The organism is Pseudomonas sp. 203-8 (genome assembly GCF_020708595.1).
In the GTDB taxonomy this organism is placed as follows: Bacteria; Pseudomonadota; Gammaproteobacteria; order Pseudomonadales; family Pseudomonadaceae; genus Pseudomonas; species Pseudomonas aeruginosa.
The window spans coordinates 1-54,150 of sequence record NZ_JAJFDF010000009.1 but is presented as its reverse complement, the minus strand read 5'-3'; the positions used below and the strand labels follow the sequence as shown (position 1 = coordinate 54,150).

Annotated in this window: 53 protein-coding genes (1 of these 53 only partly in view); 26 read left to right on the top strand and 27 right to left on the bottom strand. The window is 67.4% G+C overall.

Going from position 1 to position 54,150, the window contains the following annotated elements:
* On the bottom strand, positions 1-336 hold the 5' portion of the coding sequence (antB, locus tag LJF27_RS21135; RefSeq protein WP_003116865.1) for an anthranilate 1,2-dioxygenase small subunit. The gene continues 156 nt to the left of window position 1, outside the view; only the first 336 of its 492 coding nucleotides appear in the window; its start codon is at positions 334-336; its stop codon lies beyond the left edge, outside the window.
* On the bottom strand, positions 333-1,727 hold the full coding sequence (gene antA / locus LJF27_RS21130) for an anthranilate 1,2-dioxygenase large subunit (RefSeq protein WP_003113310.1): 1,395 nt from the start codon (positions 1,725-1,727) through the stop codon (positions 333-335). Before antA ends, antB begins: the two co-directional genes overlap by 4 nt.
* Positions 1,728-2,043: 316 nt before the next feature.
* Here antA and LJF27_RS21125 point away from each other — a divergent pair, with 316 nt between their 5' ends.
* On the top strand, positions 2,044-3,045 hold the full coding sequence (locus tag LJF27_RS21125) for an AraC family transcriptional regulator (RefSeq protein ID WP_003116868.1): 1,002 nt from the start codon (positions 2,044-2,046) through the stop codon (positions 3,043-3,045).
* A gap of 8 nt (positions 3,046-3,053) precedes the next feature.
* Here LJF27_RS21125 and LJF27_RS21120 read toward each other — a convergent pair whose 3' ends face one another.
* On the bottom strand, positions 3,054-3,926 hold the full coding sequence (locus tag LJF27_RS21120; RefSeq protein ID WP_003089870.1) for a LysR family transcriptional regulator: 873 nt from the start codon (positions 3,924-3,926) through the stop codon (positions 3,054-3,056).
* 161 nt (positions 3,927-4,087) lie between these two features.
* Here LJF27_RS21120 and LJF27_RS21115 point away from each other — a divergent pair, with 161 nt between their 5' ends.
* From LJF27_RS21115 to catA, 3 genes are read left to right on the top strand one after another with little or no spacing between them, the layout of a single operon-like run.
* Positions 4,088-5,209, top strand: a complete 1,122-nt coding sequence (locus LJF27_RS21115) for a muconate cycloisomerase family protein (protein ID WP_003120080.1) — start codon at positions 4,088-4,090, stop codon at positions 5,207-5,209.
* A 31-nt stretch (positions 5,210-5,240) separates the two neighbouring features.
* Entirely contained in the window at positions 5,241-5,531 is a 291-nt protein-coding gene (catC, locus tag LJF27_RS21110; protein ID WP_003089864.1) for a muconolactone Delta-isomerase, read from the top strand.
* Positions 5,532-5,575: 44 nt separating this feature from the next.
* Positions 5,576-6,508 (top strand): catechol 1,2-dioxygenase, encoded by a 933-nt coding sequence (catA, locus tag LJF27_RS21105; RefSeq protein ID WP_003089863.1) that lies wholly within the window; start codon positions 5,576-5,578, stop codon positions 6,506-6,508.
* A 157-nt stretch (positions 6,509-6,665) separates the two neighbouring features.
* On the opposite strand, the gene LJF27_RS21100 is transcribed toward catA, so the two are convergent.
* Positions 6,666-6,884: a hypothetical protein gene (locus LJF27_RS21100; protein WP_003089862.1), complete on the bottom strand. Its 219-nt coding sequence runs from the start codon at positions 6,882-6,884 to the stop codon at positions 6,666-6,668.
* Positions 6,885-7,246: 362 nt separating this feature from the next.
* Here LJF27_RS21100 and LJF27_RS21095 point away from each other — a divergent pair, with 362 nt between their 5' ends.
* Both LJF27_RS21095 and LJF27_RS21090 read left to right on the top strand, forming a co-directional pair.
* The gene (locus LJF27_RS21095) at positions 7,247-8,593 is read left to right on the top strand and encodes an OprD family porin (protein ID WP_003109544.1); all 1,347 of its coding nucleotides are present in this window, start codon (positions 7,247-7,249) and stop codon (positions 8,591-8,593) included.
* A gap of 251 nt (positions 8,594-8,844) precedes the next feature.
* Positions 8,845-9,462 carry an immunity protein Imm33 domain-containing protein gene (locus tag LJF27_RS21090; RefSeq protein ID WP_003089860.1) on the top strand — a complete coding sequence of 206 codons (618 nt, stop codon included), beginning with the start codon at positions 8,845-8,847 and terminating at the stop codon, positions 9,460-9,462.
* A 3-nt stretch (positions 9,463-9,465) separates the two neighbouring features.
* Here the strand turns inward: LJF27_RS21090 and LJF27_RS21085 are convergent, their stop codons facing one another.
* Positions 9,466-10,719 (bottom strand): ankyrin repeat domain-containing protein, encoded by a 1,254-nt coding sequence (locus LJF27_RS21085; RefSeq protein ID WP_003116870.1) that lies wholly within the window; start codon positions 10,717-10,719, stop codon positions 9,466-9,468.
* Between the two features lie 117 nt (positions 10,720-10,836).
* Here LJF27_RS21085 and LJF27_RS21080 point away from each other — a divergent pair, with 117 nt between their 5' ends.
* Both LJF27_RS21080 and LJF27_RS21075 read left to right on the top strand, forming a co-directional pair.
* Positions 10,837-12,177 carry a leucine-rich repeat-containing protein kinase family protein gene (locus tag LJF27_RS21080; RefSeq protein ID WP_003162904.1) on the top strand — a complete coding sequence of 447 codons (1,341 nt, stop codon included), beginning with the start codon at positions 10,837-10,839 and terminating at the stop codon, positions 12,175-12,177.
* Positions 12,178-12,280: 103 nt separating this feature from the next.
* A complete protein-coding gene (locus LJF27_RS21075; RefSeq protein ID WP_003089849.1) occupies positions 12,281-12,448 on the top strand; it encodes a hypothetical protein in 168 nt (55 codons plus the stop codon).
* A gap of 43 nt (positions 12,449-12,491) precedes the next feature.
* Here LJF27_RS21075 and LJF27_RS21070 read toward each other — a convergent pair whose 3' ends face one another.
* The 3 genes from LJF27_RS21070 to LJF27_RS21060 are packed head-to-tail and all read right to left on the bottom strand — an operon-like array spanning position 12,492 to position 14,820.
* On the bottom strand, positions 12,492-13,718 hold the full coding sequence (locus LJF27_RS21070) for a CynX/NimT family MFS transporter (protein WP_003113304.1): 1,227 nt from the start codon (positions 13,716-13,718) through the stop codon (positions 12,492-12,494).
* On the bottom strand, positions 13,715-14,170 hold the full coding sequence (locus LJF27_RS21065) for a nucleoside deaminase (protein WP_003116873.1): 456 nt from the start codon (positions 14,168-14,170) through the stop codon (positions 13,715-13,717). Before LJF27_RS21065 ends, LJF27_RS21070 begins: the two co-directional genes overlap by 4 nt.
* 17 nt (positions 14,171-14,187) lie before the next feature.
* Complete coding sequence (locus tag LJF27_RS21060) at positions 14,188-14,820, bottom strand: ankyrin repeat domain-containing protein (RefSeq protein WP_003109549.1); 633 nt, start codon at positions 14,818-14,820, stop codon at positions 14,188-14,190.
* A 127-nt stretch (positions 14,821-14,947) separates the two neighbouring features.
* On the opposite strand from LJF27_RS21060, the gene LJF27_RS21055 reads away from it, so the two are divergent.
* Positions 14,948-15,826, top strand: a complete 879-nt coding sequence (locus tag LJF27_RS21055) for a LysR substrate-binding domain-containing protein (protein ID WP_003116874.1) — start codon at positions 14,948-14,950, stop codon at positions 15,824-15,826.
* A 58-nt stretch (positions 15,827-15,884) separates the two neighbouring features.
* Complete coding sequence (locus LJF27_RS21050; protein ID WP_003089838.1) at positions 15,885-16,400, top strand: DinB family protein; 516 nt, start codon at positions 15,885-15,887, stop codon at positions 16,398-16,400.
* 154 nt (positions 16,401-16,554) lie between these two features.
* Here LJF27_RS21050 and oprN read toward each other — a convergent pair whose 3' ends face one another.
* The 4 genes from oprN to mexT form a co-directional block, all read right to left on the bottom strand.
* The gene (oprN, locus tag LJF27_RS21045) at positions 16,555-17,973 is read right to left on the bottom strand and encodes a multidrug efflux RND transporter outer membrane subunit OprN (RefSeq protein ID WP_003113303.1); all 1,419 of its coding nucleotides are present in this window, start codon (positions 17,971-17,973) and stop codon (positions 16,555-16,557) included.
* Positions 17,970-21,158, bottom strand: a complete 3,189-nt coding sequence (gene mexF / locus LJF27_RS21040) for a multidrug efflux RND transporter permease subunit MexF (RefSeq protein WP_003089834.1) — start codon at positions 21,156-21,158, stop codon at positions 17,970-17,972. The genes oprN and mexF overlap by 4 nt, the downstream gene beginning before the upstream one ends.
* Before the next feature lie 21 nt (positions 21,159-21,179).
* Positions 21,180-22,424 carry a multidrug efflux RND transporter periplasmic adaptor subunit MexE gene (gene mexE / locus LJF27_RS21035; RefSeq protein ID WP_003103549.1) on the bottom strand — a complete coding sequence of 415 codons (1,245 nt, stop codon included), beginning with the start codon at positions 22,422-22,424 and terminating at the stop codon, positions 21,180-21,182.
* Positions 22,425-22,654: 230 nt separating this feature from the next.
* Entirely contained in the window at positions 22,655-23,569 is a 915-nt protein-coding gene (gene mexT / locus LJF27_RS21030) for a multidrug efflux system transcriptional regulator MexT (protein WP_003089829.1), read from the bottom strand.
* A 220-nt stretch (positions 23,570-23,789) separates the two neighbouring features.
* Here mexT and mexS point away from each other — a divergent pair, with 220 nt between their 5' ends.
* Positions 23,790-24,809, top strand: coding sequence for an oxidoreductase MexS (gene mexS / locus LJF27_RS21025; RefSeq protein WP_003103552.1), 1,020 nt, complete (start codon positions 23,790-23,792; stop codon positions 24,807-24,809).
* 58 nt (positions 24,810-24,867) lie between these two features.
* Here the strand turns inward: mexS and LJF27_RS21020 are convergent, their stop codons facing one another.
* The 3 genes from LJF27_RS21020 to LJF27_RS21010 form a co-directional block, all read right to left on the bottom strand.
* Positions 24,868-25,242 carry a cupin domain-containing protein gene (locus LJF27_RS21020; protein ID WP_003089825.1) on the bottom strand — a complete coding sequence of 125 codons (375 nt, stop codon included), beginning with the start codon at positions 25,240-25,242 and terminating at the stop codon, positions 24,868-24,870.
* Positions 25,243-25,322: 80 nt separating this feature from the next.
* Positions 25,323-26,138, bottom strand: a complete 816-nt coding sequence (locus LJF27_RS21015) for an AraC family transcriptional regulator (RefSeq protein WP_023116907.1) — start codon at positions 26,136-26,138, stop codon at positions 25,323-25,325.
* 26 nt (positions 26,139-26,164) lie between these two features.
* Complete coding sequence (locus LJF27_RS21010) at positions 26,165-26,929, bottom strand: AraC family transcriptional regulator (RefSeq protein WP_003116877.1); 765 nt, start codon at positions 26,927-26,929, stop codon at positions 26,165-26,167.
* 97 nt (positions 26,930-27,026) lie between these two features.
* Between LJF27_RS21010 and LJF27_RS21005 the strand changes: the two genes are divergently transcribed.
* Entirely contained in the window at positions 27,027-27,299 is a 273-nt protein-coding gene (locus LJF27_RS21005; protein WP_003089816.1) for a hypothetical protein, read from the top strand.
* Positions 27,300-27,324: 25 nt separating this feature from the next.
* Here LJF27_RS21005 and ptrC read toward each other — a convergent pair whose 3' ends face one another.
* Positions 27,325-27,519 carry a type III secretion system co-regulatory protein PtrC gene (gene ptrC, locus LJF27_RS21000; RefSeq protein ID WP_003089814.1) on the bottom strand — a complete coding sequence of 65 codons (195 nt, stop codon included), beginning with the start codon at positions 27,517-27,519 and terminating at the stop codon, positions 27,325-27,327.
* A gap of 16 nt (positions 27,520-27,535) precedes the next feature.
* The gene (locus LJF27_RS30465) at positions 27,536-27,655 is read right to left on the bottom strand and encodes a PA2485 family small membrane protein (protein ID WP_003116878.1); all 120 of its coding nucleotides are present in this window, start codon (positions 27,653-27,655) and stop codon (positions 27,536-27,538) included.
* Between the two features lie 187 nt (positions 27,656-27,842).
* On the opposite strand from LJF27_RS30465, the gene LJF27_RS20995 reads away from it, so the two are divergent.
* The 4 genes from LJF27_RS20995 (at position 27,843) to LJF27_RS20980 (ending at position 31,249) form a co-directional block, all read left to right on the top strand.
* Entirely contained in the window at positions 27,843-28,457 is a 615-nt protein-coding gene (locus LJF27_RS20995) for a TetR/AcrR family transcriptional regulator (RefSeq protein WP_003089808.1), read from the top strand.
* 150 nt (positions 28,458-28,607) lie between these two features.
* Complete coding sequence (locus LJF27_RS20990; protein WP_003089806.1) at positions 28,608-29,609, top strand: LLM class flavin-dependent oxidoreductase; 1,002 nt, start codon at positions 28,608-28,610, stop codon at positions 29,607-29,609.
* Positions 29,610-29,723: 114 nt separating this feature from the next.
* A complete protein-coding gene (locus LJF27_RS20985; protein WP_003113296.1) occupies positions 29,724-30,377 on the top strand; it encodes a c-type cytochrome in 654 nt (217 codons plus the stop codon).
* Positions 30,374-31,249 carry a c-type cytochrome gene (locus LJF27_RS20980; protein ID WP_003089801.1) on the top strand — a complete coding sequence of 292 codons (876 nt, stop codon included), beginning with the start codon at positions 30,374-30,376 and terminating at the stop codon, positions 31,247-31,249. Before LJF27_RS20985 ends, LJF27_RS20980 begins: the two co-directional genes overlap by 4 nt.
* Positions 31,250-31,424: 175 nt before the next feature.
* Here the strand turns inward: LJF27_RS20980 and LJF27_RS20975 are convergent, their stop codons facing one another.
* Both LJF27_RS20975 and LJF27_RS20970 read right to left on the bottom strand, forming a co-directional pair.
* Positions 31,425-32,747 carry an ATP-binding protein gene (locus LJF27_RS20975; protein WP_003103567.1) on the bottom strand — a complete coding sequence of 441 codons (1,323 nt, stop codon included), beginning with the start codon at positions 32,745-32,747 and terminating at the stop codon, positions 31,425-31,427.
* Positions 32,744-33,424 carry a response regulator gene (locus tag LJF27_RS20970; RefSeq protein WP_003103570.1) on the bottom strand — a complete coding sequence of 227 codons (681 nt, stop codon included), beginning with the start codon at positions 33,422-33,424 and terminating at the stop codon, positions 32,744-32,746. Before LJF27_RS20970 ends, LJF27_RS20975 begins: the two co-directional genes overlap by 4 nt.
* Positions 33,425-33,586: 162 nt before the next feature.
* Between LJF27_RS20970 and dsbD the strand changes: the two genes are divergently transcribed.
* From dsbD to LJF27_RS20950, 4 genes are all read left to right on the top strand, one after another.
* Positions 33,587-35,350, top strand: coding sequence for a protein-disulfide reductase DsbD (gene dsbD / locus LJF27_RS20965; protein ID WP_003103572.1), 1,764 nt, complete (start codon positions 33,587-33,589; stop codon positions 35,348-35,350).
* Positions 35,350-36,186 (top strand): TlpA family protein disulfide reductase, encoded by an 837-nt coding sequence (locus LJF27_RS20960; protein ID WP_003116879.1) that lies wholly within the window; start codon positions 35,350-35,352, stop codon positions 36,184-36,186. The genes dsbD and LJF27_RS20960 overlap by 1 nt, the downstream gene beginning before the upstream one ends.
* Positions 36,183-36,953, top strand: a complete 771-nt coding sequence (gene dsbG, locus LJF27_RS20955) for a thiol:disulfide interchange protein DsbG (RefSeq protein WP_003089790.1) — start codon at positions 36,183-36,185, stop codon at positions 36,951-36,953. Before LJF27_RS20960 ends, dsbG begins: the two co-directional genes overlap by 4 nt.
* Before the next feature lie 72 nt (positions 36,954-37,025).
* Entirely contained in the window at positions 37,026-38,360 is a 1,335-nt protein-coding gene (locus tag LJF27_RS20950) for a cytochrome P450 (RefSeq protein WP_003116880.1), read from the top strand.
* Here LJF27_RS20950 and LJF27_RS20945 read toward each other — a convergent pair.
* The 5 genes from LJF27_RS20945 to gtdA all read right to left on the bottom strand — a co-directional run bounded on the left by LJF27_RS20945 (position 38,342) and on the right by gtdA (position 43,148).
* The gene (locus LJF27_RS20945) at positions 38,342-39,253 is read right to left on the bottom strand and encodes a SphA family protein (RefSeq protein ID WP_003113294.1); all 912 of its coding nucleotides are present in this window, start codon (positions 39,251-39,253) and stop codon (positions 38,342-38,344) included. The genes LJF27_RS20950 and LJF27_RS20945 overlap by 19 nt on opposite strands.
* Positions 39,254-39,294: 41 nt before the next feature.
* Positions 39,295-39,939: a maleylacetoacetate isomerase gene (gene maiA / locus LJF27_RS20940; protein WP_003113293.1), complete on the bottom strand. Its 645-nt coding sequence runs from the start codon at positions 39,937-39,939 to the stop codon at positions 39,295-39,297.
* Positions 39,940-39,951: 12 nt separating this feature from the next.
* Positions 39,952-41,298 carry an MFS transporter gene (locus LJF27_RS20935; protein ID WP_023116906.1) on the bottom strand — a complete coding sequence of 449 codons (1,347 nt, stop codon included), beginning with the start codon at positions 41,296-41,298 and terminating at the stop codon, positions 39,952-39,954.
* Positions 41,299-41,375: 77 nt separating this feature from the next.
* Positions 41,376-42,074, bottom strand: coding sequence for a fumarylacetoacetate hydrolase family protein (locus tag LJF27_RS20930; protein WP_003116882.1), 699 nt, complete (start codon positions 42,072-42,074; stop codon positions 41,376-41,378).
* 12 nt (positions 42,075-42,086) lie between these two features.
* Complete coding sequence (gene gtdA, locus LJF27_RS20925) at positions 42,087-43,148, bottom strand: gentisate 1,2-dioxygenase (protein ID WP_023109979.1); 1,062 nt, start codon at positions 43,146-43,148, stop codon at positions 42,087-42,089.
* A 124-nt stretch (positions 43,149-43,272) separates the two neighbouring features.
* Here gtdA and LJF27_RS20920 point away from each other — a divergent pair, with 124 nt between their 5' ends.
* The 6 genes from LJF27_RS20920 (at position 43,273) to LJF27_RS20895 (ending at position 50,232) form a co-directional block, all read left to right on the top strand.
* On the top strand, positions 43,273-44,187 hold the full coding sequence (locus LJF27_RS20920) for a LysR family transcriptional regulator (protein WP_003089777.1): 915 nt from the start codon (positions 43,273-43,275) through the stop codon (positions 44,185-44,187).
* Positions 44,188-44,275: 88 nt separating this feature from the next.
* On the top strand, positions 44,276-44,794 hold the full coding sequence (locus LJF27_RS20915; RefSeq protein WP_003089775.1) for a sigma-70 family RNA polymerase sigma factor: 519 nt from the start codon (positions 44,276-44,278) through the stop codon (positions 44,792-44,794).
* A gap of 8 nt (positions 44,795-44,802) precedes the next feature.
* The gene (gene foxR, locus LJF27_RS20910; protein ID WP_003113290.1) at positions 44,803-45,789 is read left to right on the top strand and encodes an anti-sigma factor FoxR; all 987 of its coding nucleotides are present in this window, start codon (positions 44,803-44,805) and stop codon (positions 45,787-45,789) included.
* A gap of 143 nt (positions 45,790-45,932) precedes the next feature.
* The gene (gene foxA / locus LJF27_RS20905; RefSeq protein WP_003113289.1) at positions 45,933-48,395 is read left to right on the top strand and encodes a ferrioxamine receptor FoxA; all 2,463 of its coding nucleotides are present in this window, start codon (positions 45,933-45,935) and stop codon (positions 48,393-48,395) included.
* Positions 48,396-48,512: 117 nt separating this feature from the next.
* Positions 48,513-49,661 carry a PepSY-associated TM helix domain-containing protein gene (locus tag LJF27_RS20900; protein WP_003113288.1) on the top strand — a complete coding sequence of 383 codons (1,149 nt, stop codon included), beginning with the start codon at positions 48,513-48,515 and terminating at the stop codon, positions 49,659-49,661.
* A gap of 46 nt (positions 49,662-49,707) precedes the next feature.
* Positions 49,708-50,232, top strand: a complete 525-nt coding sequence (locus tag LJF27_RS20895; RefSeq protein ID WP_003120098.1) for a hypothetical protein — start codon at positions 49,708-49,710, stop codon at positions 50,230-50,232.
* Between the two features lie 136 nt (positions 50,233-50,368).
* Here LJF27_RS20895 and LJF27_RS30535 read toward each other — a convergent pair whose 3' ends face one another.
* The 3 genes from LJF27_RS30535 to LJF27_RS20885 form a co-directional block, all read right to left on the bottom strand.
* Positions 50,369-50,605 (bottom strand): DUF7336 domain-containing protein, encoded by a 237-nt coding sequence (locus tag LJF27_RS30535; RefSeq protein WP_420708740.1) that lies wholly within the window; start codon positions 50,603-50,605, stop codon positions 50,369-50,371.
* A gap of 708 nt (positions 50,606-51,313) precedes the next feature.
* A complete protein-coding gene (locus LJF27_RS20890; protein WP_016253386.1) occupies positions 51,314-51,646 on the bottom strand; it encodes a hypothetical protein in 333 nt (110 codons plus the stop codon).
* A 640-nt stretch (positions 51,647-52,286) separates the two neighbouring features.
* Positions 52,287-54,150: RHS repeat domain-containing protein (locus LJF27_RS20885; protein WP_229601859.1), on the bottom strand; the 1,864-nt coding region annotated here is incomplete at its 5' end.

Below are 54,150 nucleotides of genomic sequence, written 5' to 3'. Positions count from 1 at the left end.
CCAGTTGACCCGCACTCGCAGCAGGCCTTCGCCTTCCTCGGCGATGCGCACGTTGCCGATCTGGTGCAGGGTGCGCGGCATCGGCACGGTGGACGCGGCCTTGCCGGTGCGGATACGGAACACCCGGTCTTCCAGGCCGGCACGGCTGGGGTAGTAGATCAGCGACATCTCGCGCTTCGGATCGCGGGTGTAGCGCTGCTCGGACTCCCACTGCGGCAGGTGGAACTCGCACTGTTCGTCGAACTGCGCGAGGTAGCCGTCCCAGTCCTGGGCATCGCAGAGTTCGGCGTGGCGGTAGAGGAACTGTTCGACGCGGTACTGCAGTCCGGCGTTCATGGGGTCACCTCCTTCGCGCGCAGGGCCAGGCGCTCCAGGCCGTCGAGGAGGAAGCGCCGCCAATGCGCGTGCTGGTTGACGTAGAGGCCTTCGTGGGTGATCTCGGTGCCGGTCAGCAGCGGCGCGATACCCAGCGCCTGGCTGTTCGGCGTCGCGCCTTCGAGCCACTTGCCGTGGCCGCGGGAGATGTCGCTCCAGCGCTCCAGGCGGGCTTGGAAGCCACGCTGGGCTTCGCGGAACTCCACCAGGTCGTCGGGCGTGCCCATCCCGGAGACGTTGAAGAAGTCCTCGAACTGGCGGATCCGGTTCTCCCGGTCGGCGTCCGACTCGCCCTTTACGCCGATGCACTGGCTGACGATCTCGGTACGGTTCCAGGCCAGCGGGCGGACGATGCGCAGCTGCGAGCTGATCTGGTCGATGACGAACAGGCTGGGGTAGAGATTGAGGTTGCGCAGGCGATGCATCATCCACTCGGCGCGGGCCTGGCCGTATTCCGCCACCAGCCGCGGCATCACGCTGGCGTAGCCGGGGCGTACGGCGGGGTTGGGCATCTCGCTGAAGAGCACGCTGTGGCCGTTGGCGAAGGAGAACCAGCCGTCGTCGGTGGCCGCGTCGCCGGCGCCGAGCTTGCTGTAGTCGAGGGTGGCGGCCACGCCGCCGCGCTCGGCCTCGACCTGCTGGCGGTGCTGCACGGTGGCTACGTAGTTGTAGTGCACTGTGCTGACGTGATAGCCGTCCAGGCCATTCTCGTTCTGCAGCTTCCAGTTGCCTTCGTAGGTGTAGGTGGAGGTGCCGGGCAACACTTCCAGCTCGCCGCTGGGAGACTGCGCCACCAGCATGTCGAGGAACACCCGGGCGTCGCCGAGGAAGTCCACCAGGTCGTCCTCGCCGGCGACGTCCAGGCTGACGAAGACGAAGCCCCTGTAGCTCTGGATGCGCGCTTTCTTCAGGCCACGGGTGGCCTTGTCGAAGCCTTCCGGGTATTCGCCCGGCGCCTTGACCTTCACCAGCCGGCCGTCGTTCTTGTAGCACCAGGCATGGAACGGACAGGTGAAGGTCGACTGGTTGCCCTTGCCGACCCGCACCAGGGTCGCGCCGCGATGCTGGCAGGCGTTGACCAGCGCGTGCAACTGGCCGTTGCCGTCGCGGGTGACGATCAGCGGCTGGCGTCCGGCGCGCAGGGTGACGAAGTCGTGGGGCCTGGCCAGTTCGCTTTCGTGGCAGGCGTAGATCCAGTTCTTTTCGAAGATCAGCTCCATCTCCAGGTCGAACAGCTCCGGTTCGGTGAACATGTCCCGGGCGATGCGGAAGATGCCCTCCTCGGGACGGAAGTCGAGGCAGCCGCCGACATAGTCGCGCCACTGTTCGAGGCTTCTGCGAGTAGCGTTCATGCGTTCTCACCCTTGTGCGTTGTCGTTATGGGTGACCCATTCAACGGCCGCGAGCGGGGGCGGGCTATCCGCTTAGTCGACGATGCGCATCCCGAAAATCCGCGGCCGCCGAGGAGCGGCCGGGGGGCTCGCGGAGGGCTCGGCCGAGGTTCGAGCGGCGCTTGCGGCGGACGCTTTGTCCGGAAAGTCGGCGAACGCTATCCGGATAGTGGAGGATGCGGGGAGTCGGCCTTGCGCCGGCATATGCCTTGCATTTTGCTGAAAACAGAGCGCCAGCAGAGCGCACCCCCAGCCTTGCCGTGTCGAGTGCCGAACCATGATGAGGACCCATCCCGTCGCCGATCGTGGCGATCTCCATGCCGACCACCTGGACCTGGCCGCCGCCCGTTCCTGGATGTCGAAGGTCTGCGGGCCGCACCGGCTCGAAGCGGCGAGCCCGGGACTGGTGCAGTTCGAGCACCACGGCAACGTGCTGAAGTCGATGTGCACCACCCTTGGCTACATCGGCTACGGTACCGACGTCACCATCACCGTCGAGGATGCCGCGGCGTTCAACGCCTACAGCCTGAGCCTGCCGCTCAGCGGCGAGCAGGAGCTGTGCCGGGGCGGGCTGCGCCTGCTCTCCGACGTCCGCCGCGGGGTGATCATCGCGCCCAACGAGCGCCAGGAGCTGAGCATCGCCGGGGACTGCCGCAAGCTGCAGGTGGTGATCGGCCGCACGGCGATGCGCAAGGTCCTGGAGGAGATGTTGCAGCGGCCGATCGATACGCCCTTGCGCTTCGATCCGGAGATGGATGCCCTGGATGGCGCCTCCGCGTCCTGGTGGCGCACCGTGCGGCACATCAGCGAGGAGATGGCGCGCAGCGAACTCTACGCCCAGGCGTTTTTCAGCAGCGACCTGGAACGCGCGCTGATCAAGGGACTGATCCTGGCCCAGCCGAACAACTACAGCGAGGCCCTGCAGCAGGGCCTTGGCGGGCGCCCGCCGCACTACCTGCTGCGCGCCCGCGAGTTTCTCCAGGCCAACGCCCGCGAGACCCTGAGCCTGGAGGACGTGGAACGCGCCGCCGGGGTCTCGCGGTTCAAGCTGTTCGAGGGCTTCCGTCGCTACTTCGGGGTGTCACCGATGAGCTACCTGAAGCACTACCGGCTCGCCGCGGTGCGCGAGGAAATCCTCGCCAGCGGCGGCGCCCGCAGCATCTCGACGATCGCCCTGGGCTGGGGCTTCAGCCACCTCGGACGCTTCTCCGTGGACTACCGCAAGCGCTTCGAGGAAACCCCGAGCATGACCCAGCGCCGCGCTGCGCGGCGCTCCTGAGAGGGCGTTCAGGCGTCCTCGCGGCCGATCAGCGCCAGGCAGCGCCGCAGGTGCGGGGAGCCGTCGCCCTGGCGCCGGCTGACGATGATCGGCGAGGTCAGGGAGGCGTCGGCCAGGGCCTGGTAGGCGACGTCGTCGCGGTGCTGCAACTGCACCGAGGCCGGCACCAGGGTCGCGCCGAGTCCGGCGGCGACCAGGCCGATGGCGGTCTGCATCTCGTTGGCCCATTGCGTCACGCGCAGGCTCAGGCCGTGGGTGGCGAACAGCGCCAGCACGTGGTCGGCGTAGCTCGGCCGCGGCTGGCCGGGGTAGAGCACGAACGGCTCGCGCGACAGGCGCTCCAGGCTCAGCGGCTGGCCGAGCAACGGGTGCCCGGCGGGCAGGGCGGCGACCAGCGGCTCTTCGCTGAGCACGCTCTGGCGGATCGCCGGGTCGTCGATGCGGATGCGTCCGAAACCGATGTCGATACGCCCGCTCTTCAGCGCCTCGACCTGTTGCAGGGTGGTCATCTCCAGCAGGCCCAGCTCCAGCTCCGGGTCGCCGCGCAGGTGGCGGATCAGCTCCGGCAGCACGCCATACAGCGCCGAGGGCACGAAGCCGATGCCGAACCACTGGCGCTGGCCCTGGCCGATCCGCCGGGTGCTGTCGCAGATGCTTTCCAGTTGGTCCAGGAGCGTCGCGCTCTGTTCGTGGAAGAAGCGCCCGGCTTCGGTCAGGCGCAGCGGCCGGCCGCGCTCCAGCAGGGCCACCCCGAGCATTTCCTCGAGTTGCTGGATCTGCCGGCTCAGCGGTGGCTGGGCGATGTGCAACTGCTCGGCGGCGCGGGTGAAGTTGAGGGTCCGGGCCAGCGCCTGGAAGTAGCGCAGGTGACGAAGCTCCATGATACCTCCAGGGTATGGTTCGAGAGGAAGATGATATTGGACCCCAGTGAAGAAGGCGATGGATGCTTGGCCGAAACGACGGCGAAACCCGCTCGGTATCGAGCGAGCCTTGAGCAGCGAACCGTCGAAAACCCGACCGCAACCCTGGTGGACCCCCGAGAATGAGCCAAGCCGTGATCCAAAGCCTCGAGTCGATCATCGTCGACCTGCCGACCATCCGCCCGCACAAGCTGGCCATGCACACCATGAACCGGCAGACCCTGGTGATCCTCCGCCTGCGTTGCAGCGACGGCATCGAGGGCCTCGGCGAAGCCACCACCATCGGTGGCCTGGCCTACGGCAGCGAGAGCCCGGAGAGCATCAAGAGCAATCTCGACGCGCATTTCGCCCCGTTGCTGCTGGGCCAGCCGGCGGACAACGTGAATGCCGCGATGCAGCGCCTGGACCGACACATCAGGGGCAACACCTTCGCCCGCTCGGCGGTCGAGACCGCCTTGCTCGACGCCCATGGCAAGCGCCTCGGCCTGGCCGTCAGCGAACTGCTCGGCGGCCGCCTGCACGACAGCCTGGAGGTGGCCTGGACCCTGGCCAGCGGCGACACCGGCCGCGACATCGAGGAAGCCGAGCGGATGCTCGACCTGCGCCGCCACCGGCACTTCAAGCTGAAGATCGGCGCCGGTGAGGTGGATGCCGACGTGGCCCACGCGATCGCCATCAAGCGCGCCCTCGGCGAGCGCGCCAGCGTGCGGGTGGACGTCAACCAGGCCTGGGACGAAGGCGTTGCCCAGCGTGCCTGCGCGACGCTCGGCGACAACGGCATCGCCCTGATCGAACAGCCCATCGCCCGCCACAACCGCGTCGGCCTGGCGCGCCTGAGCAGCCGCGGCGGCGCGCCGATCATGGCCGACGAGGCCATCGAGAGCGTCGAGGATGCCTTCCATCTGGCTCGCGAGGGCGCCGCCCCGGTGTTCGCCCTGAAGATCGCCAAGAACGGCGGACCGCGCGCGGTGCTGCGTAGCGCGGCGATCGCCGAGGCGGCCGGGATCGGCCTGTACGGCGGGACCATGCTCGAGGGCGGCATCGGCACCCTGGCCGCCGCCCACGCCTTCGTCACCCTCGACCGCCTGGCCTGGCACAGCGAACTGTTCGGCCCGTTGCTGCTGACCGAGGACATCCTCCTCGAGTCGCCGCGCTACCAGGATTTCCACTTGCACGTGCCGCGTGCGCCGGGTCTCGGCCTGGCGCTCGACGAGGAGCGCCTGGCGCGCTTCCGCCGGCGCTGAAGCCGTCCCGCAGACAGAGGAGAAACGACCGATGCTGTTCCACGTGAAGATGACCGTGAAGTTGCCCGTCGACATGGACCCGCAACAGGCCGAGCGGCTCAAGGCCGAGGAGAAGGAAATGGCCCAGCGCCTCCAGCGCGAGGGCAGCTGGCGGCACCTCTGGCGGATCGCCGGGCACTACGCCAACTACAGCCTGTTCGACCTGCCCAGCGTCGAGGCGCTGCACGACACCCTGACCCGGCTACCGCTGTTTCCCTACATGGACATCGAGATCGACGGGCTTTGCCGGCATCCCTCGTCGATCCATGCCGACGACCGCTGAGATTCCCTTCCCACGCCCGACAACAACAAGCAGAGGCAAACGCCATGACCGTGAAGATTTCCCAGACTGCCGACGTCCAGCGCTTCTTCGAAGAGGCCAGCGGCCAGCTCAACGAACGCGGCGATCCGCGCACCAAGGCCCTGGTGCGGCGCATCCTCGACGACACGGCGAAGCTGATCGAAGAGATGCAGGTCACGCCCGACGAATTCTGGAAAGCGGTGGACTACCTGAACCGCCTGGGCAGCCGCCAGGAAGCCGGCCTGCTGGCCGCCGGGCTGGGCCTGGAGCATTACCTGGACCTGCTGCTCGACGCCCAGGACGCCGAGGCCGGCCTCACCGGCGGCACGCCGCGCACCATCGAAGGGCCGCTGTACGTCGCCGGCGCGCCGCTGAGCGATGGCGAGGCACGGATGGACGACGGCCGCGACGCCGGCACCGTGATGTTCCTCCAGGGCCGCGTCAGCGGTCCCGACGGCCAGCCGCTGGCCGGGGCCATCGTCGATGTCTGGCATGCCAATACCCAAGGCACCTATTCCTACTTCGACAGCAGCCAGTCCGAATACAACCTGCGCCGGCGCATCCGCACCGACGCCGACGGCCGCTACCGTGCGCGCAGTATCGTGCCGTCCGGCTACGGTTGCCCGAGCGACGGCCCGACCCAGGAACTGCTCGACCGCCTCGGCCGCCACGGCCAGCGGCCGGCGCACATTCACTTCTTCGTCTCGGCGCCCGGCCATCGCCACCTGACCACCCAGATCAACCTGGCGGGCGACCGCTACCTGTGGGACGACTTCGCCTATGCCACCCGCGATGGGCTGATCGGCGACCTGCGCTTCAACGACGACCCCGCCGCGGCCCGCGACCGCGGCGTGGAGGGCGGACGCTTCGCCGAACTGGATTTCGACTTCCAGCTCCAGGCCAGCCCGGCACCCGCCGCCGAGCGCCGCAGCCAGCGGCCGCGGGCATTGCAGGAGTAAGGTGGGAAACGGGGAGGGCGGCTGGTCGCTGGCGACCATGCCGCCTTCTTCCGCCAGGCGCGACGGCGGATAAAAAAAGGCGCCATGACTGGCGCCTCAGGACTTGTCCAAAGGAGCAACCCAAAAAGGACAAGTGTATTGCTCGGTGAAAGGCTGCTCAGCCGTTGCCGTTCTTGCGCTCGGCGCATTTGCTGCGGTCGGTCTTCTGCGCTTGCGCTTCCAGTTGTTGCTTCTGCAGGCGCTTTTCGCGCAGTTCTTTCTGCGCGGCGCGGAATTCGGCGTTGTACTGCCAGGAGCGTTCGCTGCCGTCCTGGGCCTGGGCAGTGGCGGCGCCGGTCGCCAGCAGGGCGGCCAGCAGCATCGGGATGATCTTCATGGCAAACCTCTCGGGTTGGCTCGTCGCCGGGGCGAGGTATTCGTCCCGTTTGAGCAAAGAGTAAGAGCGGACGGATTACCCGAGGGTGAGTGGAAAATTACGTTTCCGATAACTTCGGCGATGCTCCGTTGCATGGCGGAGGAGTCTGCGCGAAGCGCATTAAGTGCGAGTTAAGATTGCGGAAAAGTAATCCCCGCCTCATGTCTGCGTCATTTCCCCGGTTCCAGAATCAGCCCCACGGTCAATGCCGGTTGCGGCAGGACTGCGCGGGGGCGCGATCGACCAGAAGTTCACGCACAGCCAGCGCCGCAAGGCATGGCCGCAGAAGAAAAACAGACATGAACCGATCTGGAGCAATCGCCATGCAAGGGGATGGAAAGAAACGACTGTGGACGCTTCCACTGCTGCTGGGCGCCGGACTGATGGCCTCGGCCGTCGCCGAGGAGAACGCCGAGCGGAGCAAGGAAGGTTTCATCGAGGGCAGCGAGGTCAACCTGCTGCTGCGCAACTTCTACTTCAACCGCGACTTCCGCAAGGGCCAATCGAGCCCGGCGGGCGGCGGCTACACCGAGGAGTGGGTGCAGGGCTTCATGGCCAACTTTTCCTCGGGCTTCACCCAGGGCACGCTGGGCGTCGGCATCGACGCCTTCGCCCAGCTCGGCGTGCGCCTGGACAGCGGCGGCGGGCGTTCCGGCGCCGGCGGTAGCGTCGACCTGCTGCCCTATGACGACCAGGGGCGGCCGCAGGACGACTATTCGCGAGCCGGCGGCGCGGTCAAGCTGCGCTGGTATGGCACCGTGCTGCGGGTCGGCGACGTGTTCCCGGAAACCCCGGTAATCCAGTACGGCAACAGCCGGCTGTTCCCCTCCAGCTTCCGTGGCTTCACCCTGGTCAACGACAGCCTGGCGAAGGGCCTGACCCTGCAGGCCGGCAAGCTGAACTCGATGACCCAGCCGAACAGCACCAGCGGCAGCGACGACTTCTACAGCTTCTACACCGGCCGGCGCATCGACTCGCCGTGGGTCGCCTACGCCGGCGGCGACTACCAGGCCACCGAGCACTGGAGCGTCAGCCTCTACGGCAGCCGCCAGAAGGACGCCTGGGACCAGTACTACGCCGGCACCAGCTTCAACTATCCGCTGGACGACAAGCTGTCCCTGCTCGGCGGCGCCAACTACTACAAGGTCAAGGACCAGGGCAGGCAGGTGATGGGCGAACTCGACAACGACATCTGGAGCGTGCGCGGCGGCTTCGCCTACGGTCCGCACCAGGTGCTGCTGTCGTACCAGCGCAACAACGGCGACGACGACTTCGACTACCTGCGCCAGACCGACTCCATCTACCTGGACAACTCGATCCAGTACAGCGACTTCAACTCGCCCAAGGAACGCTCGCTGATGCTCCGCTACGACCTCGACATGGCCGCCTTCGGCGTGCCGGGGCTGAGCTTCATGACCCGCTATGGCAAGGGCTGGGACGCCGATTATTCGAATGCCAACAGCGTCTACATGCGCACCGACGCCAACGGCAACCCGCTGACCAACCAGGGCCGCTGGGAACGCGACGTGGAGGTCAAGTACGTGGTGCAGGGTGGCGCGGCCAAGGACCTGGCGTTCCGCGTGCGCCAGGCCACCGTGCGCTCCGACAGCTTCGAGTCGGACCTCGACGAAGTCCGCCTGATCGTCGAATACCCGCTGCAAGTCCTCTGAAGGCGCGCCGCCGCCCCGTCCGGGGCGGCGCTCTGCGACAGCCCGTTGCTGGCGGCTGCGCGGCGGCGCTGCTACTTTCCTCTGGGTAGGCGGGCCGAAGGGCGGTTCCTGGCCGGGCATGGCTTCGACCTGCCGGTGGGCGCCGCGACCCGAACCTCGGCCACGCCATTCCACCCATGCCGCCCGGGCACCGGCGTGCCCGTGGCAGCCCAGGCTACGGGCGCCGCGTAGCCAGCCAAGCGGGAGTCGACATGGCCTCGTGGACCTTGGTGGACGCCAGTGCGATCGCTGTCCGCCATCCCTACACCTTCTACAAACCGGACGCGGAGACCATCGACCGGGTCGCCGCCGGGGAAAGCGTCAAGCTGATCTTCGCCTTCGATACCGACAACCCCGATGCGCCGCGCGCCGAGCGGCTCTGGGTGACGGTCGAGGGCATCGAGGCGGATGGCGCCTTCAGCGGCCGCCTGGACAACTATCCGCAATACATCCGCGACCTGTCGCTGGGCGAGCGCATCGTCTTCGAGGCGCGGCACATCATCAACACCGAGCACGACCCGCGGGAAACGCCGATCTCGCGCTATGCCCGGCGCTGCTTCGTGACGCGCCGGGTGATAGACGAGGGGAAGGCGGTCGGCTACCTCTACCGCGAGGCGCCGGAAGAGGAAAACGACAGCGGCTGGCGACTGATGGCCGGCGACGAGTCGGACGACTACATGAATACCGCCGGGACCACCGCCTACGTCAGCCTGGGCTCGGTGCTGAACGCCGACGACAGCATCCTGCCGCTGCTCGACGCGCCGCCGGGACGGGCGTTCGAGCGGCTGGCCGACGGTTCCTTCATCGAGGTGCAGGGACCGGAGGGTTGAGCCTCAGCCTGGCAGCTCGGCGAGGAAGCGCTCCAGGCGCTCGGCCAGGGCCAGGTAGTCGTCGGGACTGCGGTTGCTGCCCATCTTTCCCGACCTGACCCGCCTGGCGTCGCTGCGCTCGCGCTCGGCGCGGCTGGCGAGGGCCAGACGCAGGGCGCTGGCCCTCGCCGGCGACTCCTCCAGCAGCGGTCGCGCCATGATCCGCGCGGCGTCGGCGTCGCCGTATTGCAGAGCGAGGAGCACCGTATTCGGGTCGGAGATCGCGCCGAGCCGCAACAGGCGTTCGGCCAGGACCGCATCGAGGTGCGCGGCGCCAATCTGCAGGCTGTCCTGGTGCACCGCGACGCCCTGGTCGAGCAGCCATCTGGCGGCCTCCAGGCGCCCGCGGGCGAGGCAGGCCTCCAGCACGCCGCCGCGTCCGCGCAAGGTTTCGGCGAAGTCGCAGCCGGCATCGCGCAGGCGTTGCAGCAGGTCGATGTCGCCGTCTTGCGCAGCTTCGGCCAGGGCCAGTTGACGCAGCCTTGGCTCGGCGGCCAGGCTGCCGTCGGCGAGGGCCGGCCGCCAGTCGAGGATGCGCTGGCGCAGCAGGACTTCCAGGCGGCCCTTCAGCGCCTTGCCGGGCTCCCCAGCGGCCTCCAGGGCGTCCAGCGCTTCCAGTAGCTCGTCGGCCACGCCGCAGGCGTTCTCGGCATCGAACGGATCCTGTTCGAAGGACAACAGGCGGAACAGCCCGCCGACATCGTCGGCCAGGCGCGTCACCGAATCCTGGTGCAGGCGTCCGGCCCAGGCCGGCGGCAGGCCGTGGCTCCAGGCGATTACCGCGCCATGCTCGGGGCCGGGTTCGACGCAGACGTAGAGCCGCTCCAGGTACTCGAAGCCACCGAACGGCAGGTAGGCCAGCTTGCCGTTCCAGTCGCGGCCTTCTTCTGCCGCGGCTTCCGCCGCCAGCTCGCGCTCGTGTTCGATCCAGCCCCAGAGGTCGTGGTAGCCGTCGCTGTCCGGATAGAACAGTTCGCTGAAAGAGAACGGGTGGCGGTGGCCGTCGTAGTCGACTTCCAGGTCATAGCCGAGGCGCCCGCCAAAACAGGTGCGCCAGAGGCGTAGCAGGTCTTCTGGAATCGGTCCGGCCAGGCCTTCGGCAAGACGCTGGACGTGTTCGGCGGACACCGGCGGTTGGGCGTCGTACACCACGCAGCCGTCGAACACGGCCAGGCGATGGGCCAGCAGGAGTTGGCGTTCGGCGGGGGAGAGTTCCATTCTCTGTGGTCCTGTCGATTCGGGGCGGCCACTCTAGCACGGCGAGGGTGCGCGTTCCGCAACGCCTTGGCTATCATGCGCGGCTTTCCATCCGCCCTGGCCGGAGTCCGTCGAACCATGCACACCTTGCAGCAACTGCGCAGCGGCGAACTGGCCGGCGCCACGCGCCTGGACCTGTCCTGCGGCCTGCGCGAGTTCCCCCGGGAAATCTTCGAGCTGGCCGACTCCCTGGAGGTGCTCAACCTCAGCGGCAACGCCCTGGACAGCCTGCCGGACGACCTCGGGCGGCTGCATCGTCTCAAGGTGCTGTTCTGTTCCGCCAACGACTTCGCCGAATTGCCGGCGGCGGTGGGCGACTGTCCGGCGCTGAGCATGGTCGGCTTCAAGTCCAACCGCATCGAGCGGGTGCCGGCCGCGGCCCTGCCGCCAGCGCTGCGCTGGCTGATCCTCACCGACAACCGGATTGCCACGCTGCCCGAGGAACTGGGTCGCCGGCCGTTGCAGAAGCTGATGCTGGCCGGCAACCGCCTGGAGGCCTTGCCCGAGAGCATGGCCGCTTGCGAAGGCCTGGAACTGCTGCGGATCGCCGCCAACCGTTTCCAGCGCCTGCCGGCCTGGCTGGCGACGCTGCCGCGCCTGGCCTGGCTGGCCTACGCCGGCAACCCGTTGTGCCGTCTGCCGGCGCTGGCCGACAGCGGCATCGCTGCGCTGGACTGGAGCGAGCTGAGCCTGGACGGTTTGATCGGCGAAGGAGCCTCCGGGGTCATCCATCGCGCCGGCTGGCACCAGCCGGACGGCTCGACGCGCACGGTGGCGCTGAAGCTGTTCAAGGGCGAAGTGACCAGCGATGGCACCCCCGCCAGCGAGATGGCCGCCTGCCTGGCGGCGGGGCGCCATGCGCAATTGATCGAGGTGCTCGGCCAGCTCGCCGGGCATCCGCAAGGGCGCGACGGGCTGGTGCTGGAGCTGCTCGACGACGCCTATCGCAACCTGGCGGGGCCGCCGAGCCTGGAGTCCTGTACCCGCGACGTCTATCCGCCGGGACTGCGCTTCGAGCTGGCCACGGCGCTGCGCCTGGCGGCCTCGCTCGCCGCGTTGATGGCCCATCTGCATGGACGCGGCATCAGCCATGGCGACTTCTATGCGCATAACATCCTCTGGCGCGAGGATGGCGCCTGCCTGCTGGGCGATTTCGGCGCCGCGTCCTTTCTCCCGGACGACGCCGTGCTCGCCGGCGCCCTGCGGCGCCTGGAAGTACGTGCCTTCGCCTGCCTGCTGGAAGAGTTGCTCGAGCGCAGCGAGGCGCCGCCGGGGCAGGCCTCGCTACGTGCGGCGCTGGTCGAGTTGCAGCGACGTTGCGCGCTGCCACGGGTGAGCGAGCGGCCGGACTTCGGCGAGATCCAGGCGATCTTGCGCGACCTTGCCGCTCGCAGCCAGGCGTTTCCTCAAGTTCGATGAATTTGCCCGAGATTGACCGCAGGCTGATAAATATCAACGTAGTTCTAGCGGGCTTGGAGCTAGACTGACAAGTATGTCAGGAACGCGGCCAACGAGGGTAAACATGGATTCCTACGGCGTCACTTTCGCAATCATCGTGCTGGGCATGCTCTTCATCGGCACGGGTTTCACCAAGCGCGACACGCCGTTCGGCCTGTTCCTCATGTGGGTCGGGGTGATCTGCATGCTGGCCATCATCAGCTACCGCATCTATATCGCCACCCATTACTGAAGCGCCACCCGCGCCTGCAATGGCGGGCGCGGAGGTCCGCCGCTCAGTCGCGCGTCTCGCCCATGGCCCGGGCATAGCCGGACGGGGCGAAGCGCAGGGTCACCAGCAACATCGCCACCACGCTCGCCGCGAGCAGCAGCCAGGAGGCCTGGAAGCTGCCGGTGGCGTCGCGCAGCCAGCCGGTCAGGTAGGGCACGATGCCGGTGATGATGAAGCCGATGCCTTGCACGAAGGCCGCCAGGCTTCCCGCCGCACGCGGCTCGTGGAGGTGGTCGAGGGTCAGGGTCAGGCTGAGGGCGAAGCAGGCGCCCAGGCCGTAGCCGATCAACGCCACCCACAGTGCCGCGTGCTGTAGCGGCATCAGCAGCAGGCCGCAGAAGCCGCCGAGCTGGACCAGCAGCGCGGCCAGCAGCCAGGGCCGGCGGTCGAGGCGGCGGCGAATCAGCAGCGGCACGCTGAGCGCGGCGAGCACCTGGAAGATGGTCATGATCCCGACCAGCCCGCCGCTGTCCTGGGCGCTCCAGCCGAGCTGGCGGTAGTACACCGGCAACCAGGCCACCATGCTGGTGTAGCCGCCGTTGATCAGCCCGAAATACACCGCCAGCAGCCAGCCACGGCGATTGCCGAAGAAGTGCCGGACCGGCCCCTCGCCAGCGCTCGGCAGCACCTCCCTTGGCCGCGCGAACATCCACAGCAGCAGCGCCAGCAGGGCCGGTACGGCCCAGGCGCCGAGGCCGGCCTGCCAGTTGGAGAAGTGTTCGGCGATCCGCGGGCTGAGCACCGCCGCGGTTCCGCCGCCGGCCATCAGCGAGGCCGAGTAGAGGCCCATCGCTGCCGGGACCCGCCTCGGGAACCAGCGCTTGACCACGCCCGGTACCAGCGCCTGGATGATCGCCACGCCGCTGCCGGCCAGCGCGGCGCTGGCGATCAGCGCCAGCCCGCTATCCAGTTCCAGGCGCCAGAGGCAGGCTGCGGCGATGGCCAGCAGTCCGCAGACGATGCCGCGGTGCTCGGCCAGCCAGCGCCCGAGCCAGGGCAGCAACAGCGCCACCAGGCCCATGCAGAGCACCGGCAACACCGTCAGCAGCGACGCGCCCTGGAAGCCGAGACCGGTGCCGGCGGTGATTTCCTCGAGCAGCGGGCCGATGCCGGTGAGGATCGGTCGCAGGTTGATGCCGAGGCAGAAGATCACCAGCAGGCCGACCCAACTGACCTCCGCCGCGCCGACGCCGGTGGCGGCCTGGCCGCCGGAAGGGATTCGCGCGCTCATGCCTGGCGTTGCCGCCATTGCCGGTACAGACCCTCTTCGCCGGCAGGACGCAGGGCGCGTAGCGGCAGGCTCTGCCGCTGTGGCGGGCGCGCCATCTCGGCGTAGAGCGTGGCCGTGGACAGGCCGAACGCTTCGCCGTCCTCGTTGGAATAGGCGAACCAGGCCGCCTGGATGCCGCAGAGATGCATGGCGGCCAGACACATCGGGCAGGGATGGCCGCTGGCGTAGATCACACAACCGTCCAGACGCGGGCTGCCGAGCGCCTGACTGGCCTGGCGGATCGCCTGCAGTTCGGCGTGGGCACTGGGATCGTGGGTCTCGTGGATCTGGTTGACGCCGCGGGCCAGGACCCGCCCGTCGCGCACCAGCACGGCGCCGAACGGGCGGCCGCCGGCCTCGACGTTGGCGCGGGCGAGGGCGATGGCCTCGCGCATGAAGATTTCATCGGACATGTCTTTCTCCTTCGCTTTCATTGGGCGCCGGCGGCCAGCAGCAGCCGCTCGATCCCGCCCTGGCCGCGCTGGCGGGCGTGGGCCAGCGGGCTGACGCCGTCGGCATCGGCCAGGTTGACGTCGGCGCCGGCGTCGATCAGCAGGCGCACGATCTCCTGGTGGCGCGGACCACCGTCACTCAGCAGGATCGCCTCGAGCAGCCCGGTCCAGCCGAGCTTGTTGACATGGTTGGGATCGACCCCGGCTTGCAGCAGCGTCTTCACCACTTCCACATGGCCGCGTTCGCAGGCCGGGATCAGCGCGGTGCCGCCATAGCGGTTGGTACTCTTCAGGTCGGCGCCGTGGAGCAGGGTCAGGCGCAGGATTTCCAGGCGGCCCTCGGCGCCGGCCAGCAGATACGGGCTGTCGAGCCGGCTGTTCTGCCGGTTGACGTCGGCGCCGGCCTCGATCAACTGGCGCGCCACCGCCAGGTGGTCGTTGGCGGTGGCCAGCAGCAGCGGGGTGCTACCGTCGGCGCTGGGCGCGTCGACCTCGACCTTGCGTTCGAGCAGGCTGGCGACCTGCGCGGTATCGCCGCGACGCGCGGCTTCGAGCAATGCTCCGGCGTCGCTCGCGCCGGCGCCTCCGCTGAATGCTGCGCAGACCAGCATGGCTCCGCTCCTGCATAGATTGGCCAGGGACATGTCGATGGGCTCCGATAGGCGTTGGCGAAAAGTATGGCGTCGATGTCATGTATGCTGAAATTAAATGATGTAATGCCTTTCAGTGGGAGTGTGCATGCTCGATCTGGTCCTGCTCCGTACCTTCGTCAGCGTTGTCGACACCGGCAACTTCACCCGCGCCGGCGAACACCTGCATCTGACCCAGTCCACCGTCAGCCAGCAGGTCATCCGCCTCGAACAGAACCTCGGTTGCCGCCTGCTCGACCGCAGCCAGCGGCAGGTTTTGCCGACCGAGGAAGGCGAGCGTCTGCTTGGCTACGCGCGGCGCCTGCTGCGGCTCTCGGACGAGGCCAGCGAGGCCCTCAGCCCGGCCCATGGCGACGGCGTGCTGCGCCTCGGCGTGCCGGAAGACCTCGCCGGCGAAGTGCTGATGCCGGTGCTGACGCGCTTCACCGAAGAGCGTCCGCGACTGCGCCTGGAGGTCGAGAGCGGTCTCAGCCATCACCTGCTGCGCCTCTATCGCAGCGGCGAGCTGGACCTGCTGCTGGTCAAGCAGTGGGGGGCCGACAGCGACTGCCATGCACGCTGGGCCGAGCCGCTGGGCTGGTTCGGCAGCGCCGCGCGGCCGTTCGGCGAGGGTTCGCCGGAGGAGCCGGTGCCGCTGGTGGTGTTCCCGGTCGGCGCGCTGTATCGCCAGGAGATGATCCATGCCCTGGAGAGCATCGGGCGTCGCTGGCGCATCGGCTATTCCAGCGCCAGCCTGGCCAGCCTGGTGGCCGCGGTCGGCGCCGGACTGGGGGTCAGCCTGCTGCCGCTGGGCTGCGTCGGGCCCGAGCATCGCCTGCTTGGCGCGCAGTCCGGCTTCCCGCCCATCGCTGGCCTGGAGCTGGCGCTCTACGCGCGGCCCGAGCTGGACAGCGCCGGGCGCACCCTCCGCGACCGCCTGCGCGACCTCTGCGATGCACGCCTGGAAGGGTTGCAGGGCGAGCGCTGAGCGCTGTCTCCGGGCTATGATCCGGCTCCCTCAGCGAATGGACACGGAAGCCCGCCACATGTCCCGACCCACCCTGCAAGTCGACCTGCTGGTCGAGTCCTTCAATTACAAGGCCTGGTCCGACCGCCGCACCCTCGATGCCATCGCCCGGATCGACGCCGAGGCGTTCCCGGCCTCGCTGGCCTTCGCCTTGCAACAGCTCAATCACATGGCGATCGTCGAGGAACTGTTCAGGGCGCGCCTGCTGGGCGAGCCGGCGCCCCACCAACAGACCAACAGCGAGGTGGTGCCTGGCTACGACGTCCTGCGTCGCCGGCTGGAGGATTCGGCCGCCTGGTTCGCCGGCTATGTCGCCGAGCTGCCGCTGGAGCGTCGCGGCGAATGGCTGCGCTTCCGCTTCGCCGATGGCCGCGACGGCGGCATGACGCGCCAGGAGATCCTCTTCCATATCGTCAACCATGGCACCTACCATCGCGGCGCCATCGGTCATGCCCTCGACCTGGCGGGCGCGCCCCGGCCGGCGGATACCTACACCCTGTATATCCACTCCGCGCAGCCGGAGCGGCGGGAATAGCCCGCGGCAATGCCCGCCGAGCCTCTACGCCATCGCCGAGAAACGACGTGGGGCTCGACCGAGCCCCCGCGCTGCGCATAAAAAAGCCCCGCGACCAGGAGCTGCAATCGCGGGGCTGGAGTGGCCGATTTCCATCGGCCGGGGGATAGCCGGTTCAGGCGCTGGGTTGCCAGCCACCGCCGAGGGAGCGGTAGATCGCCACGATGCCGCGGTACAGCTCGACCTCGGCCTGGGCCTGGGCATCTTCGGCGGAGAGTTGCTCGCGTTCGGCGTCCAGCAGCACCAGGAAATCGGTGGTGCCTTCGCGGTAGCGGATCGCCGCCTGTTGCGCGGCGGCGCGGCTGGCTTCCGACTGGCGGACCAGCGAGACCAGGCGCTCCTGGCGCTTGCCATAGTCGCTGAAGGCATTCGCCGATTCTTCCAGGGCCAGCAGCACCTGCTGTTCGTAGCTGGCCAGCGCGGCGTCGGCGTCGGCCTTGGCGCCGCGCAGGCGGGCACGCACGCTGCCGAGGTCGAAGGCGGCCCAACTGATGCTCGGGCCGACGCTCCAGGCGCGGGCGGCGCTTGAGCCGATCTGCGAGCCCCGCCCGGCGGTGAAGCCGAGGAAGCCGCTGAGGCTGACCCGCGGGAACAGGTCGGCGGTGGCCACGCCGACGTCGGCGGTGCTGGCGGCCAGGCGCCGTTCGGCGGCGCGGATGTCCGGCCGGCGGCGCAGCAGTTCGCCGGGATCGCCGATCGGCAGGGCCTTGGTGATCGCCGGCAGGTCGCGCGGCGAAAGGTCCACTGTCAACTCTTCCGGCCGTTGGCCGAGGAGGGTGGCGATACGGTGCCTGGCGCGCTCGGCTTCCGCCTGCAGTTGCGGCACGCTGGCGGCGGTGGCCGCCAGGCGCGCATCGGCGCGCAGTACGTCGAGTTCGGCACCGACCCCGGCGTCGCGCAGTTGCTCGGTGAGCTGGCGCGACTCCTTCTGGTTCTCCAGGTTGCTCAGGGCAATCTTCTCGCGCAGTTGCGCGCCGCGCAGTTGGCCGTAGGCGTCCACCAGCTCGGCGATCAGGCTGACCTGCAGTTGCTGCAGGTCGGCCTCGGCTGCTTCGCTGAGGGCGTCGCTGGACTCCAGCTGACGGCGGATGCGCCCGAACAGGTCAAGCTCCCAGGCGCTATCCAGGCCAAGGTCGTAGCGCTCGCTGTTGACCCGGTCCTCGGTCACTCCCGGTTGCTGGCCCTTGCCGATGTCGGCGCTGGCGCGGCTGGTGACCACCGGGAAGCGATCGTTGGCCACGTCGTCGCGCAGGGCGCGGGCGGCGCGCAGGCGGGCGAAGGCCACGCGCAGGTCGCGGTTGCCGCTCAGCGACTGTTCGACCAACTGGTTCAGGGTCGGATCGTCGAACTGTTTCCACCACAGGCTTTCGAAGCGGCTGCGGTCGTAGGGCTTGCTCGCCGTGGCGTCGATCTTCGCCGCCGCGGTGTCGGGGGTCCGGTAGTCCGGACCCACCGTGCAGGCGCTGAGCGCCAGCAGACTGAACAGACCCAGGGCGGACGCGAGCCCGCTCCGGATCGACTGCGCGTGAATCATGCATGCACCTCTGGCAGGCCTTTGTCGTTGGCGGCGCGGCGCGCTTCGCGGTTCTCCACGAAGCGGCGGATGAGGACGTAGAACACCGGCGTCAGCAGCAGGCCGAAGAAGGTCACCCCGATCATCCCGGAGAACACCGCCACGCCCATCGCATGGCGCATCTCGGCGCCGGCGCCGGTGGAGATCACCAGCGGCACCACGCCCATGATGAAGGCGATGGACGTCATCAGGATCGGCCGCAGGCGCAGGCGGCAGGCTTCCAGCACCGCGGCGACGCGGTCCATGCCTTCCTCCTGCTTGTCCTTGGCGAACTCGACGATCAGGATCGCGTTCTTGCACGCCAGCCCCACCAGAACGATCAGGCCGATCTGGGTAAAGATGTTGTTGTCGCTGCCGGCCAGGATCACCCCGGTGATCGCCGACAGCAGGGTCATCGGCACGATCAGGATCACCGCCAGCGGCAGGCTCCAGCTCTCGTACTGGGCGGCCAGCACGAGGAAGGCCAGCAGCACGCAGAGCGGGAAGACGAACAGCGCGGTATTGCCGGCGAGGATCTGCTGGTAGGTCAGCTCGGTCCACTCGTAGGTCATGCCGTTGGGCAGTTCCTCCTTCAGCAGCTTCTCGATCGCCGCCTGCGCCTGGCCGGAGCTGTAGCCCGCGGCCGGGGCGCCGTTGAGTTCGGCGGTGATGAAGCCGTTGTAGTGCATCACACGGTCCGGACCGGAGGTGTCGCTGACCTTGATGAAGGACGCCAGCGGGACCATCTCGCCGAGGTTGTTGCGCACCTTCAACTGGCCGATCTGCTCGGGTTCGAGGCGGAACTGCTGCTCGGCCTGGACGTTGACCTGATAGGTACGGCCGAAGCGGTTGAAGTCGTTCGCGTACAGCGAGCCGAGGTAGACCTGCAGGGTGTCGAAGATGTCGCTGATCGCCACGCCGTGGGTCTTGGCCTTCTCGCGGTCGATGTCGGCGTCGATCTGCGGCACGTTGACCTGGTAGCTGGAGAACACCGAGCTGGGTTCCAGCTCAGGCAGCGCACGGGCCTTGGTGATGATGTTCTGGGTCTGCTTGAACAGCTCCTCGTAGCCCTGGTTGCCACGGTCCTCGATCTGCAGGCGGAAGCCGCCGATGGTCCCCAGCCCCTGTACCGGCGGCGGCGGGAAGATCGCGATGTAGGCGTCCTGGATGTCGGCGTACTTGGCGTTCAGCGCGGCGGCGATGGCCCCGGCCGACTGGCTCGGGTCCTTGCGCTCGTCGAACGGCTTCAGCGGGGTGAACACGATGCCGCTGTTCGGGCTGTTGGTGAAGCCGTTGATCGACAGGCCGGGGAAGGCCACCGAGTCTGCCACGCCGGGCTGCGCCAGGGCGATCTCGGACATCTGCTTGATCACCGCCTCGGTACGGTCCAGGCTGGCCGCGTCGGGCAACTGGGCGAAGGCCACCAGGTACTGCTTGTCCTGCTGCGGGACGAAACCGGTCGGCGTGCTGGAGAAGCCGAAGTAGGTCAGCACCATCAGTCCGCCGTAGACCAGCAGGGCGATCGAACTGCCGCGCAGGACCCGGTTCACCGTGCCGACGTAGCCATGGCTGGCGCGGTCGAAGAAACGGTTGAACGGACGGAACAGCCAACTGCCGAGGAGCTTGTCGAGGAACACCGAGAAGCGGTCCTTCGGCTCGTGGTGGCCCTTGAGCAGGACCGCCGCCAGCGCTGGCGACAGGGTCAGCGAGTTGAACGCCGAGATCACCGTGGAGATCGCGATGGTCAGGGCGAACTGGCGGTAGAACTGCCCGGTGAGGCCGGAGATGAACGCGGTCGGGATGAACACCGCGCAGAGCACCAGCGCCGTGGCGATGATCGGCCCGGTCACCTCGCGCATGGCACGCTTGGTGGCTTCCACCGGCTTGAGGCCGAGGCCGATGTTGCGCTCGACGTTCTCCACCACCACGATGGCGTCGTCCACCACGATGCCGATGGCCAGTACCAGGCCGAACAGCGACAGCGCGTTGAGCGAGAAGCCGAGCATGTGCATCACCGCGAAGGTGCCGATCAGCGACACCGGCACCGCGGCCAGCGGGATGATCGAGGCGCGCCAGGTCTGCAGGAACAGGATCACCACCAGCACCACCAGCACCAGGGCTTCGAACAGGGTGTGCACCACCGCCTCGATGGAGCCGCGGACGAAGATGGTCGGGTCGTAGACGATGGAGTAGTCCATGCCTTGCGGGAAGCTGTGCTTCAGCTCGGCCATCTTCTCCCGCACCAGGTTGGAGATCTCGATGGCGTTCGAGCCGGGACGCTGGAAGATCGGGATCGCCACCGCCGGCTTGTTGTTCAGCAGCGAACGCAGGGCGTACTGGTTGGAGCCCAGCTCGACCCGGGCGATGTCGCGCAGACGGGTGATCTCGCCGTTGGCGCCGGCGCGGATGATGATGTTCTCGAACTCTTCCTCGGTGACCAGGCGACCCTGGGTGTTGATCGACAACTGGAAGCTGGTATCGCTCGGCGCCGGCGGCGCGCCCAGGGTGCCGGCGGCGACCTGGCGGTTCTGCTCGCGGATGGCGTTGACCACGTCGGTGGCGGTGAGGTTGCGCGAGGCGACCTTGTTCGGGTCCAGCCAGACGCGCAGCGAATAGTCGCCGAGGCCGAACAACTGGACGTCGCCGACGCCGTCGAGGCGGGCCAGTTCGTCCTTCACGTTGAGCACCGCGTAGTTCGACAGGTAGAGCATGTCGTAGCGGTTATCCGGCGAGGTCAGGTGCACGACCATGGTCAGGTCGGGCGAGGCCTTGTCGACGGTGATGCCGAGCCGGGTCACTTCTTCCGGGAGCTTCGGCTCGGTCCGGGTGACGCGGTTCTGCACCTGCACCTGGGCGTTGTCCAGGTCGGTGCCGAGGGCGAAGGTGATGGTCAGGGTCAGCTTGCCGTCGGAGGTCGACTGGGAGGACATGTAGAGCATGTTCTCCACCCCGGTGATCGCCTGTTCAAGGGGAGAGGCGACGGTCTCGCCGATGACTTTCGGGTTGGCGCCGGGGAAGTTGGCGCGGACCACGACGGTCGGCGGCACCACTTCCGGGTATTCGCTGATGGGTAGCTGGAACAGGGAGATGGCGCCGCCAATCAGGATCAGTAGCGACAGCACCGCGGCGAAGATCGGCCGCTGGATGAAGAATTGGGAGAAATTCATCGGTTCTTCCTATCGCCGCGCTCAGCCGCGCGGCTCGTTGCGAGTGGCGTTGTCCTTGGACGCCGCCACCTTCGGTGGTTCGCTGTCGCCGACCGACTGCCGCAGGCGCGCGAGGGTGGCCAGGGTGTCGGCGCTGGCCATCTCGACCTTCTGCGGATCCACCTGCATGCCCGGGCGGACCCGCTGCAGGCCATTCACGACGATCCGGTCGCCCTTGCTCAGGCCGCTGCGGACGATGCGCAGGCCCTCCAGCTTCGGTCCCATCTCGACGGTGCGGTAGACGGTCTTGTTGTCGCCATCCAGGACCAGCACGAACTTCTTGCCCAGGTCGGTGCCGACCGCTTCGTCCTTGATCAGGGTGGCGGCGTAGGTCTTGCTGCCGACCAGCTTCAGGCGCACGTAGAGGCCCGGGGTGAACTCGCCCTTGGCGTTGTCGAACACGGCGCGGCCGCGGATGGTGCCGGTACGCGGGTTGACCTGGTTGTCGAGGAAGTCCAGCCGGCCCAGGTGCGGGTTGCCGTCCTCGCTGCTCAGGCCGAGGTACACCGGGCTCTCGCTGCGCGTGTCGCGACCGGCCTGGCGGGCCAGCTCGACGTACTTGAGGAACACGCGCTCGTCGGCGTCGAAGTAGGCGTAGACCTTGTCGGTGCTGACCAGGGTGGTGAGCAGGGTCTCCCCGGAGTTGACCAGGTTGCCGGCGGTGACCTCGGCGCGGCTGACGCGACCGTCGATCGGCGCGGTGATCCGGGTGAAGCTCAGGTTCAGGCGCGCCGCGTCCAGTTGCGCCTGGGTCGCGGCGACCGCCGCCTTGGCTTCCTGGGCGGCGGTGGTGCGGGCGTCGGCGAGTTCCGCGGAGATCGCGTTGCTGGCGCGCAGGCGTTCGCCGCGCTGGGCTTCGTTGACGCTCCGCGCCTGGGCCGCGCGGGCCTGTTGCAGCTGGGCTTCGAGGCGCTTGACCTCGGCCTCGAACGGGCGCGGGTCGATCTGGAACAGCAGGTCGCCTTTCTTCACCAGTGCGCCTTCATGGAAGGCCACGCGGTCGATGTAGCCCGACACCCGCGGGCGCAGCTCCACCGACTCCGGGGCCTCCAGGCGGCCGGTGAATTCGTCCCACTCGTTCAGCGGTTGTTCGATGACTTCGGCGACGCTGACCTTGGGCGCCGCCATGCCTTGGGTGGTTTCCGGGGCCTTGCCGCAGGCGCTCAGGACCAGTACGGCCGCGAGTGCGAGGGGGTAGCGCCAGGAGAAGTGGGATGACTGTTCCATGCTTGACTCCGCCAGTCGGTTTTTCGGGATTGGCGAAGTCTGCGGGCTGCTCCGGCAGGGAACTAATCGAACGACGAGATTTTGATTATCACGAACAGTGATACATGGTTTTTCGTTTTCTGTAACAGTCGATGGTTATGGACAGTGCTTTCGATGGAATAAGCCGCACACCCGCGGCGCGCGATCGATTTTCCCGTTGCGACGCCTCGTGCGGGTAGCTGCCGGAGGGCTCAGAGACTGTCCGGATCGCCGATGAACATGCTGATCCGCGAGCGCAGCCAGCGTTCGGCCGGATCGTTGTCCTGGGCGCCGCGCCAAGCCATCGACAGTTCGAAGGCGCGGGTCTCGAACGGTGGGTCCTCGGCGCGTAGGCCGCCGGCGGCGATCAGCGCCTGGGCGGCGTAGTCGGGCACGGTGGCGATGATGTCGGTGCCGGCCAGGAGGGTGCCGAGGCCGTTGAACTGCGGCACCGCCAGGACCACCTTGCGTTTGCGGCCGAATTTTTCCAGCTCCTCGTCGACGAAGCCGCTGAGGTCGCCGGCGAAGGACACCAGCGCGTGCGGTCGCGCGCAGTAGTCGTCGAGGGTCAGCTGGCCGGGCGCGGAGTCGGCGCGGAGGATCTTCGGCTTGCTGCGGCGCACGGTCTTGCGCTTGGCGTTGGCCGGCAGTTCGTCGGTGTAGCTGACGCCCACCGAGATCTCCCCCGAGGCCAGCAGGTTCGGCATCAATAGATAGTTGGCGCGGCGCACGACGAGGACGATCCCCGGCGCCTCCGCGCGCAGGCGGCGGAGCAGGGGCGGCAACAGGCCGAACTCGACGTCGTCGGAAAGGCCGATGCGGAACACCGCGGTGCTGGTCGCCGGATCGAACTCGCTGGCGCGACTCATGGCGGTGGAGATGGAATCCAGCGCCGGCGACAGGTGGGCGAAGATTTCCTGGGCTCGCGCGGTGGGCTCCATGCTGCGTCCGGTACGGACGAACAGCGGGTCGTCGAACAGCGTGCGCAGGCGCGACAGCGCGGCGCTGATGGCCGGCTGGCCGAGGAACAGTTTCTCTGCGGCGCGGGTCACGCTGCGTTCGTGCATCAGGGTCTCGAACACGATCAGCAGGTTCAGATCGACGCGGCGCAGGTCGTTTCGGTTCATGGCGTTCCTCGTTTCCAGGGGCTAGAGGCTGCAACCGCGGGGGCTCGCCGTCAAGCCTTGCGTGCGAGACGGGGCGGGGCCTGGCGAGGTGCCGGAGGGGCATAGGATCACTGACAGGCATAGCCATTATCAATAACGACGGGTGGTTTTGTCAGGCATGGGCGGATACAGTCACAACCCATGAGGTTATTCACCCCGTGATGCACTGCAGAGGTTTGCGATGTCCCGAGTGATCCGTTTTCATCAGTTTGGCCCGCCAGAGGTCCTCAAATGCGAAGAGCTGCCGACCCCGGCGCCGGCCGCAGGGGAAGTCCTGGTGCGTGTCCAGGCGATCGGCGTGAGCTGGAAGGATGTGCTCTGGCGTCAGAACCTGGCCCCGGAGCAGGCTGCGCTGCCGTCCGGTCTCGGCTTCGAACTGGCCGGCGAGGTGCTGGCGGTCGGCGCCGGCGTCGGCGACCTGCCGCTGGGTTCCCGCGTGGCCAGTTTCCCCGCCCATACCCCCGATCATTATCCGGCCTATGGCGACGTGGTGCTGATGCCACGCGCGGCCCTGGCGGTCTACCCCGAGGTACTCACCCCGGTGGAGGCCAGCGTCTACTACACCGGCCTGCTGGTGGCCTATTTCGGCCTGGTCGACCTGGCCGGGTTGAAGGCCGGGCAGACCGTGCTGATCACCGAGGCGGCGCGCATGTACGGACCGGTCTCGATCCAGTTGGCCAAGGCTCTCGGCGCGCGGGTGATCGCTTCCACCAAGTCCGCCGAGGAGCGCGAGTTCCTCCGCGAGCAGGGCGCCGACAAGGTGGTGGTGACCGACGAGCAGGACCTGGTCCTGGAAGTCGAGCGCTTCACCGAGGGCAAGGGCGTCAATGTCATCCTCGACGAATTGGGCGGCCCGCAGATGACCCTGCTCGGCGATGTCTCCGCCACCCGCGGCAAGCTGGTGCTGTATGGCTGCAACGGCGGCAACGAGTCGGCGTTCCCGGCCTGCGCCGCGTTCAAGAAGCACCTGCAGTTCTACCGCCACTGCCTGATGGATTTCACCGGTCATCCGGAGATGGGCCTGGAACGCAACGACGAGTCGGTGAGCAAGGCCCTCGCGCACATCGAGCAACTGACCCGCGATCGCCTGCTCAAACCGGTGGTCGACCGGGTATTCGAGTTCGACCAGGTGGTCGAGGCGCATCGCTACATGGAAACCTGTCCGAAGCGTGGCCGGGTGGTGATCCACGTCGCCGATTGAGGACGACCCGCAGCGAAAGAGCCCGGCCAGCGAGCCGGGCTTTTTCGTGGGCGCGGTTTCAGATCCACAGATCGTTGACGGCCGTCCGCTCGCCGCCCTGGTCGCCGGTGTTGCGCACGCCGCAGGGCTCCACCAGGAGCATGCGCACCTCGCCCTCGGCGAACGGCTTGTGCTCCACGCCGCGCGGCACCACATACATCTCGCCGGGGCCCAGGTGCACCGCGCCGTCGCGGAAATCGATGCGCAGGCGACCGGCGAGGACGATGAAGGTCTCGTCGGTGTCGGCGTGGCTGTGCCAGACGAAGTCGCCTTCGATCTTCACCAGCTTGAACTGGTAGTCGTTCATCTGGGCGATCACCCTGGGTTGCCAGCGGTCGTCGAACAGGGCGAGCTTGGCGGCGAAGTTGATCGCTTGGGTTGTGCTGGTGGACATCGGTGCGCTCCGGTGGTTGGTCTCTGGCGCCAGGGTAGGCGGCTACGGAGCGGGCGGTCTTGGATGATCGTGCAACCTGGCTAGGCGCGGCCGAGCATACGCAGCCAGCGTGCCGGCGGCAGGCCGTAGCTCTGGCCGAAATGGCGGGTCATGTGGCTCTGGTCGGCGAAACCGGCGGCAAGCGCGGCTTCGGCCAGCGTCTGGCCGCCGAGCATCAGCCGGCGGGCGATGTCCAGCCGGCGCTGGATCAGGTAGCGGTAGGGGCTGGTGCCGAACAGCGCGCGGAAATCGCGCGACAGGCTCCAGCGTTCGCGCTGGGCGACCTGCGCCAGTTCGTCGAGGCCCAGCGGGCGCTCCAGGTGCGCGTGGATGTACTGCCGGGCGCGCTCGGCGGCGACGAAGTCGAAGTGGCGCCTGCCGCGCGCCCGGTTGCCGGCCACGGCGTCGAGGGCGTGGGCCAGTTCGAACAGGGCGTCCTGTTCTTCCAGCGGCTCCAGCGGGGTATCCATGGCCTGTAGCAGGGCCCGGCTGGCGGCGATCAGGCGCGGGTCGTCGGACAAGCACCCGCGCACGAACGGCAGCGGCCGGCCGCCGAGGGCCTGCTGGATCAGCGCCGGCTCGACGTAGAGCATCCGGTAGCGGAACCCTTCCTGGCTGCCGGCCTCGCCGTCGTGCAGCTCGTCGGGATGCAGCACCAGGCAGCCGCCCGGCAGGCTGTGGCGCTGGCTGCGGCGATAGCGGAAGCTCTGCACCCCGGCCAGGGTCTGGCCGATGGCATAGGTGTCGTGGCGATGCGGATCGTAGCCGTGGCCGGCGAAGTAAGCCTCGATGCGTTCCACCGCACCGTGTTGCGGGGCGCGTCGAACCCAGTCGCGGGGCGTATTGGCGTGGCTCATGGGGAAAGGCTCGTGGCGCGGAAGGTTCAGGCTAGCGCTTCGTTGGCGCGACTGGAATAGCCGGACGGCGTCTCGCCGAATACTGTGCGGAAGGCACTGGCGAAGCTGCTCGGGCTTTCGTAGCCGAGCGACCAGGCGACCTCGCCGACCGCCTGGCCCGCTGCCAGCCGTTCGACGGCCGCGTGCAGTCGCGCCAGTTGCCGCCATTGCGCGAAGCTCATACCGGTCTCGGCGCCGAACAGCCGGCTCAGGCTACGGCTGCTGAGGCCCGCCCAGCGTGCCCATTCGGCCGCCGGCCGCGGATCGCCGGGGTTGGTCAGCAATGCCTCGGCGATCCTGCGCAGGCGCGAATCCCCCGGATAGGGCAGGCGGGTCCGCTGGGGCACGGCGTGGCGCAGTTCGTCCAGCAGCACGCGCAGCAGGTTCTCGCGTTCGGTGCTCCAGGCGGAGCCGGTCGGCCAGCGGGTGGCGCGTTCGACGATCAGCGCCACGAAAGCCGAGCAGGCGAGCACGCCGGGGTGCCGGGGCAGGTCGCGGCAGTGTTCGGCGGCGAGGTAGGCGCTCCAGCCCGCCAGGCTGCCGTGGGAGTGCGCCGAGTGTGGGTGACCCGGTGGGATCCAGGCGATCTGGCGCGGAGGCAGGGCCTGGCGGCCATGCTCGTCCTCGACCACCAGAAGGCCGCGCTCCAGGCAGTAGAGCTGGCCGCAGGCATGGCGGTGGGAGGCCGTGCGGCTGGCTGCGCGGTCGATGCGCAGGGCGAAGAGCGGGACGGGCAGGGGTTCCGGAAGCATTTGGCGGAAAAGCGACGATGATTGGCTCGGGATGGATAATAGGCCATTCGACTGCGGATGTAGCCTGGCGGCTCATCATTCTTGCCTGGAGCACGCCATGAAAGCCGAAGACATCCTTCCCGACCGACAGGACCGCATCCGCCTGGGCGGCGTGGAGATACGCAAGGGCAGCGTCGGCGCGTTCATCGCCAACGCCCGGCTGCTGCTTGAGGAGGAACTGCCCGCGGCGCAACGGCGGCAGGCTGAAGAAGACCTGCGCGCCCTGCTGCCGGCGATCCGGGCACTGGGGCTGCTGGAACTCTTCGAACTGCGCGACGCGCGACTGCGGACGCTGGTGGCGGATTGGGAAAACGCCGCTGGCCGCTCCTGAGAGCGGCACACGGGCACTGGAGGTATCAGTCGTCGATGCAGCTTTCGATCAGGCGTTGCAGGGCTTCGCGCTCACTGACCGGCGTGCGCATCGGCATGTGCGCGAGGCTGCCGTCGCGGCGCTCGATGATGTACTCGGTCTCGAAGTGCAGGGTGCAATCCTCGAGGCTCACATAGGTGACGCCATAGGTCGGGGCCTTGCGGGAGCGGGCTGAGAGCATGGATGCCTCCTTGGGCTCATTTCTTCTCGCTGGTCGATGCGGGCGCGCTGGCCTGAACCGGGCGAGTAGGGGTCACTGCATTGCTGTAGAACGCGGAAGCGGCGAAGTAGCTGGCGAGGGCGCTGAAGCTGGACATGATCGGTTCTCCTGAGGAAGGGTGGGCGTCTGCCCTTGGAGAGCATGTTTGCCCAGCGGGAGAACCGGCAGAAGTAAAAAGCCTGCATGGTGTATATCGAGCGCGGTGATGGATCAAGCGACCCCCTCCAGCCTTGCGACTGTTCGCCGGTGTTACCATATGACGTGTTTTTTTCTCAGGAATTCCCATGGCCAAGCGTGGACGCCCCTGCGGCTTCGATCGTGAACAGGCATTGCGCCGGGCGCTCGACGTGTTCTGGGAGGCCGGCTACGAAGGCGCGACCATGGCCGCGCTGAAGGAGGCCATGGGTGGCATCTGCGCGCCGAGCATGTATGCCGCCTATGGTTCCAAGGAGGCGCTGTTCCGTTCGGCGGTGGAACTCTACCTGAGCCAGGAATGCCAGCTTTCCAAGGGCGCCTTCGCCCTGCCGACGGCGCGCGAGTCGATCGCCGCGCTGCTGGAAAGCGCCGCCGTCAGCTACACCACGGAAGGCAAGCCGCGCGGTTGCCTGGTCGACCTCAGCACGACCAATTTCTCGCCGGCCAACAAAGGCGTCGAAGACTACCTGCGCGATCACCGGCGGCGCGCCGCGCGCCTGCTGCGCGAGCGTTTCGCACGAGGCGTGGCCGACGGCGACGTGCCGGCCGGAGCCGATCTCGACGCGCTCACCAGTTTCTACAGCAGCGTGCTTCAGGGCCTGTCGATCCAGGCCCGCGACGGCGCCAGCCGCCAGCAGTTGCTGGCCATCGGCCGCTGCGCGATGGCGGCCTGGGATTCCCTGCTGGCGGTCGAGGCCGCCTGACGCCACAGCGCGCCTTGACTGGAAAAAGCCCATGGATTCTCCGTGGGCAAAAACTATAACGCGTGATATAGAATTGATCCAAACCCCGGGCGAGGTCCTTCCGCGCGTGTCTCGCGCCCCGGCCATCGCCCGCTGCCGATTGGAGCTTTCATGACAACGCTTGCTGATATTCCCCTGTCCATGCTCGACCTGGTGCCGGTGCGCACCGGCGGCAGCGTGGCCGAAGCCCTGCACAACTCCCTGGACCTGGCGCGCCATGTGGAGCGCCTGGGCTTCAACCGTTTCTGGCTGGCCGAGCACCACAACATGGATGGCATCGCCAGCTCCGCCACCGCGCTGCTGATCGGCCATATCGCCGGCGGCACCTCGCGGATCCGCGTCGGCTCGGGTGGGGTGATGCTGCCGAACCATGCGCCGCTGGTGGTGGCGGAAAACTTCGGCACCCTGGAGACGCTCTACCCGGGCCGCATCGACCTCGGCCTTGGCCGCGCCCCCGGCGCCGACCAGGCGACCATGCGCGCCTTGCGTCGCGACCGCCTGGGCAACGGCGACGACTTCCCCGAGCAGGTCGCCGAGCTGGAAATGCTGCTCGGCCCGCGCCGTTCCCAGCAGAGCCTGCTGGCGGTGCCGGGCGAGGGTACCCAGGTGCCGATCTGGCTACTCGGTTCGAGCCTGTTCAGCGCTCACCTGGCGGCGCAGAAAGGCTTGCCCTATGCCTTCGCTTCGCATTTCGCACCGCGTTACCTGCACGAGGCGCTGCGCATCTACCGCAGCAACTTCCAGCCCTCGGCGGTACTCGACAAACCCTACGCGATGATCGGCGTGCCGCTGATCGCCGCACCTACCGACGAAGAGGCCGAGTTCCTCGCCACTACCGCCTTCCAGCGCGTGCTGGCGCTGATCCGCGGCGAGAGCCTGAAACAGAAGCCGCCGGTGGAAAGTATGGCGCCGTTGTGGCTGCCCCACGAGCAGGATGCGGTCGGCAGCTTCTTCGGCCTGGCGGTGATCGGCGGTCCGGAGAAGGTTCGTGCGCGTCTGGAGATCCTCCTGGAGCAGACCGGCGCCGACGAGCTTATCTTCACCAGCGACTTCTACGAGCACGCCCATCGGCTGCGCTCTTGCGAAATCGTCGCGGGGCTGAAAGGGGCGTGATCCGGGGCCTGTAGGGAAAATGATGTAGACCTGCGTGCGGTAGGGTCTTTCGGCGATAGGTTTTTTGGTTCTAAACTTAGAACTAAAAACAATAAGCCAGAGAGGAACCCTGCCATGCCGGTTGCACACCGACTGCTGTTTTCATTGACCGCCTTGCTGGCGGCGACGGCCCAGGCCGCCGTCGACGGCCAGAAACTCTACACCCAGGGCGGCGCCAACCCGGCCGCCGCGGCCTGCGTCACCTGCCACGGCGCCGATGGCATGGGCCTGGCCGCCGCCGGCTTTCCGCGCCTGGCGGGCCTTCCCGCCGCCTACCTGAGCAAGCAGCTGCACGACCTCAAGCAGGGCGGCAGTCGCGAGCACCCGGTGATGAAGGGCATAGCCGATGCTCTCGGCGACGACGAGATCCAGGCGCTCGCCAATACCCTCGCGGCAATGCCGGCGCCCAAGCCGGTGGAGCTGTCGCGCGTGGCCACCCCGCGCAGCCCCGGCGAGACTCTGGCGGTGCGTGGCGCCTGGGAGCGCAACATTCCCGAGTGCGTGACCTGTCACGGTCCGGCCGGCAGCGGCGTGGGGGAGGCCTTCCCGCCGTTGCAGGGGCAGGGCGAGATGTACCTGAGCAACCAGTTGCGCGCCTGGCAGCTTGGCACTCGCCGCAACGACCCGAACGATCTGATGGGACATATCGCCAAATCCCTCAGCGAAGAGGAGATCCGCAGCGTCAGCCAGTTCTTCGCCACCCTCGGTCAGGCAGGAGGCCAGCCATGAACATGCCGTCGATCCTTTCCCTGGTCGTCGCCGGCCTGTTGGTCGCTCCCGTCCACGCGGCAACGGCGCCCTCGGAGCCGTTCCAGCCGCCGGCGGAAAGCAGCCTCCCGGACAACGCCTTCGGCGAAATGGTCCGCCAGGGCCAGGCGTTGTTCGTGGAAACCCGGAAGAACGCGCCGCATCTGGTCGGCAACCAGCTCAACTGCGTCAACTGCCATCTCGACCAGGGCCGCCGGGCCAACTCCGCGCCGCAGTGGGCGGCCTATCCGGTCTATCCGGCGTTCCGCGCCAAGAACAACAAGGTCAATACGTTCGCCGAGCGCCTGCAGGGCTGTTTCCAGTTCAGCATGAACGGCAAGGTGCCGGCGGCCGACAGCCCGGAGATCAAGGCCCTGACCGTCTACGCCTATTGGCTGGCGAGCCAGGCGCCGACCGGGGTCAGCCTGCCCGGACGCGGCTATCCGGACGTGGCCCCGCCGGAAGGCGGCTACAGCATCGAGCGCGGCGCCAAGGTCTATGCCGCGCAGTGCGCGATCTGCCACGGCGCCGACGGCCAGGGCCAGATGGCTCTGGGGCAGACGGTGTTCCCACCGCTGTGGGGCGCGCAGTCCTTCAACTGGGGCGCGGGCATGCACCGCATCAACACCGCGGCCTCCTTCATCAAGTACAACATGCCGCTGGGCAAGCCCGGTACCCTCAGCGACCGCGACGCCTGGGACGTCGCCGCCTTCATGAACAGCCACGAGCGCCCGCAGGACCCGCGCCTGGTGGACGGTTCGGTGGAGAAGACGCGGCAGAAGTTCCATGCCAACGACGGCGTCAACCTGTACGGACAGAAGGTCAACGGCGTGCTGCTGGGACAGGGAATCTGACCCTCGTGGCCTGGCGTCCGCAGGACGGAGACCCGGTCCGGCGGAAGCAGCTCGGCGCGGGGGTAGGGCGGATAACGCCAACGGCGTTATCCGCCGATGCCTGGGCCTCGGTCCGGCGGATAGCCGCGGGCGGCTATTCGCCCTACGGGGGCCGGTTGGCGGGTGGGCCCGCGCATCACTCGCGCAGCGGCATTTCCAGCGTCACCCGCAGGCCGTCCGCGCGGCTGTCGAAGTCCAGCCGGCATTGGCAGCGTTGCACGATAGCCTGGACGATGGCCAGGCCGAGCCCGCTGCCGCCGCTCTTGCCGTGGCGCCAGAAACGCCGGGTGAGGTGCGGCAGGTCGGTTTCGGCGATGCCCGGACCGTGGTCGCGGACGTGGAAGCGCGCGCAGCCTTGCGCGGTTTCCACCGCCAGCTCCACCCGGGTGCCGGCGGCGGTGTGGCGCAGGGCGTTGTCCAGCAGGTTGCGCAGCGCGGCGATGGCCAGCACCGAGGGGACTTCCAGCGGCGCCTCGGACAAGCCGTCGGCCAGCTTCAGCTCGAACATCCGCACGTCGCCGTGGCCGGCGTCGTGCATGGCTACCCGGGCGGCGTCCTCGGCGCTGCATTGCACGCCGTCGTCGAACGACAGGCTGCCTTCCACCCGCGCCAGCAGCAACAGCTGGTCCAGCGTCCGGTGCAGACGGTCGGCGCCTTCCTCGGCGTGGGCCAGGGCCTGCTCGGCGGCAGCGCCCTCGGTCATGCGCGCGACCTGCAGGTGGGTCTTGATCGCGGTCAGCGGGCTGCGCAGCTCGTGGGCGGCATCGCCGGTCAGGCGTCGCTCGCGTTCGATGGCCTGGGCGATGCGCTGGAACAACTGGTTCTGGGTTTCCACCAGCGGCTTCAGTTCGCTCGGCAGGGCCGCCAGCTCCAGTGGCTCCAGCGAGTCGGCGCCACGTCGGGTGAGGGCGTCGCGAATCCGCTTGAGCGGCGCCAGGCCCTGGCCGGCGCCGAGCCAGAGCAGGGCCAGGCTGCCGAGCAGGGCGACCGTCACCGGCACCGCGGCGGCCACCACCACCGAGCGTTGCAGCACGTCGCGCTCTTCCAGGCGGTCGGCGGTGCTGACCCGCAGATCGCCGGCCTGCACGGTGAAGCTGCGCCACAGCACGCCGTTGATTTCCTGGTCGCGGAAGCCGCTGGCGGTGCTGTCCAGCGCCCGCTCCGGGGTGGCATGGCTCTGCGCCAGGACTTCGCCGCGCAGTGAGCTGACCTGGCAGGCCATGCCGTTGGGAATTCCCAGTTGCTCCGCGCTGAGGCGCGTGGTCTGGCCGTCCGCCGGCTGCGGCTGCGGCAACTGCTGGAGCAGGCCGGCAACCATCCGCGCCGAGGCCGCCAGGCGTTGGTCGAAGGAGCGCATCATCTGCCCGCGCAGGTCGCAGAGCATCCAGGCCGCGGCCAGCGACCAGAGCAGGATGAAGGCCGAGCCGAGGATCAGGGTCAGGCGCAGGCGCAGGCTCATGCGTCGTCTCCGTCGCCGCGCGCCGGCCCGAGGCGGTAGCCGAGGCCGCGCACGGTCTGCACGATGGCGTTGCCGAGCTTGCGCCGCAGGTGATGGATGTGGACGTTGAGGGCGTTGCTCTCGACCTCGTCGCCGAAGCCATAGACGCTGTCCTTGAGCTGCTCGCCGCTGAGGATCCGCCCGCGGTTGTTGAGCAATGCCTGCAACAGCGCCTGTTCGCGTCGCGACAGTTCCACGGGGCGGCCGTCGAGCCAGGTTTCGCGGGTGCTCGGATCGTAGCTGAGGCGGCCGTGTTCGATGACGTTGACGCAACGCCCGGCGGAGCGCCGCTGCAAGGTATGCAGGCGGGCGCCGAGTTCGCGCAGGTCGAAGGGCTTGAGCAGGTAGTCGTCGGCGCCGGCCTGCAGCCCGGCGACCCGGTCGGTCACCGCGTCGCGCGCGGTCAGCACCAGCACCGGCAGGTCGACGCCCTGCTGGCGCAGGCGTTGCAGCAGGCGCAGGCCGTCCTCGTCGGGCAGGCCGAGATCGAGGACCAGCACGTCGAAGCGCGCCACCTGGAGCAGCGCCTGGGTATCGGCGGCGCTGGCCACCCGGTCCACGGTCAGGCCCTGGGCGTTGAGGCCGGCGACGATGCCGCTGGCGATCAGGTCGTCGTCTTCGGTGAGCAGTACATGCATGGCGGTATCGCTGGTTAAAGGGATAGGAGTCTGAAGCGGGCGAATTAAGCCAGGATTATGCCCCGCCCGGCGCGTCGCCGGGGTTTTCCCGTGGCCGCGTTAACGGCCTGTTAATCGTCGCTGGCCATGCTGCCGCCGAGTTCATCGTAGAAGGCGTTATCCATGCGTGTGTTGATCCTGCTCCTGATGCTCCTGCTGCCGGGCCTGTCCCAGGCGCAACCGGGCGACGACCTGTTCGCGCCGCGCGGCGCGACGCAGACGGATTTCCTGCCGGTGGAGAAAGCCTTCCGCTTCACCTGGGAGCGCCTCGACGACGGCCAGGTGCAACTGCGCTGGCAGATCGCGCCGGGCTACTACCTGTACCAGAAGCGCCTGCGCTTCGACGGACTCGACCCGGCCTTGCAGCCGCAGCTGCCGCCCGGCGAAAGCCACAGCGACGAGTTCTTCGGCGAGTCGCAGGTCTATCGCCAGAGCCTGGAACTGACCCTGCCGGCGGCCGCCGCCGGACAACTGCGCCTGGGCTGGCAGGGCTGCGCCGATGCCGGCCTGTGCTATCCGCCGCAGAGCCAGGCGCTCGACCTGGGCGGTACCGGCCCTGCCGCCGCCGGGACGAGCGGCGAAGTCGCCGAGGACCAGGGCCTGGCCGGCAGCCTGCAGGCCGGCAACCTGGCCTGGAGCCTGTTGCTGTTCTTCGGCCTCGGCCTGCTGCTGGCGTTCGCTCCCTGTTCGCTGCCGATGCTGCCGATCCTCGCCGGGCTGGTGGTCGGCAGCGGCGCCGGCCCTCGTCGCGGCCTGCTGCTGGCCGGTAGCTACGTGCTGAGCATGGCGCTGGTCTACGCCGGACTCGGGGTGGTCGCGGCGCTGCTTGGCGGCAACCTGCAGGCCTGGCTGCAACAGCCGTGGCTGCTGGGCAGCTTCGCCGCGCTGTTCGTGTTCCTCGCGCTGCCGATGTTCGGCTTCTTCGAACTGCAACTGCCGGCTGCCCTGCGCGACCGCCTCGACGGTCTCAGTCGCGGCCGCAAGGGCGGCAGCCTGGCCGGCGCGGCCGCGCTCGGCGCGTTGTCCGGGCTGCTGGTGGGGCCGTGCATGACCGCGCCGCTGGCCGGCGCCTTGCTCTATATCGCGCAGACCGGCAATGCCCTGCATGGCGGCCTGGTGCTGTTCAGCCTGGGCCTCGGCATCGGCATGCCGCTGTTGCTGCTGGTGACGGTCGGCAGCCGCTTCCTGCCCAAGCCCGGTCCCTGGATGAACCTGGTCAAGGGCGTGTTCGGCTTCCTTTTCCTCGGCACCGCCTGGATACTCCTGCGTCCGCTGCTCGGCGAGGCGCTGTGGATCGGCCTTGGCGGCGCGTTGCTGCTGGTCCTGGCCTACGCCGCGCTGCATACGGCGCGAGGCCTGGCGCGGCACGCGGTGCTGTTCGGCGCGGCGGGCTGCATCTTCGGTCTCTGGGGCGCGGCGATGTTGCTGGGCGCCGCGGCCGGGGCCGACGACCCCTGGCGTCCGCTACAGGTGTATGCGGCGGCGAACCGGGGCGCTACGCCGACGGCCAGCGCCCACGAGGCGTTCCTCACGGTGAGCCAGCCGGCCGAGCTGGACCGTCAGTTGGCTGCGGCCAAGGCCGAGGGACAATGGGTGCTGCTCGACTACTACGCTGACTGGTGCGTGTCCTGCCGGATCATGGAGAAACAGGTGTTCGCCAAGCCCGATGTGCTCGCCGCCCTGCAGGGCGTGCGCCTGCTGCGGCTCGACGTGACCGCGGACAACGCCGCCAGCCGCGAGCTGCTGCACCGCTACCAGGTACCCGGCCCGCCGAGCCTGATCTGGATCGGCCCGGAAGGCGAGGAGCGCCGCGCGCGCCGGTTGACCGGCGAAGTCGACGCCGGCGGCTTCCTCGCCCATTGGCAGGCGACCCGGGAGCGCGGCTGATGCTGAGTTTTTCCCTGGGGCCGCTGGTGGTCTCGCTGCAACACCTGCTGCTGTTCCTCGCCCTCGGCGCCGCGCTGCTCGGCGGTTGGCTGGCGGCGCGCGGTGGCGGGCGCAACGCCGAGCCGGTGCTGTTCAACCTGTTGTTGCTCGGCCTGCTGGTGGCGCGCCTGGCTTTCGTGGTGCGCTACTGGCCGCAGTACCGCGGCGACTTCGCACAGATGCTGGATATCCGCGATGGCGGTTTCCTCGCCTGGCCAGGCCTGCTCGCCGCCGTGCTCGGCGCGCTGTTCTGGGCCTGGCGGCGACCGGCGCTACGTCGCTCGCTGGGTGTCGGCGCCAGCCTCGGACTGGCGTTCTGGCTGCTTGGCAGCCTGGGCCTGGGCATCTACGAGCGCGGTACGCGCCTGCCCGAGCTGAGCCTGCGCAACGCCGCCGGCGAGTCGGTGCAACTGGCCGATTTCCGGGGCCGCCCGCTGGTGATCAACCTCTGGGCCAGCTGGTGCCCGCCGTGTCGGCGCGAGATGCCGGTGCTGCAACAGGCGCAGGCGGAGAATCCCGACGTAGTGTTCCTCTTCGCCAACCAGGGCGAGAGCGCCGAGACCGTGCGCCATTTCCTCCAGGGCGAGAACCTGCGCCTGGACAACCTGCTGTTCGACAACGGCGGGCAGCTTGGCCAGCAGGTTGGCTCGGTCGCCTTGCCCACCACCGTTTTCTACACCGCCGAGGGCCGCCTGCTGGGCAGCCATCTCGGCGAACTGTCCCGCGGCAGCCTGGAGCGCTACCTCGAAGCCTTCGAGCCGGCCGCTGCCGCCCCCGCAACCAGGAGTTCCGAATGAGACTGCCGCGCAACCTGATCACCCTTGGCCTGGGCCTGACCCTCCTCAACGCCGGCCTGGCCACGGCGGCGGAGGAGCTGCCGGCGCCGATCCGCATGGTCCAGGAGAAGGGCGCCCGCATCCTCGGCAGCTTCGACGCCCCGGATGGCCTGCGCGGCTACGCCGCCGAATACCAGAACCAGGGCATGGCGCTGTACCTGACGCCCGACGGCAAGCACGTACTCACCGGCCACCTGTTCGACGCCCAGGGCAAGGACCTCAGCCGCGAACCGCTGGAGCGCCTGGTGTATGCGCCGCTGGCCAAGGAAATGTGGCAGAAGATGGAGCAGAGCGCCTGGATCGCCGATGGCCGTGCCGACGCGCCGCGCGTGGTCTACCTGTTCAGCGACCCGAACTGCCCGTACTGCACCATGTTCTGGGAGCAGGCGCGACCCTGGGTGGATGCCGGCAAGGTGCAGTTGCGGCATATCATGGTCGGCATCATCCGCGAGGACAGCGAAGCCAAGTCCGCCGCGCTGCTGGCCAGCAAGGACCCGCAGAAGGCCCTGCACGACCATGAGCAGGCGGGCAAGGCCAGCACCCTGAAGCCGCTGGCGAAGATCCCGGCGGCGGTGCGCAAGCAGCTCGCCGGCAACATGGAACTGATGGAGTCGATGGGCGCCGCGGCGACCCCGGCGATCTTCTATCTCAATGCCGAGGGGCGCATGCAGCAGCAACAGGGCGCGCCGCAGCCGGACCAGTTGGCGGAGATCCTCGGTCCGCGCTGATCCTCCGGGCCGGCGCCGAGCCGCCGGCCATCTATACTCCCTGCGTTACGCCAACCCAGCGGAGCAAGGGCCATGGACGACGCATTCAGCGAGGAAGGCAGCGCGCAGCCGCGCCATGACGCTCAGCGTCCGGCGCTCGCCCCGCGGAGCGACGGTTTCGACATACACACCTACCATCCCGACTTCGTCGCCGATCCCTATCCGCTGTTGCGGCTGATCCGCTCCCGTGCGCCGGTCTGCCGCGACCAGGCCTCGATCTGGTGGATCAGTCGCTATGCCGATGTTTCGGCGTGCCTGCGCGACCGCCGTTTCTCCGCCGACCCCGCTCGCCTTGGCGCCGCCGGCGTCCGCCAGGGCGGCGCCAGCTGGTTCGGCCACCAGCAATTGCAACCGCTGGCGCGCTTCTACGACAACTTCATGCTGTTCAACGACGCGCCGCGGCACACCCGCCTGCGCAGGCTGTTCGCTCCGGCCTTCGGCCCCGACGCCGTGCGCCGCTGGGAAGCGCGCATCGAGGTGCTGGTGGAAGAACTCCTCGACAGCTTGCTGGAGCGCCGCGAGCCCGATCTGCTCAGGGATTTCGCCGAACCGCTGACGATCCGGGTGGCCGCCGAGCTGTTCGGCTTTCCCCGCGAAGATACCGGGCAACTGCTGCCCTGGGGCCGCGATCTGGCCGCCGGGCTCGATCTCGCCGCCAGCCACGGCGATGCCGGGCAGATCAACCGCAGCGCGGCCGCCTTCAGCGACTACCTGCAACGCCAGGCGCGCGGCTGGAGCGATGGCTCTTCGCGCCCGCCGTCCGGCGCGGCGCCGAGCATCCTCGACGGCGCCGCGATGCTGGAGGCCGGACTGGGCCTCGAGGACCTGGTAGCGGCCTATGCCATGGTGTTCATGGCCGCCTTCGAAACCACCATCAGCATGGTCGGCAACGCTACGCTGGCGCTGCTCACCCATCCCGACCAGCTCGACCTGCTGCGGCGGTGCCCGGAGCTGGCGGCGAACGCGGTGGAGGAACTGCTGCGCTTCGATGGCGCGGTGCGCGGCGGCGTGCGTTGCACCCTGGAGGAGGTGGAGATCGGCGGCCAGCGGATTCCGCCTGGAGAGAAGGTCTGGCTGAGCTTCCTCGCGGCGAACCGCGACCCGGAGATGTTCGCCGCCCCCGACCGCCTGCAGTTGCAGCGAGCGAACGCCAAGCAGCACGTGGCGTTCGCCCATGGTCCGCACTACTGCCTGGGCGCGTACCTGGCCCGGCTCGAATTGCAATGCGCATTGCGCGGCCTGGTGCGTCGCCGTTTCGCCCTGGCCTCGGAACCGACGGACCTGCGCTGGCGGCGCAGCTCGGTGTTCCGCACCCTGGAGCGCTTGCCGATCGTCCCGGAAGGCGACGCTCAGAAGACCTGCGAGTAGCGCAGGATCAGCCGGCTGCCCTCGCTGCGGTTGCGTGCGCCGTATTCGTGATAGGCGTTGAGGAACAGCCGCGACTTGCCCCAGCCGAACATCAGCGCCGGGCCGATGGCATCGACCCGCTCGCGGGAGTCCGGGCGGTCGTGGCCGTCGACCCGCTCGTCGGTGATCTGTCGCAGGCTGTAGCCGGACAACCCGAGCCGCCAATGCGCATCCAGCGCCAGCGATACCGAGTAGTTGGCGTGGAACGCCTGGCCCGGTTGCAGGTAGTCGTCGGCCAACGGCGGCGCCGGGTCGCGATTCTTGCCCGGCAACAGGTACTGCAGGCGAGCGCTGGCTTCCCAGCCTTCGGCGAATTCCCAGGTCAGCGCGTAGTGCGGGTTGAAGCTCCAGTGGTTGCTGCCGGGATTGATCGCCCGATGCCTGTCGTAGCGCCCGGTGGGTAACTGGAAGGCGAGGTTCAGGCGCTGCCAGTAGGGCCGGCCGAACAGCTCGGTCTGCGGCCATTGCAGGATGAACGGACTGACGATCAGGTTGCCGAGGCCGTTGGCGCTGCCGGCGTGGGGTTCGAAGTCGGGATCGGCGAGCAGCACCGGGACGAGGATTTCCGCGCCGTAGTAGGCGCCGAACAGCTGGTGCTGGCTGATGTGGGCGAAGTGGCTGGTGGCGAGCAGGGTGCGCAGGCGGTTGTCGAGCGGGCGCCGGTGACCGTTGGCGTCCATGAAGTCGTCGGCCTCGTAGATATTCACGAACTGCTGGAACAGCGTGCCGGGCAGGGCCTTGCCGTCGAGGAAGGAGGTCTGGCCGAGGTTCATCCCCGGCAGCGCGGCGATAGCCTGGAACGAGGGCAGCAGCAGGGGCAGGGCCAGCAGGCTGGCCCGGATGCGGGTGGTCATGGGCGTGTCCTTCTTGTTGTTGTTTTCCACGGGGCAGCGCGTCAGTCCGGCAGGTAGTCGGGCTGGCGCTCGGGGCTGGCGCGCTGGAAGGCTTCGAGCGCCAGGCAGCGCCCCTCCAGTTCGAGCAACGCCGGGTAGGGCGCCAGGTCACAGCCCATGCGCCGGGCGTTGGCCAGTTGCGGTACCAGGCAGCACTCGACGATGCCCGCTGCGGCGCCGGCGAAGAAGGCGCCGCGACGGTGTCGGTTCAGCAGGGTCTCCGCCGCCGCCAGGCCCTCGGCGACCCAGTGCGCGTACCAGCGCTGGCGGTCCTCGGCGTCTATGCCGAGGACCTGGGTCAGGTACTTGAGCACCCGCACGTTGTTCAGCGGATGGATGTCGCAGGCCACCAGCAGGGCCAGTTCCAGCGCCTGGGCGCGATGCAGTGGGTCGAGAGGGATCAGGCGCGGTTCGGGCTGCACGGCGTCGAGGTAGTCGATGATCGCCAGCGACTGGCTGAACCGGCGACCGTCGGCGTCGACCAGGGTCGGCAGCGCGCCCATCGGGTTGCGCTGGCGGTCGGCCGGGCGCAGTTGCTCGCCCTGCCGCAGGTTGACCGGCACTACCTGGTAATCCAGGCCTTTCAGGGCCAATGCGATACGCACCCGATAGGACGTGGAGCTGTTGAAGAAGCTGTAGAGCTGCATGGAAAGTCCTGTTCAGAGAGTGGTGGGAGAAGGCCTGGCCCGGCGCCGGCCCAGGCGATGCACGGCCACGGCGGCGAGCAGCGCCGGGATCACCAGCAGGGCGAGGATGCCGCTGAAGCCCAGGCCCAGGCCGAGCAGGGCGCCGCCGCTAAGGGAGCCGACGATCGAGCCGATGCGGCCCAGGCCGAGGGCCCAGCTGACCCCGGTGGCGCGGCTGCGGGTCGGATAGAAATCGGCGGCCAGGGCGTTGGCGCCGACCTGCGAGCCGCTGATGCAGAAACCGACGCCGGCGACGCACAGCGCCAGCAGGGCGAAGCTGTGGTAGAGGCTGGCGATGCCGAGGATGAACAGGGCGCCGCCGACGTAGGCCAGGCTCAGCACCCGGTGCGCGTCGAAGCGATCCATGGCGCTGCCCAGGAGGAGTGCGCCGAGGGTGCCGCCGAGCTGGAACATGGCGCTGATCGTCGCCGCCTCGCCGAGACTGAAGCCGGTGCCGCCGATCAGCGTCGGCAGCCAGTTGGTCAGCAGGTAGATGATCAGCAGGCCCATGAAAAAGGTGGCCCAGAGCAGCAGGGTGCCGCCGCGCAGCTCGGCGCCGAGGATCTGCCGCAGGGGCGAGGTGCCGTCGGACTCGTCGGCGGGCAGTTCGAGGCGTCCGGCCCAGCCGTCGGGCAGGCGCCCCAGGCGTTCGAGGATGCGCCGCGGGCGCGCCGCGTCCGGTGCGCGGCGGGCGAGGAAGCGCACCGACTCCGGCAGGCATGCCCAGAGCAGCGGCAGGCTCGCCAGGGGCAGGCCGCCGCCGAGCAGCAGCACGCTTTCCCAGCCCAGCGCCGGGACCATCCGCGCGGCGAGCAGGCCGCCCAGCGCCGAGCCGAGGGTGAAGCCGCAGAACATCGCGGTGACCATCAGCGCGCGGTGCCGGCGCGGGCAGTATTCGGAGGTCAGGGTGATCGCGTTGGGCATCGCCCCGCCCAGGCCGAGGCCGGTGAAAAAGCGCAGCAGGGCCAGGGTTTCCACCGAACCGGCGTAGGCCGAGGCGAGGCTCCAGCCGCCGAAGAACAGCACCGAGAGCAGGAGCACGCTCTTGCGTCCGAAACGGTCGGCCAGCGGGCCGGCGGCGAAGGCGCCGAGGGCCAGGCCGGCCAGCGCGGCGCCGAGGATCGGGCTGAGTTGCGCCGGGCTCAGTTGCCAGTCGTGGGCCAGGGCCGGGGCGATGAAGCCGATGGCGGCGGTGTCGAATCCGTCCATGGCGACGATCAGGAAGCACAGCGACAGCACTCGCAACTGGAAGGCGGAAACCGCCTGCGCATCGATGAAGGCCTGGACGTCGATCTTGTTGTTCTTGTCGGGCGTAGGCATGAGCGTTCCTCGGCCGTCGCCGTGGCGACAGCCCGGATGAAGGGCAGGGTGGGCCCGCGCCGTGCGCGGGCGGTGGGTCAGACCACGCGGACGCTGAGTTCGCCGAGGCCGTCGATGGCGCCGAGCATCCGCTCGCCGCGCTCGACCGCGCCGACGCCTTCCGGGGTGCCGGTGAAGACCAGGTCGCCGGGGCGCAGCTCGAAGAAGCGCGACAGGTAGCTGACGGTTTCCGCCACCGACCAGATCAACTGGTCGATGTCGCTGCGCTGGCGATCCTCGCCGTCGACCTGGAGGCTGATGGCGGCGTGGCGCGGATGGCCGACCTGGCTGGCAGGGTAGAGCGGGCCGATCGGCGCCGAGCGGTCGAAGGCCTTGCCGATCTCCCAGGGCCGGCCCATCTCGCGCATGCGCATCTGCAGGTCGCGGCGGGTCATGTCCAGGCCCACCGCGTAGCCCCAGACGTGTTCCTCGGCCTGCTCCAGGGGGATGTCGCAGCCGCCCTTGCCGATCGCCGCCACCAGTTCGATCTCGTAGTGGTAGTTGCCGGTCTGGCTCGGGTAGGCCAGCTCCAGGGTGCTGCCGGCGGCGACCGGGACCACCGCGTCGGCCGGCTTGCAGAAGAAGAACGGCGGCTCGCGCTCGGGATCGAAGCCCATTTCCCGGGCGTGGGCGGCGTAGTTGCGGCCGACGCAGTAGACCCGCCGCACCGGGAAGGTCTGGTCGCTGCCATGGATGGTGAGGCTGACGGGCGCTTCGGGCGCGAAGAGATGGCTCATGGGACGGGTCCTTCAGTGGGCGAGGGGTTCGCGGGATTCGCGGAGGATGCCGAGCGCCTGCTGCACAGGGCGGTCGGAGAAACTGAACAGCACGCAGTCGGTGGCGCCGGCTTCCAGGCGCAGCTCGGCCCAGGAGGGCACGACGAACAGATCCTTGGCCTCGAAGGCGAAGCGCCGGCCGCCGATCTGCGCCACGCCGCTGCCTTCCACCACCGAATAGACGCTGGCGTCGGTGCTGCGCGCGGGCTGCCCGAGGAAGCCGGCCGGCAGCAGTTGCAGGCAGGTGGCGATGGTCGGCATGGCCCAGCCGCCGGTGGCCGGGTTGACGTAGCGCAGCTTGTGGCCTTCCCAGGGATCGGGCCGTTCGAGGCGCGCCAGGCGCTCGAGGGCCTCGCGGCTGCGCGCGTAGGGGTAGCTGAACAGCGGCGAGGTCGGCGTCGTCGGCTGATGGCGCAGCGGCAGCATGTTGCTGCCGTAGCGGGCGAGGCTGTCGCCTTCGCCACGTCGCAACGGCTGTACCGGTTCATCATGGTTTTCGGCGAAGGTGGCGCCGAAGAAACGCAGCATCGGGATGTCCAGGCCGTCCAGCCAGACCACCGGCTCGCCGCCTTCCGCGGCGGCGCGGTTGCCGTGGTCGTGCCAGGTCCAGGACGGGGTGATGATGAAGTCGCCCGGCTCCATGCGGGTGCGTTCGCCGTCCACCGAGGTGTAGGCGCCGTAGCCCTCGACGACGAAGCGCAGGGCCGACTGGGTGTGCCGGTGGCTGGGGGCGATCTCGCCCGGCAGGATCAGTTGCAGGCCGGCGTAGAGGCTCGGGGTGATCGCCGACTGGCCGGGAAGGTCCGGGTTCTCCAGCACCAGCACGCGGCGCACCGCTTCCTCGGCGCTGATCAGGTCGCCTGCCTCGAGCAGGAACGGGCGCAGTTCGCGATAGCGCCACAGCGCCGCCTGGCAGCCGCCGGCGGGTTGCGCCGGGACCAGGCTGTGCAGGGCTTCCCAGAGCGGGGTGAGGTGCTGCTGGCGGATGCGTCGATAGAAGTCGGCGCGCTTCTCGGTGGAATTGTCGTTATGCATACCGATGAATCTCCGGCGGGAGGAGGCGGGGCCGCCTCGGTCTGGTAGTCATTATTCGAGGTGAAGGCATAACCGAATAATGATATTTAGACATCGACCTATACGTATTCGAGGATGGCTTGCGATGGACTGGACCCGCCGCCTGCGCCTGCAACACCTGCAACTGCTGGTCAGCCTGATGGAGACCGGCAACCTCAGCGGCACCGCCAGGGCCGCACACACCACCCAACCGGGCCTGTCGAAGTGGCTCAAGGAACTGGAGGAGGACGTCGGCGCGCCGCTGTTCGAGCGTCACGCCCGTGGCCTGCGCCCGACGCCCTATGGCATGACCCTGTTCAACCACGCCCAGCGCGTACTCACCGAGATGGAGCGGGCGCGGCAGAACCTCGAGGCGATGCGCAGCGGCAGCGGCAGCCGGGTGCTCCTCGGCACGTCGCCGGCCTCCGCGCCGAGCCTGGTGCCGCGCGCATTGCGGGCGTTCCTCGGACGCTACCCCGGGGCCCAGGTGGAACTGCTCGAAGGCACCATGAACGGCCTTCTCGAGCGGCTGGAGAAACGCCAGCTCGATGTGGTGGTGGGGCGGCTGGACAACTATGCGCCGCGCGCCAGCCTGCGCTGCGAGGTGCTCTACAGCGAGGCGATCGTGGTGATGGCGCGCCCCGGTCACCCCCTGGCCCAGGCCGCCGCGCTGGACTGGGAAGACGTGCGGCGCTACGACTGGATCGTCTGGCCGCCCGGCTCGCCGATCCGCAGCAAGCTCGACATGGCCCTGACCCAGGGCGGCCGGCAGCCGCCGGCCTACCGCCTGGAGTCATCGTCGATGCTGGCCAACATCGAATTGTTGCGTGGCAGCGACATGCTATCCATCGGCTCGGCGCGGGTGGTCGAGCACCTTGCCGGGCTCGGCCTGGTGGCCAGGCTGGCGTTGGAGATTCCCGGCGAGGGCGCGGTGGGCATGTGCTGGCGCGACGAGCCGCACCGCGACCGTGCCAGCGAAGACCTGCTGGCCTGCCTGCGCGAAGGCGCGGCGGCCGAGTAGGGCGCCGGCCGGCGGGTGCTATTGCAAAAAGGCCGCGGCTTCTCGACAATGCGATTCATTATCATTCATGTGTCGCCCCGACTTTCCCATGTCCGCCCCGATCCTTCTCAGCGCCCACCATCGCGCCATGCATGCGCTGTACAGCGAGCACCATGGCTGGTTGCAGAACTGGTTGCGCGGCAAGCTGGGCTGCGCGGCGGACGCGGCGGACCTGGCCCAGGACACCTTCCTGCGCATCCTGCTCAAGCGCGAACTGCGCGAGATCGGCATGCCGCGCGCGTTCCTGCGGACCATCGCCCGCGGCCTGGTGATCGACCACTGGCGTCGCGAGGAACTGCAGCGCGCCTACCTCGAAAGCATCGCCCACCTGCCCGAGGCACAGGCGCCGTCGCCCGAGGCGCGGGAACTGGTGCTGGAACTGCTGGAGGAAATCTCGCGGATGCTCGACGGGCTCAAGCCGAAGGTCCGCACCGCCTTCCTCCTGGCCCAGTGCGAAGACCTCAGCCACCGGCAGATCGCCGAACGCATGGGGGTTTCCCAGCGTAGCGTCGAGCGCTACGTGGCCGAGGCGCTGTACCACTGCTACCTGCTGCGCTACGGCGAATGAGCGGAGCCGTGGACGGGACGCGCGGTAGGGTCGACGAAGCGGTGGTCAGGCAGGCCATCCACTGGCTGGTCCGCCTGCGCTCGCAGCCGGCCGACGATCGCCTGCAGCGCGCCTGCGCGGCCTGGCGCGCGGAGCACGGCGAGCACGAGCGGGCCTGGCAGCAGGTCAGCGCGCTCAACGAAGAACTGCAAGGACGCTTCAAGGCGCTGCCCGGCGGGGTCGCCTACGGCACCCTGGACAGTAGCGCGCAGCGCCTGCAGCGGCGCCAGGCGCTGAAACTGCTGTCGCTGCTGGTGGCCGGCGGCGCCGTGGCCTGGGTCGGTCGCGATAGCCTGCCCTGGCAGCGCCTGAGCGCCGACTACAGCACCGCCACCGGCGAGCGGCGCAGTATCGAGCTGGTCGACGGCACCCGCCTGCAACTGAACACCGACAGCGCGGTCGACGTGCGCTACGACGCCGGCCAGCGCCTGATCCTCCTCGCCCGCGGCGAGATCTTCCTCGCCAGCGGCGCCGATACGCAATCGCCCACGCACAGGCCGCTGCGGGTACGTACCGCGCAAGGGCTGTTCGAGGCCCTCGGCACCCGTTTCAACGTACGCCTGCAAGATGCCGCCACCTGTCTCAGCGTCAGCGAGGGTTCGGTGCGCATCGATGCCTTCGGCGCGCGTCCGCTGCAGGCTCCGGTGGCCGAGGCGGGGCAGAGCTATCGGATCGCCGCCGACGGCGTGCGGCGCCTCGAACGGCCGCAGATGGACGCCGTGGCCTGGGCCGATGGCCTCATCGTCACCCGCGACATGCGCCTGGCCGATTTCCTCGCCGAGGTCGCCCGCTACCGCAACGGCTACCTCGGCTGCGCCGCGGAGGTCGCCGACCTGCGCCTGTCCGGGGTCTATCGCCTGGACGACACCGACAAGCTGCTGCAGGTGCTCGCGCGGACCCTGCCGGTGCGCCTGCAGCGACATACCCGCTGGTGGGTGAGGGTGGTCGCCGCCTGAGTCGCGCCGGCGGCCGCGTGGACGCTTGCTTTCGTCCGGAGCGAAACGCACTGAAAATTATTTTCATTATTTTTGTCGGCTTTCCGCGACTGGTCCGGCTTTACCGATTGAACACCCTTCAACGACTCCAACGGATCCCGTTCATGACCGCCACCGCCGTCGTCCTCCGCAATGCCCCGTCGTCCCTCGATTTCCCCCGCGCCTCGCGCCTGAGCCGTTCGGTGCGCGCGGCCCTGCTGTCGTTGGCCATGGCGGCCGGCGCGGCGCCGCTCTGCGCCTCGGCCGCCGAAGCGGCGGCGGAACAGGCGCGGCCCTATGCGATCCCCGCCGGACAGTTGGGCGACGTGCTCAACCGCTTCGCCCGCGAGGCCGGCATCACCCTCTCGGCCACTCCGGCGCAGACCGGTGGCTACAGCTCCCAGGGGTTGCGCGGCAGTTTCACCGTGCAGCAGGGCCTGGCCCGGCTGCTCGCCGACACCCCGCTGGAAGCGGAAGACCAGGGCGACGGCAGCTTCGTCTTGCGCGAGGCGCCGGCAAAGGACGGCGATGTGCTGAACATGCAGGCGGTGGAGGTCTTCGCCCTCGGCAACAACCTGGGCAGCACCGATGGCTACCTGGCCACCCATAGCCAGATCGCCACCAAGACCAGCAAGCCGCTGCTGGAAACCAGCCAGACCGTCTCGGTGATCACCCGCGAGCAGATCGACGACACCGCCTCCAAGACCGTACAGCAGGCGATGCGCTATACCCCCGGCATCTTCACCGGCCAGGTCGGCGCCTCCAACCGCTACGACTACGTGGTGATGCGCGGCTTCGCCGACAACAGCGTGGACAACATCTACCTCGACGGCCTCAAGGCCATGGGCGACAGCGGTACCTTCAGCTCGATGCAGGTCGACCCGTACTTCCTCGAACGCATCGATGTGCTCAAGGGGCCGTCCTCGGTGCTCTACGGCCGTAGCCTGCCGGGCGGCCTGGTGGCGCTGACCAGCAAGAAGCCGTTGTACGAGGACTACCGCCAGATCACCGGCAGCATCGGCAACATGGGCCAGAAGGAGATGGGCTTCGATTTCAGCGGGCCGCTCGACGAGGAGAAGCGCATCGCCTACCGCCTGATCGGTCTCGGCAAGGGCTCGGACACCCAGTTCGATCACGTCAAGGAGGAGCGCTACGCCATCGCCCCGACCCTGGCCATCGACTTCAGCGACGACACCACCCTGACCCTGCAAGGCTACCTGCAACACGATCCCAACGGGGGCTACCACGGCGGCGTACCGGCCGACGGCACCCTGTCGCACCACAACGGCCGGCACATCTCCCGCGAGTTCTTCGATGGCGAGCCGAGCAAGGACGACTTCGACCGCACCCAGCGGATGTTCGGCTACCAGCTGGAGCACCGCATCGACGACGTCTGGTCGGCGCGGCAGAACTTCCGCTACCTGGACTCCGACGTCGACCTGTCGCAGGTCTACGCCTACGGCTGGAGCGCCAGCGAGCCGAACAAGCTGAACCGCTACTTCAGCGGCGCCCGCGAGCACCTGCAGGCGTATATCGTCGACAACATGCTGCAGGCCGAATTCGCCACCGGCGCGGCGCGCCACACCCTGCTCACCGGCCTCGACTACCAGCGCCGGCGCACCGTGGTCGACTGGCGTTCCGGCTCGGCCTCGGCGCTGGACGCGTTCAACCCGGTCTACGGCGACGACGCCATCAGCTATTTCCCGGACGACAACCACACCCGCCGCCTGGAGCAGACCGGCGTCTACCTCCAGGACCTGATCGACATCGACCAGTGGCGCTTCTCGCTCGGCCTGCGCCAGGACTGGGTCAGCGTCACCGACAAGAACCGCAGCACCGGCAGCAAGGCCGACGATGACTGGGAGAAATTCACCGGGCGGATCGGCGCGCTGTACCTGTTCGACAACGGCCTGGCGCCCTACGTCAGCTACTCCGAGTCGTTCAACCCGAACGCCTATTCCGACGCCTCCGGCACGCCCCTGGCGCCCACCGAGGGCAAGCAGTGGGAACTCGGCCTGAAGTTCCAGGCGCCGGGCAGCAACAGCTTCTACACCGCCTCGCTGTTCCATATCACCCAGGAAAACGTCGCCTCCAAGGAACCCCAGGACAACTTCTACACCTCGGTCGGCGAAGTGCGCTCCCAGGGGCTCGAACTGGAGGCCCATACCCAGCTCAGCGACAACCTGAAACTGCTCGGCAGCTACACCTACACCGACATCACCTACACCAAGTCGCTGGACGGCAACCAGGGCCATACGCCGAACCAGGCGCCCAAGCACATGGCTTCGCTGTGGGCCGACTATGCCTTCGACGCCGGCCCGCTCAGCGGTCTGAGCATCGGCGGCGGCGCTCGCTACGTCGGCGAGACCTGGGCGGACAAGGAAAACACCTTGCGGGTGCCGGACTACACCCTGGTCGACGCGCGGATCGGCTACGACCTCGGCAAGCTCGGCCTGAAAGGCCTGGACGTCAGCCTCAATGCCAACAACCTGCTGGACAAGGACTACGTGGCGTCCTGCTACAGCCTGGACTTCTGCTACTTCGGCGAGAAGCGCAACGTCACCGCGACGGTGAACTACCAGTTCTGACCGTCCACCCGGGCCCCGGCGCCAGCGCCGCGGTACCGGCCAAGCAGCCCGGCGCGCGACGTACGCGCCGGGCATTCGCCGGCGTCGCCGGCCGTACCCTGGTTACCTGGAGCCCCCATGCGCCCCGTCCTGGTCCTGCTGCACCGCTATGTCGGTCTGGCTACCGCGCTGTTCCTTTTCCTCGCCGGTCTCACCGGCAGCCTGCTGGCATTCCATCATGAAATCGACGAATGGCTGAACCCCGGCTTCTACGCCGTGGGCGAGGGCGGCGAGCGCCTTTCCCCGGGCAGCCTGGTGCAACGCGTCGAGTCACGCTATCCGCGACAACTGGTGTGGTACATGGAGTATCCCGAGGCGGGCGGGCATCCGGCGTTGCTCGCCACCGTGCCGCGCGAGGCCGGCGCCAAGGTCGAGCACGACGTGTTCTACCTCGACCCGGTCAGCGGCGAGGAAGTCGGCAAGCGCCTCTGGGCGGCCTGCTGCTTCCAGCCGGCGAACCTGGTTCCCTGGGTCCTGGAGTTCCACCACAACCTGACCCTGCCGGGGAACTGGGGCCTGTACCTGATGGGCGGGGTGGCGATGTTCTGGTTCCTCGACTGCTTCGTCGGCGCCTGGCTGACCCTGCCGCGCGGCCGGCCGTTCTGGAGCAAGTGGACGACAGCCTGGAAGATCAAGCGCGGCAACGCCTACCGCTTCAACTTCGACCTGCATCGCGCCGGCGGCCTCTGGCTCTGGCTGCTGCTGGCGCCGGTGGCGCTGAGCAGCGTCGCCCTGAACCTGCCGAGCCAGGTGTTCAAGCCGCTGGTATCGCTGTTCTCGCCGATCGAACCGAGCGTCTACGAGGCGCGCGGGCGGCTGCCCAGGGAGCAACTGGGGGAGACCCGCCTGGACTACGACCGCACCTTCCAGTTGGCCAGCGTCGAAGCGGCGCGGCTGGGCATCGCCGAGCCGATCGGCGAGCTGTACTACAGCTTCGAATACAACTTCTTCGGCGCCGGCTTCGGCGACCACGACGACCCCATGGGCAAGTCCTGGCTGTTCTTCCACGGCAGCGACGGCCGCCTGCTAGGCCAGGAAGTCGCCGGGCAGGGCAGTTGGGGAGAGCGTTTCTACCGCTTGCAGTACCCGATCCACGGCGGGCGCATCGCCGGCCTGCCGGGACGCATCGCCATCGCCGCCCTCGGCCTGGCCATCGCCGGGCTGTCGCTGACCGGTGTCTACATCTGGTGGCGCAAGCGCCGGGCGCGCCACTGGAACGGCCGCTAGACGGCTGTTAGTCTGGCTGCCTCCCACACCACCAGAGGATGGACGAATGAACGCAAGGATCGCCGCATTGGGACTGCTCCTGCCCCTGGCCGCCGGCAGCGCCGTGGCCGCGGAGGAGGGCAGCTCGGTCAAGGATGCGGCCAAGGCCGCGGTGTCCTCGGCCATCGAGACTGGCAAGAACCTCCTCGGCGGGGTCAGCGAGGGCATCACCAGCGGCCGCCAGTCGGCCCAGGGCGCTGATGGCGCCAAGGTGGTCTCCGACAACGCCGGCTTCGCCGAGATCGGCCAGGTCGAAGTGCTCAAGACCGAGCCGCGCGACCAGCAACTGGCCGTCACCCTCGGCTTCAAGAACGACAGCGACGCCACCGTGCGCCTGATCAACCTGACCCAGACCGGCGCGCTGCTGGTGATCGACAACGACGGCTACTCCAACGCCCTGGTCGCCCTCGCCAACCCCGACGACGTCACCGTTCCGGCCAAGGCCGGCATCCGCCAGACCTTCGTCTTCGAAGGCGGCGCGGAAGGGATCAAGGCGGTGCGCCTGTGGGGCAAGGACCTGCCGGTGAAGTGAGAGGCGCGTCGCGCCTCCATCCCTTTCCTGGCCAGCGCTGCCGTAGGGTGAATAACGCCAAAGGCGTTATCCGCCGATACCCCGCTACATTGGCGGATAACCGCGGTGCGGTTATTCGCCCTACTTCCTTCCCGCGTTACCTGTCTTCTATAACAACAGACTGTGCTCCTTCGAATCCACTTAACCAATGTGGTTCATCAAGAGCATACTCGGTAACAGTAAAACCGTTAGGGGATTCTTTGAATCCTGAAAGTTCTAGATATTTGGAAATTTCTGAGTTTGCCTTGGTCTTTGTACGGAATATTCCTAGAATCTTATAACTTTCGCTCTCGGAGTTTCCGTATGTGTGGCAGCGTATGAATACGCTGCTCATCGTATCTCTGTTTTCCCAAAAATTGAGTTATTTGGATCTGTCAAGAAAGGCAAAGGGGCGAGAAAATAAATATGTTTATTTCCTCTTTATAGTATAGGGTTTTCCTCTGTCTCTGGAGTTCTTTGTGTCTGGCTTTAGTTGGTGCTTGGGTAGCCATTTATTTCTACGGAAAGTTTCATTTCATGGATTTTATTGATCATTTTTTTTGAAAGGTGGAAAGGAAATATGACGGTTTCATCTGTATTGTAGTAAATTGCGATTCTAAAGATTAGGTTGCTAATTTCTTCCTCATTAGTCATGAAGGTCAAGCCCTTAAGGAAGGAGTAAGCATTATTTTCAAATTCCATCCAGTTAGAGAAGCTGAAGTCATCCGTGGATACTGAGATAGTGCTATTTTTCTTGTTTTTGAATGTGTGTCGGATGGGTAGGCTTGTGATAAATGAAGGAAGGTCAAATTTTAGACTAGGGTTGGCAGTTATCTCTAATGTGCATTCAAATGACATTTTTTCTCCGAATTCGTGAATAAAGGGGCGGATTTATTTTATCTACTCTAAATTTTCTGAGCATGGAGGCTCCTGCGCAGATGCTGTAAGGGAACTTCCCGATGCCTAGGCAGGAGCGAGTGGTTTAGCGTGGGCAGTCGCTGAAATTATAGTGGTAAAAATAGATCTTTCCCCTTTTCCCAGAAGCTCTATCTTTAGAGCTTTCTCAGTTTTTTATTGTGAACTGTAAAGTCATCAAAGCGATGAGTGCAATAATTAAGGTGAGGCAAGTTGATTGCAGGTAAAGGAGTTGCCTCCCTCTTTTCCTGATTTCTTTATTTTTCAAGGAATTGTATTGCTTTCGGAATATAAATTTCTCAAGCTTGAAGTCGTCTATTTTTACTAGATAGGATAAGAAATACCCTGATGGCCTGCCAAGCTTCTCCCAGGTGTTTAGCTCTTCTTTCTTTAAAATTCTTATGAATGTTGTTCTTTTTAGCTCTAAGACTACCAGAGTGATGGCGCACAGAACTGCTATTATGTTGTAGAGGCTACTCATTGCCGCTTCCCTCTTTTTCGCAGCTTGGCTCTCTATTTCGCTCTTGGCTGCAAGATGCTCCGCAGATCATTACTATTTTGCTATTGCATACTACCCCTTGCTCCAGGAATAAAGGAGTAAAAGAATAAAAGGGGCAGATTTATCTTCCCTGCTCTAATGCTCTGAAAAGGAGGTCCTAGACGCCGTAAGGGGACTCCGCGATGCCTCGGTAAGGGCGATTGGTTTAGCGAGTTATTCGCTTTGAGTGGTTTAGCGTGAGCGGTTGCTGAGATTATGGTAGTAAAAATAAATCTGTCCCCTTTTCCCACGGGTGTTGTACTCAGTTTTTGTGGTCGCCGCTAATCAACTAGATCGTGATCAATCTCCAACTCGACCCCTCGTAAAAATATAGAGGTAATAATAAGTGCTGACAAAAAATCCATCATCCAGAATATCCAGCCCTTGAATAGTAGTGCATTAATTGGAAGTGCGGCAAGAAAGAAGACTGCATTCGCTACTCCTAAGTCTCTATGGTAGTTTCTTGCAATTAGTGTTGTTTTGCACTTTTTGCAAGTTGCTCTTCCGTCAGAGCCGAGCCTAATAAAAGAAATGCTGTTTCCACATTTCGGACAGGCCAAATTTAAGATTCTCATTATAATCACTACTCACACTGTTTGGGTGCATCTTCCGAGGGTGGGTCATATGGAGAACACAGCATATAACATGCCGTGCTGCTTACTGCGGCCCTACAAGCCGCACCAGCAGGCGTTAGCGGACCCCCAAGAATGCCGCATGGGACGCTAGTTGCTCTGCAAACCATCCGGCAATTGGATGGAACTCTGGTGTCACGACCATCCCCATTCCTCATTACGCACTCTGCAGTCAGGCACTTTGCAGCAGGGTTAGGTGGTGGTGGATTCAGAATGCAACGTGTTTTTAGTCCATTATATCTGTCCCAATAAACCTCCATGTGACTACCCACGCCACAAAGCCCGTTGGGGTCAAAGTAATTTATTGGATTTCCAGTTACATACCCGAATGTATTAAGTCCCCCTGTCAGTCCAATCGGATCACTCTCCACATACCGCCCAGTCTCCGGATCATAGTCACGGAAGTAGTTGTAGTGCAGCCCGCTCTCCGCATCGTAGTACTGCCCGGGGAAGCGCAGGTTGACCTGGGTGCTGCCCTGGCTCAGCGCTTCGCCGCGGCCGAAGGCGTCGGACTGCCACTGCCAGGCGATCTGGCCGCTGGCATCGGTGGCCAGGCGCGGGGTGTCGAGGTGGTCGCTATGGAGGTAGAGCAGGGTCGGGTTGCCGACCTTGCCCTGGGCGTCGTAGTCGGCGTCGATGGTGGCCAGCGGCAGGCTGTCCAGCCACAGGTAGTACTGGGCTCGCAGTTTCCGGCCGCTGCCGTCGTGTTCGGCTTCGCCGAGCAATTGGCCGTCGGGGCCGTAGAGGTAGGTGGTGATGCTTTCGGGGGTGAGCTTGACGATGCGCTGGCCGAGGGCGTTGTAGCGGTATTCGGCGACCTGCTGGCCGTCGAGGCTGACGCTTTGCAGGCGGCCCTGGGCGTCGTAGGCCAGTTTGCGTGCGGGGCGGTCCTGGGTGAGGTTGCCGGCGGCGTCGCTGGTCACCACTTGCGTGCCGATGGCGGTCAATCGGTTGCTGTCGGGCGCGTACTGGTAGTCCTGGCTGCTGGCGGTGCCGCCTGAGGCGGGGTTGTCGCTGCGTTGGGTGCGGTTGCCGACCGCGTCGTAGGCATAGCTGCGCCCGCCCTGGACGCCGCGTTCCTCGGTCAGGCGGTCCAGCGGGTCGTACTGGTAGTCCAGGGTGCCCCAGAGGCTGTGGCGGTGCTGCTGGATATTGCCATTGGCATCGTGCTGATAGTCGCTCTGCCAGGGGCCGACCTTCTGCCGCAGCAGTTGGTAGTCCTGGTCGTACTCGCGGCTGAGAGTGATGCCGTTGCCCCAGGTCAGGCGCTGCAGCGGGCCGAAGGGCAGGTAGGCGATCTGCCCGACCAGGGGGCTCGGCGCCTTGTCGCCTACTGCCAGGGTCACGCTGGCGACCTGGCCGCCGGCGTTGCGCGGGTAGCCGATGGCGAGGCCGGAGGGGTAGCCGATCTCCAGCAGTTGGTTGGCCGCGTCGTAGCGGTAGGTCACGCGGTCGAGCAGGGTCTGCTGGTCGAGGCGGATGCTGCGTACCTGCTCGACCAGGTTGCCGCGCTCGTCGTAGCGGTACACCAGGCTGTCGCGGGCACCTTCGATGGCGCCCAGGCGGCCGATGCCCTTGTTGCCATCGGCGGTGAGGTCGTAGCGGTACTGTACGTCGAGGCTCGGGTCGCTCGGCGAGTGGCGCTCGATCAGGCGATTGAGGGCGTCGTAGCGATACTCGGTGACCGTACCGCGAGCGTCGGTGCGGCGGATGACGTTGCCGGCGGCGTCGTGCTCGAAGGTGGTGGTGCCGCTGTCCGGGCTGACCAGTCGGGTCAGGTTGCCGAGGCCGTCGTATTCGTAGCGGGTGGTGACG

What these genes read in the sequence shown, in the direction of transcription:
- antA (WP_003113310.1), bottom strand. Translation starts at nt 1,727, where the DNA reads ATGAACGCTACTCGCAGAAGCCTCGAACAGTGGCGCGACTATGTCGGC.
- LJF27_RS21125 (WP_003116868.1), top strand. Translation starts at nt 2,044, where the DNA reads ATGATGAGGACCCATCCCGTCGCCGATCGTGGCGATCTCCATGCCGAC.
- LJF27_RS21120 (WP_003089870.1), bottom strand. Translation starts at nt 3,926, where the DNA reads ATGGAGCTTCGTCACCTGCGCTACTTCCAGGCGCTGGCCCGGACCCTC.
- LJF27_RS21115 (WP_003120080.1), top strand. Translation starts at nt 4,088, where the DNA reads ATGAGCCAAGCCGTGATCCAAAGCCTCGAGTCGATCATCGTCGACCTG.
- catC (WP_003089864.1), top strand. Translation starts at nt 5,241, where the DNA reads ATGCTGTTCCACGTGAAGATGACCGTGAAGTTGCCCGTCGACATGGAC.
- catA (WP_003089863.1), top strand. Translation starts at nt 5,576, where the DNA reads ATGACCGTGAAGATTTCCCAGACTGCCGACGTCCAGCGCTTCTTCGAA.
- LJF27_RS21100 (WP_003089862.1), bottom strand. Translation starts at nt 6,884, where the DNA reads ATGAAGATCATCCCGATGCTGCTGGCCGCCCTGCTGGCGACCGGCGCC.
- LJF27_RS21095 (WP_003109544.1), top strand. Translation starts at nt 7,247, where the DNA reads ATGCAAGGGGATGGAAAGAAACGACTGTGGACGCTTCCACTGCTGCTG.
- LJF27_RS21090 (WP_003089860.1), top strand. Translation starts at nt 8,845, where the DNA reads ATGGCCTCGTGGACCTTGGTGGACGCCAGTGCGATCGCTGTCCGCCAT.
- LJF27_RS21085 (WP_003116870.1), bottom strand. Translation starts at nt 10,719, where the DNA reads ATGGAACTCTCCCCCGCCGAACGCCAACTCCTGCTGGCCCATCGCCTG.
- LJF27_RS21080 (WP_003162904.1), top strand. Translation starts at nt 10,837, where the DNA reads ATGCACACCTTGCAGCAACTGCGCAGCGGCGAACTGGCCGGCGCCACG.
- LJF27_RS21075 (WP_003089849.1), top strand. Translation starts at nt 12,281, where the DNA reads ATGGATTCCTACGGCGTCACTTTCGCAATCATCGTGCTGGGCATGCTC.
- LJF27_RS21070 (WP_003113304.1), bottom strand. Translation starts at nt 13,718, where the DNA reads ATGAGCGCGCGAATCCCTTCCGGCGGCCAGGCCGCCACCGGCGTCGGC.
- LJF27_RS21065 (WP_003116873.1), bottom strand. Translation starts at nt 14,170, where the DNA reads ATGTCCGATGAAATCTTCATGCGCGAGGCCATCGCCCTCGCCCGCGCC.
- LJF27_RS21060 (WP_003109549.1), bottom strand. Translation starts at nt 14,820, where the DNA reads ATGCTGGTCTGCGCAGCATTCAGCGGAGGCGCCGGCGCGAGCGACGCC.
- LJF27_RS21055 (WP_003116874.1), top strand. Translation starts at nt 14,948, where the DNA reads ATGCTCGATCTGGTCCTGCTCCGTACCTTCGTCAGCGTTGTCGACACC.
- LJF27_RS21050 (WP_003089838.1), top strand. Translation starts at nt 15,885, where the DNA reads ATGTCCCGACCCACCCTGCAAGTCGACCTGCTGGTCGAGTCCTTCAAT.
- oprN (WP_003113303.1), bottom strand. Translation starts at nt 17,973, where the DNA reads ATGATTCACGCGCAGTCGATCCGGAGCGGGCTCGCGTCCGCCCTGGGT.
- mexF (WP_003089834.1), bottom strand. Translation starts at nt 21,158, where the DNA reads ATGAATTTCTCCCAATTCTTCATCCAGCGGCCGATCTTCGCCGCGGTG.
- mexE (WP_003103549.1), bottom strand. Translation starts at nt 22,424, where the DNA reads ATGGAACAGTCATCCCACTTCTCCTGGCGCTACCCCCTCGCACTCGCG.
- mexT (WP_003089829.1), bottom strand. Translation starts at nt 23,569, where the DNA reads ATGAACCGAAACGACCTGCGCCGCGTCGATCTGAACCTGCTGATCGTG.
- mexS (WP_003103552.1), top strand. Translation starts at nt 23,790, where the DNA reads ATGTCCCGAGTGATCCGTTTTCATCAGTTTGGCCCGCCAGAGGTCCTC.
- LJF27_RS21020 (WP_003089825.1), bottom strand. Translation starts at nt 25,242, where the DNA reads ATGTCCACCAGCACAACCCAAGCGATCAACTTCGCCGCCAAGCTCGCC.
- LJF27_RS21015 (WP_023116907.1), bottom strand. Translation starts at nt 26,138, where the DNA reads ATGAGCCACGCCAATACGCCCCGCGACTGGGTTCGACGCGCCCCGCAA.
- LJF27_RS21010 (WP_003116877.1), bottom strand. Translation starts at nt 26,929, where the DNA reads ATGCTTCCGGAACCCCTGCCCGTCCCGCTCTTCGCCCTGCGCATCGAC.
- LJF27_RS21005 (WP_003089816.1), top strand. Translation starts at nt 27,027, where the DNA reads ATGAAAGCCGAAGACATCCTTCCCGACCGACAGGACCGCATCCGCCTG.
- ptrC (WP_003089814.1), bottom strand. Translation starts at nt 27,519, where the DNA reads ATGCTCTCAGCCCGCTCCCGCAAGGCCCCGACCTATGGCGTCACCTAT.
- LJF27_RS30465 (WP_003116878.1), bottom strand. Translation starts at nt 27,655, where the DNA reads ATGTCCAGCTTCAGCGCCCTCGCCAGCTACTTCGCCGCTTCCGCGTTC.
- LJF27_RS20995 (WP_003089808.1), top strand. Translation starts at nt 27,843, where the DNA reads ATGGCCAAGCGTGGACGCCCCTGCGGCTTCGATCGTGAACAGGCATTG.
- LJF27_RS20990 (WP_003089806.1), top strand. Translation starts at nt 28,608, where the DNA reads ATGACAACGCTTGCTGATATTCCCCTGTCCATGCTCGACCTGGTGCCG.
- LJF27_RS20985 (WP_003113296.1), top strand. Translation starts at nt 29,724, where the DNA reads ATGCCGGTTGCACACCGACTGCTGTTTTCATTGACCGCCTTGCTGGCG.
- LJF27_RS20980 (WP_003089801.1), top strand. Translation starts at nt 30,374, where the DNA reads ATGAACATGCCGTCGATCCTTTCCCTGGTCGTCGCCGGCCTGTTGGTC.
- LJF27_RS20975 (WP_003103567.1), bottom strand. Translation starts at nt 32,747, where the DNA reads ATGAGCCTGCGCCTGCGCCTGACCCTGATCCTCGGCTCGGCCTTCATC.
- LJF27_RS20970 (WP_003103570.1), bottom strand. Translation starts at nt 33,424, where the DNA reads ATGCATGTACTGCTCACCGAAGACGACGACCTGATCGCCAGCGGCATC.
- dsbD (WP_003103572.1), top strand. Translation starts at nt 33,587, where the DNA reads ATGCGTGTGTTGATCCTGCTCCTGATGCTCCTGCTGCCGGGCCTGTCC.
- LJF27_RS20960 (WP_003116879.1), top strand. Translation starts at nt 35,350, where the DNA reads ATGCTGAGTTTTTCCCTGGGGCCGCTGGTGGTCTCGCTGCAACACCTG.
- dsbG (WP_003089790.1), top strand. Translation starts at nt 36,183, where the DNA reads ATGAGACTGCCGCGCAACCTGATCACCCTTGGCCTGGGCCTGACCCTC.
- LJF27_RS20950 (WP_003116880.1), top strand. Translation starts at nt 37,026, where the DNA reads ATGGACGACGCATTCAGCGAGGAAGGCAGCGCGCAGCCGCGCCATGAC.
- LJF27_RS20945 (WP_003113294.1), bottom strand. Translation starts at nt 39,253, where the DNA reads ATGACCACCCGCATCCGGGCCAGCCTGCTGGCCCTGCCCCTGCTGCTG.
- maiA (WP_003113293.1), bottom strand. Translation starts at nt 39,939, where the DNA reads ATGCAGCTCTACAGCTTCTTCAACAGCTCCACGTCCTATCGGGTGCGT.
- LJF27_RS20935 (WP_023116906.1), bottom strand. Translation starts at nt 41,298, where the DNA reads ATGCCTACGCCCGACAAGAACAACAAGATCGACGTCCAGGCCTTCATC.
- LJF27_RS20930 (WP_003116882.1), bottom strand. Translation starts at nt 42,074, where the DNA reads ATGAGCCATCTCTTCGCGCCCGAAGCGCCCGTCAGCCTCACCATCCAT.
- gtdA (WP_023109979.1), bottom strand. Translation starts at nt 43,148, where the DNA reads ATGCATAACGACAATTCCACCGAGAAGCGCGCCGACTTCTATCGACGC.
- LJF27_RS20920 (WP_003089777.1), top strand. Translation starts at nt 43,273, where the DNA reads ATGGACTGGACCCGCCGCCTGCGCCTGCAACACCTGCAACTGCTGGTC.
- LJF27_RS20915 (WP_003089775.1), top strand. Translation starts at nt 44,276, where the DNA reads ATGTCCGCCCCGATCCTTCTCAGCGCCCACCATCGCGCCATGCATGCG.
- foxA (WP_003113289.1), top strand. Translation starts at nt 45,933, where the DNA reads ATGACCGCCACCGCCGTCGTCCTCCGCAATGCCCCGTCGTCCCTCGAT.
- LJF27_RS20900 (WP_003113288.1), top strand. Translation starts at nt 48,513, where the DNA reads ATGCGCCCCGTCCTGGTCCTGCTGCACCGCTATGTCGGTCTGGCTACC.
- LJF27_RS20895 (WP_003120098.1), top strand. Translation starts at nt 49,708, where the DNA reads ATGAACGCAAGGATCGCCGCATTGGGACTGCTCCTGCCCCTGGCCGCC.
- LJF27_RS30535 (WP_420708740.1), bottom strand. Translation starts at nt 50,605, where the DNA reads ATGAGCAGCGTATTCATACGCTGCCACACATACGGAAACTCCGAGAGC.
- LJF27_RS20890 (WP_016253386.1), bottom strand. Translation starts at nt 51,646, where the DNA reads ATGAGTAGCCTCTACAACATAATAGCAGTTCTGTGCGCCATCACTCTG.